The organism is Haloferax sp. Q22, from assembly GCF_001482285.1.
Classification (GTDB): Archaea; Halobacteriota; Halobacteria; order Halobacteriales; family Haloferacaceae; genus Haloferax.
Window position 1 is genome coordinate 1 of the sequence record NZ_LOEP01000056.1, and the last position, 55,181, is coordinate 55,181.

Sequence of the window (55,181 nt, forward strand, 5' to 3'; positions counted from 1 at the left end):
ACTCGTCCTGATGTGTACGGTTCACAACATCAAGCAATCGCTGAACCCGTGAAATCAAGCTACGTCTGGCGATTCACCACGGCCGATTCGAGGGATATCACCATCTAATTGGCTAGCCACTTCGAGCCACTCAGCGGGTTCACGAACTGGGGAATGAAACTGAACCTCAAGCCCTGCGACAGGTATTTTACGAGAATATTTATTGATCCAGCTATCAAGTTCCCCAATCTCATAGAGGTTCTTAAATTCGTTTGACAGATCAATGTATAATGTCATGTCGATTGGTCTGCCTATCGTGAGATGTCCAGCAGGATGCAACCCAGTATCAATCTCAAAGTCGGGATGACTAGCCAAGATCACCTCATTGTTGATTTCTCTCGCGACCCGCTGAACAACTCCGTCTTTTCGTTCCATTTACTAAATTGACACTACCGAGTTTAATTAGAGTTTTTCCCAGATGGGGTCGGCAACGACCGTATCTCTCGCGGCGGCACGAGGAAGTTACCGCGGCGCTTGACGAAGATGTACTCCAAAATCCCGTTGTTGACGCGCTGGCGGACGGTCGGCACGTCGGTCAGGTCGGTGCCGTTCATCGCCTCGCGGACTTCCTCGAACGCCGAGATACCGCGCTGGAGCGACGGGAAGTGCAGGCTCGCCACGCCGTCGTCGGCCGACTCGAAGTGCCTGCGGAGGAGTCTGACGTTTCCCTCCTCGTCGCGGTTAGCGCGGGCGGCCTTCTGGGCGTGGCCGACGTGGCCGAACTCGACGGCGTCGTCGCGGAGGCGGTCGAGCATCGCGTCGATACCGCTGTCGTCGCCGAGGTTGTCGCCGACGCCGTCGACGAGGTCCTGCTCGGCGTGCGCAGGCGAAAACAGCTTCATGACCCGGTGGTAGCGGTCTTCCTCGTCGTACCAGTCCGAGAGGCGCTGGCGGACGTTCGCCACGTGCTTCGTGGTCGCGCCCGCGAACGGCCCCTCGTCGATGGTGACGTACTCCTCGGTGGCCTGATTCTTGGCGAATCCCGCTTTGAACCCCATGAACAACGGCGATTCCTCGGGGACGGGGTTCCCGTCGGGGATGCCGTTCAGGTCGGACTGGTGGTCCGCGGGGAGTCCGGCCCCGACGAAGCCTGTCCGTCTGGAGGCGACCGAGAAGACGCCCGAGAGGTCGGCGTCGACGGCGACGCCGTTGGCCTCGTCAACCTCGCCGAGGAGCGCCTGCTCGGCTTCGAGGACCGCGTCGGCGCGGTCGGACGCGAGGTGGATGAGCGCGTCCTGCCGGTCGAACTCGGGCGTCTCGAAGGGCGACAGCACCCGCGGCTCGGGCAGGTCGACGCTGTCGGGAAGCGGGTCGTCAAAGCGGTCGAAGTACCGCGGGGAGTAGGCAACGGACCAGATGACGCCCTCGTGGCTCCGCTCGTAGGCGCGGTCGAGGACGCGGAAGGCGCGCTCGACGGTCTCGCGGTCGGCCTCATCGGGCGGTCCCTCGCCCGCGAAGTCGAGGTAGAGGAGCACCTGATGGCGGGGCATCTCGACGTTGTCGTGGTCGTCAGTCCGGCAGAACTCGTTCCACGCGTGCTGTCTGCTCGGGAGCGTCTCGAACGCGTCGGTCCCCGCCGGGACGGGGTCGTCCGGTGCCCTGTCGAGGCAGGCGGACAGCGCCGCCGCGCCGCCGGCGGCGACCGCGGCCTTCAGGAACTCCCGGCGGGACGGAGACCCGTCGAACATACGCCCGGCTAGGGACCTCGTCGGGAAGTCCGTTCTGGTGTGTGCGTCGAAGATTTCACCTCGGTCGTGCGGGACGAGAACACGCGCGCTGCCGTTCGAAACACACACCAAACGGCATTTGAGTACCGGGGCGCTAGCGAGGATAATGAAACGACGCACGTATCTCCGCGCCGCCGGGGCTGGCGCGGCCGTCGGTCTCGCGGGCTGTCTCGGCGGCGACGCCAATCCGAACGTCTCGCTGTCGAAGCCAGACCGCGAAAACGACGTGTCCAGCGAGGACCTCCCGTATCCGGCGTGGGGCCAGCAGGTCCCCGACGTGACGCTCTCGGACCCCATCGCGGGGGCCGAGGTGTCGGTGCGCGACATCGACGTGCCGCACTTCCACACGTACTTTTTCACCAACTGCATGACCGTCTGTCCGGTCCTCATCAGCGCGCTCCGCGAGGTCCAGATTCACTCGGTCACCGAGGGCTACGCCGACGAGGTGTCGTTCTATCCCATCACGTTCGACCCCGCCCGCGACGACGCCGACGCCTTCCGCGCGGAGGCCGACCAGATGAACGTGGACATGGACGCGGGCAACTGGCACTTCCTCCGGCCCGCCGACGAGGCCGAGGCGAAGTCCGTCGTCGAAGACCAGTTCGGCGTCTTCTTCGAGCAGAACGAGCCGAACGACGAGGGCAACTACATGTTCACCCACCTCGGTCTCGTCTCGCTCGTCAACGGCGACGGCTACGTCGAGCGGACCTACCGCGGCAACCAACCGGACGAACAGACGCTCATCGACGACCTCACCGCGCTCCGGGAGGCATGACGAGTCGGCGTCAGTTCCTCGCGGCGACCGGAACCGTCGCGGCCGCGGGTCTCTCCGGTTGTCTCGCCGAACTCGGCCGGCTCTACACCTCGAACGAACCGCCGGTCGTCTCGAACCGCCCCGACGAGGTGTACGTCCCGACCCACACCGAGGGGATGCGCATGGTCGGGAGTGCGGACGCCGGCGACCTCCGGGTGGGCGTCTTCTACAGCTATCCCCACCGGTTCTGGGTCATGTCCGACGAGAGCGACGGCTTCGGCACGTCGAAACTGTCGGTCGAGGCCGGCGACGACGTGCATCTCATGGCCGCCGTCTGGGACGCCGAGACGGGCGTCGTCGTCCCCGACACCGGCCTCTCGCTCGAAATCGCCCGCGACGGCGACCTCGTGAGCGAGGAGGTCGTCTACGCGATGCTCTCCCAGCGGATGGGCTTTCACTACGGCTCGAACTTCGGCCTCGACGGCGACGGGAGCTACGAGGTGACGGTGGACGTGGGCGCGCCTTCTCTGCGCCTGTTCGGCGACCTCGCCGGCCGGTTCGAGTCGCCCGCGAGCGCGACGCTCGACTTCGAGTACAGCGCCCGCGACCGCGACGACATCCCGTACACGATGCTCGGCGACCAGCAGGGCGACCCCGGCGCGGTCAAGCCGATGGAGATGGACGCGCTCCCGCTCGGTCGTGCCCCCGAGACGCTTCCGGGGACGGCGCTCGGGGAGGCGACGACGGGGAGCCTCCGACTCGTCGGCACCGTCCTCGACGCCGACCGCTTCGGCGACGACCCGTACCTCGCCGTCTCCCCGCAGACGCCTTACAACCGGCTTCTCGTCCCGCGGCTGGGACTCACCGCGACCGTCGCGTCCGGCGGCTCGGACCGCTTCGACGGCCGACTCGAACCCGGCCTCGACGCGGACCTCGGCTTCCACTACGGCGCGTCGATTCCGGGGCTTGCCGCCGACGACGTGACCGCCGACCTCGCGGTTGACGTGCCGCCGCAGGTCGCCCGCCACGAGGGGTACGAGACGGCCTTCCTCGAATTCGACCCCGTCCGCCTCGGGTAACGGCAACCGAATCGAACAAGGACAGGGCTATTTTCGTCCGGGCCGACCGACCCCGTATGGACTCGACGCGCCGCGAACGAGCGACACTCGCCCTCGCCGTCTGGGGCGTCCTCGTCTCGCAGGTCCTCCTCTACCCCGGCGTCTCCGACCTCGTGACCGCCCTCGGCGGCGGGCAGGGGGAGTACGATCTCTCGGCCGGGATGCTGTTTCTCGTCGCCGAGTTCGCCTCGTTCGTCGCCTTCTCCAGCGTCTGGGGCGCGCTCTCGGACACGCTCGGCCGACGGACGTGGCTCATCGTCACCGGCGCGCTCGGGGGCGCGGCCAGCTACGTCGCACTCATTGCGCTCGCCACGGTCCCGTGGCTCGACGCGACGTTCGGCGCGGTCCTCGTCGTCCGCCTCGTCGGCGGCGCGATGACCATCGGCGCGTTCTCGCTGTCGATTACGATGCTCGCGGACCTCTCGGGAGGCAACGGCCGGAACATGGGTGCGGCGGGCATCGCCATCGGCCTCGGCGCGGCGCTCGGCTCGGTCGTCGGCGGCCAACTCACCACCATCGACCCGCTCGCGCCGCTGTACGCGTCCGCCGCGGCGCTCACCGCCGTCGCCCTCCTCGTCACGACCGTCACCGACAGGACGCCCGACTCGACCCGCGTCGGCGTCGGTGTCGTCCTCAAGAAACTGGCCGGCCGGCCGGCGTTCGCGGTCCCGTACGCCTTCGGCTTCATCGACCGCATGACCGCCGGCTTCTTCGCCCTCGTCGGAGTGTACTACTTCCGCGAGGTGTTCGGGGTGAACGCCGCAATCGCGGGCGGGGTGCTCGCGCTCTTTTTCGTCCCCTTCGCGCTCCTGCAGTACCCCCTCGGCTCGCTGTCCGACCGCATCGGCCGGTTCGTCCCCGTCGTCGCGGGCTCGATGCTCTACGGGGTGGCCATCATCGCCGTCGGGCTCGCCCCCGCCTTCGAACTCGCGGCCGGCCTGATGGTCGTCGTCGGCGTCTTCGGCGCGCTCGTCGCGCCCGCGACGATGGCGCTCGTGACCGACCTCGCCGAGCCGGGCGAGCGCGGGGCGGCCCTCGGCGGCTTCAACGTCTTCGGGAGTCTCGGCTTTCTCGCGGGCTTCCTCATCGGCGGCGTCGTCGCCGACGCGGTCGGCTACCTCCCGTCGTTCCTCGTCGTCGGCTTCGCCGAGGTCGCCATCGCCGTCGTCGCGCTCCGAGCGGTGAAGCGGATCGACGGCATCGACGCGGCTCAGACGCCGTCGAGCGCCGACTGAAGTTCGGCGTTCACGACGAGCCACATCCCGCGGAGACAGACGACCACGGCGAGGCCGACGCCCGCGAGGACGAACGCCAAGAACAGGCCGACGAAGACGCCGCCGCCCCGCGGGTCGGGGACGGTCGCCGCGAACTCGCCGAGTTGGACCGCGAACGCGACGATACCGGCGACGAGGAACGCGAGCAGCAGTTCGAGAAGCCGCCAGAACGTCTCGATTCGCAGGCCGCCGCGGCCGGTGAGAAGAAGGGCGATTCGACGCGACGCCGCCAGAAGCGAGACGACCGTGAGAAGCAACGTCGCGGCGGCCGCGAGCGCGAAGCCCACGTCGGCGAGCGGGAGCGACGACGCGAGCGGCGAGGCGAGCGTCAGCGCGACGCCGAGGAGGACGCCGGTCGCCGGGAGCGACGACGCGAGCGGCGAGGCGAGCGTCAGCGCGACGCCGAGGAGGACGCCGGTCGCGAGGAGCGACTCGACGCCGAGAATCGCCGTTTCCGGCTCGTCGCGGGCGATTCGAGCGAGTGTCCCGTACACGGCCGAGTCTCTCGGCGGGCGCTCAAGGCTGTTTCCCTTGGCCTTAGTCGTGCCCGGAAACGCGGACCGGCTGGTAGGGTTCTTCGAGGTAGTCGATGTCGGAGTCCGAGAGCTTGATGTCGAGGGCCTCGACCGCGTCTTCGAGGTGTTCGACACTGCTCGTGCCGACGATAGGCGCGTCCACCCAGTCCTTGTGGAGCACCCACGAGAGGGCGAGTTGCGCCATCTTGACGCCCTTCTCGTCGGCGAGTTCCTCGACGCGCTCGTTCACCTCGCGGCCGCCGCCCTCGAAGTACGGGTGACCCTTGGCGTGCTCGTCGGTCCGGCCGCGGGTCGTCGCCTCGAACTCCTCGTGGGGCCGGGTGAGGTAGCCGCGGGCGAGCGGCGACCACGGCATGACGCCGACGCCCTGCGTCTCGCAGAGGGGAAGCATCTCGCGCTCTTCCTCGCGGTAGAGCAGGTTGTAGTGGTTCTGCATCGTAGCGAAGCGGTCCAGTCCGAGCGAGTCGGCGGTGTACTGCGCCTCGGCGAACTGATGGGCCCACATCGACGACGCGCCGACGTAGCGGGTCTTGCCGCGGCGAACCGCGTCGTCGAGCGCGCGCATCGTCGTCTCGATGGGCGTGTCGTAATCGTAGCGGTGAATCTGCAGCAGGTCGAGGCTGTCCATCCCGAGGCGGTCCAGCGAGTTGTCGAGTTCCTGCTCGATGGCCTTCCGCGAGAGGCCGCCGGAGTTCGGGTCGTCCTCGTCCATCTGGAAGTACACCTTCGAGGCGACGACGGCCTCGTCGCGTCGGCCCTCCAGCGCCTTCCCGAGGACGCGCTCGGACTCGCCGTTCGAGTACATGTTCGCGGTGTCGAAGAAGTTGATACCGAGTTCGATGGCGCGGTCGACCAGTTCGAGGCCCGCCTCCTCCTCTAAGACCCACTCGCGCCACTCCGGCGTGCCGAAGCTCATACAGCCGAGACAGATGCGGGAGACCTCCATGCCGGTGTCTCCGAGCGTCGTGTACTCCATGCCGGACCATCCCCGCGAGTCGGCAAAAAGATGGACCAAGCGGTAGCCGCGGCGGGAGACCCGCCGCCCGTCAGGGGAGACACCGCGCGACCGCCCGGCCGGTCGGCGGGACGAGACAGTCAGCCTAAACGGCCGTTTCCCGGGGTTTGAAACCGTCTCTCTCGGTTTATGCTCTCTGCCGTCGTATCATTCATCCGAGGCGTAGCCTCGGTGATTCCGATGTTCACAACGAAACAACTGGTCGCGGTCCTCCTGAGTCTCCTCGTGGTGGGGTCGCTCGCGGGCGTCGCGGCCGCACAACAGGGGCCGTCAGCCGGCGGTGCCGTCGTCGTCGACGAAGGCGAGACCTTCGACGGCGACCTCGACGCGGTCGGCGGAACGGTGGTCATCGCCGGGACGGTAACCGGCGACGTGTCAGCGACGGCCGGAACCGTCCTCGTGACGGAGACGGGCGTCATCAACGGTAACCTCGACGGGGTCGCGGGCTCCGTCACTATCGAGGGGACCGTCAACGGCGACGTGAGCCTCGCGGGCGGCGCGGTGTTCGTCCGCGACACCGCCAAAATCGACGGGTCGTTAGACGCCGCGGGCGGCAACGTCCAGCTCGACGGCGCGGTCGACGGGAACGTCCGCGTCGGTGCGGAAGAACTCGCGGTCGGCCCGACCGCCCGGGTCGGCGGCTCGCTCGAATACGACGCGGCGACCGCGACTGTCGACTCCGCGGCCGTCGTCGACGGCGGCGTGCGACAGGTCGACGGCCTCGTGGTCGCCAGTCCCGTCGTCGCCGGCGCGCCGTTCCAGTTCGGCCAGTTCGAAGCCCCGGTCATCCCCGGCTGGGTGGTCTCGGGCTACTGGCTGCTCGCCAACTTCGTCCTCGGCGCGATTATCGTCCTCGTCGCTCCCGACTTCGCCCGCCGCGTGACGGGCCTCGGGACGAAGAAAGCCGTTCGCAGCGGCGGCGTCGGGCTCCTCGCCATCGTCGCGATACCCATCGTCCTGCTGCTCCTGCTGTTGACCATCGTGGGCATCCCGCTCTCGCTGGCCGGCGGGGTTGGGTTCGTCCTCGCCCTCTGGGTCGCGAGCATCTACGGCGCGCTCGTCCTCGGGACGTGGCTCCTGTCGCTCGCGGACTACGACAACCGCTGGGCCGCGCTGTTCGCCGGCCTGTTCGTCCTCGCCGTGCTCGACTTCGTCCCCCTCGGAGGCGTCCTCGAGTTCGTCGTCCTCCTCGTCGGGCTCGGCGCGTTCGCGCTTGCACTCCGCGGGGAGTCCGGCGACGACGGCGACGAGAGCGTGAGCGCGCCCGACGAAGGGCCACAAGAAGGCTCGCCGATGGCCTGACGGCGCGGCGCTCTCGCACAATCCGGACGAACAATTATTATGGTCTATTCTGTCTGTCGAGCCATGGCAGTCGAGTACGCGGCCGAGTTGGAATCGTTCGAGTGGGACATCCCCGAGGACTACAACATCCCCGCGGTCATCGAATCGCACGCCGACGCCTTCGGCGACCGCGTCGCCCTGAAGTTCCGCGACGCCGACGACGGCCGCGAGGAGCGGACCTACGGCGACCTCCGCGACGACATGAACCGCTTCGCCAACGCGCTCGAATCCATGGGCGTCGGGAAGGGCGACCGGCTCATCCACCTCCTCCCCCGCGACCCCGACGTGTTCGCCGTCCAACTCGGCGCGCTCAAGCGCGGCGCGCTCCTCGTCCCCAGTTCGTCGATGCTCAAACCCAAGGACATCGCGTTCCGCGCGAACGACTGCGAGGCGACGACCGCCGTCGTCCACGAGTCGCTCGTCGACATGGTCGACGAGGTGCGAGACGAGACGCCGCTTTCGAACTTCGTCGTCCTCGGCGGCGACGCCGACGGCTGGACCTCGTTTTCGGACCTCGTCGCCGACGAGTCCACCGACCACGACGGCCCCGACCTCCGGGCCGAAGACCCGATGTCCATCAACTACACGTCGGGGACGACCGGCCAGCCCAAGCCGGTCCGCCACCGCCACCGCTGGATGCGGTGTTTCGAACTCGTCAACGCCCCCTACTGGTGGGGCGTCACGGCCGACGACGACCTCTCCGACGAACTGCTCTGGGCGACAACTGGAACCGGCTGGGCCAAGTGGTTCTGGAGCCCCGTCGGCGTCGGTCTGACGACCGGCGCGACCCAGTTCGTCTACCGCGGCGACTTCGAACCGGACACGTTCCTCGACATCATGGAGGAGGAGGGCGTCACCCGCCTCTGTGCCGTCCCGACCCAGTACCGGATGTTCGCCCAGCGCGACCTCGGCTCGTACGACCTGCGACTGAAAGAGGCGCTGTCGGCGGGCGAACCGCTCAACCGCGAGCCAATCGAGGCGTTCCGCGAGGCGTTCGGCGTCATCCCGAGAGACGGCTACGGCCAGACCGAGACGGTGGCGCTCCTCACGAACTACCCCGGCATCGACGTGAAACCCGGCAGCATGGGCAAGCCGACCCCCGGACTCGGCACGACCATCATCGACGAGAACGAGGAGGTGGTCGGCGTCGACGAAATCGGCGAAATCGCCGTCCCGGTCGGCTGTCCCGGTATCTTCGACGGCTACTACGAGAAGCCGAACCTCGACGAACAGACGTTCTCGGGCGACTACTACCGGACCGGCGACCTCGCCTCCCGCGACGAGGACGGCTACTTCTTCTTCGAGGGCCGCGCCGACGACATCATCATCTCGGCGGGCTACCGCATCGGCCCCTTCGAGGTCGAAGACGCGCTCGTCTCCCACGAGGCGGTCGCCGAGGCCGCCGCGGTCGCCAGCCCCCACGAGGAACGCGGCAGCATCGTCAAGGCGTTCGTCGTCCTCACCGACGGCTACGAGGGCTCCGACGGCCTCGTCGACGAACTCCAGTCGTTCATGAAAGCGCAGACGGCCCCGTACAAGTACCCGCGCGAAATCGAGTTCGTCGCGGAACTGCCGAAGACCTCCTCGGGGAAGATTCGGCGCATCGAACTGCGGTCGCAGGAACGGGACTGAGCCGCGTCTCCCGGGGAACCCATTTCCCCTTTGTCACCTTTCTTTAGGCGTCGTCGCTTGGTGACGCCCATGTACATCGCGGACCAGACGTGGCCCGAACTCGGCGACTACGTGGCCGAATCGTCGCTCGCGGTCGTCCCCCTCGGCTCGACGGAACAGCACGGCCCGCACCTCCCGCTCGCCACAGACCACCTCATCGCGGAGGCGTTGGCCCGCGAGGCGGCCGACCGGACGGGGTACCTCTGCACGCCGACCGTCAACGTCGGCGTCAGCCCCCACCACCGCCAGTTCCACGGGACGATGTGGGTGGACCCGCCGCAGTTCCGCGACTACGTGGAGTCGATGACGCGCAACCTCGCGTACCACGGTATCGACCGGGTCGTGTTCGTCAACGCCCACGGCGGCAACGTCCAGCACCTCCGGGAGGTCGGCCGCCGCCTCCGCGACGACGGTACCATGTACGCCATCGAGTGGATGTGGGACGAGTCGATTCCGGACCTCGTGACCGACCTGTTCGACCACCCCGGACCCCACGGCGGACCGAAGGAGACCTCGATGATTATGCACATCGCCCGCGACCTCGTCCGCGAGGGCGAACTCGACTCGGCCCGCGACGGCGGCGTCGTGGACCTGAGCGACGACCACCTCCGCGAACACGGCGCGCGGACGTTCTACGACGCCATCGAGAACTCCGAAAACGGCGTCTTCGGCGACCAGACCGACGCGTCGCCCGAGGCCGGCGAGGAGCTGTTCGAGGCCGCGACCGACCAGCTCGTCCACCTGCTGTCGTGGCTCGACGACCAGCCGATTGAGGACCTGCTCGCGCCCGCGCACGTCGACCCCCAGCCGGGGTCGCGTCGCTGACCCATCGACTGGCCGACACGCTCTTTTCTCCGCCGCCGAAGGGACGCCTATGACCGTCTGGGTCCTCGGCGACCAACTCGACCCGTCGGCCGCGCCGCTCCAGTCCGACGACCGCGTGCTGATGATAGAGGCGCACGCCTTCGGCGACCGGCTGCCGTACCACCCCCAGAAGCTCGCGCTCGTCTTCTCGGCGATGCGGCACTTCCGCGACGACCTCCGCGACCGCGGCTACGAGGTGACGTACGTCGAAGCCGAGACGTTCGGCGAGGGGCTCGACCGCTACTTCGACGCCGCGCCCGGCGACGGTCTCGTCGTGATGGACCCGCCGAGCCACGGAGCGGGCGAGCGGCTTCGGGAACTCGTCGCCGCCCGCGGCGGGTCGCTCACGCTCGTCGAGAACGACCTGTTTCTCACGACGCCCGCCGACTTCGACGACTGGGCCGGCGACGCCGACACCTACCGACAGGAACACTGGTACCGACACGCCCGCCGGGCGACGGGCGTCTTGATGGACGGCGACGACCCCGCCGGCGGCGAGTGGAACTACGACGACCAGAATCGAGAGACGCCGCCGGAGGGGTGGACGCCGCCCGAAGCGCCGCGGTTCGACCCGGACGAGACGACGCGCGAGGTCATCGAGTTCGTCGGCGAGCGCTACCCCGACTCGTGGGGGTCGCCCGAGCCGTTCGTCTGGCCGGTGACGCGCGAGGCGGCGAGACAGGCGCTGTCGCACTTCGTCGAGGTCCGCCTCCCCGAGTTCGGCCCGTATCAGGACGCGATGGTCGACGGCGAGTGGGCGCTCTGTCACTCCCTGCTGTCGGCGGCCATCAACCTGGGACTGCTCCACCCACGCGAGGCGGTCGAAGCGGTCGAAGAGGCCTACGAGGCGGGTGACGCCCCGCTCAACAGCGCCGAGGGGTTCGTCCGGCAGGTCCTCGGCTGGCGGGAGTTCGTCCGGCACGTCTACCGGCGGTCGATGCCCGAGTTGGCCGCGGCGAACCAACTCGACCAGACCGAACCGCTTCCGGAGGCGTACTGGACCGGCGAGACGGACATGCGCTGTCTCTCGGAGGCCGTGGGCCACGTCCGCGACCGCGGCTACGCCCACCACATCGAGCGCCTGATGGTGCTTTCGAACTTCGCGCTCGTCTACGGGGTCGACCCGGCGGAACTCGACCGGTGGTTCCACCTCGGCTTCGTCGACGCGTTCCACTGGGTGACGACGCCGAACGTGGTCGCCATGGGGTCGTTCGCCACCGACGTGCTCTCGTCGAAGCCCTACGCCTCGTCGGGGAACTACGTGAACAAGATGTCAGACTACTGCTCGTCGTGTCCCTACGCGGTGTCGAAGACGACCGGCGAGAACGCCTGCCCGTTCAACGCGCTCTACTGGGACTTCCTGAAGGAGAACGAAGAACGCCTCCGAGGGACGGGCCGGATGGGGCTCATGTACTCCCACGTTGACCGGAAGGACGACGAGGAGTGGGAGGCCATCCGGGCGCGGGCCGACGAGATTCGGCGGATGGGGCGGGCGGGGACGCTCTGAGGCGAGAACTTTGGACCGCGAGTGCCGCGGCTCGGCGGGTGATAATGCAGAACGCTGTTCGCTGTCGAGTCGCCGTCGGCCGGAACGCGCCGGACTCAGAGTCGTGTGACGTTGACCGCGCGCGGGCCCTTGTCGGCCTGCTCGATGTCGAACTCCACTTCTTGGCCCTCTTCGAGGTCGGGGCCGCCGATGTCCTCCATGTGGAAGAACACGTCGTCGTCGTGGTCTTCGGTCTCGATGAAGCCGTAGCCGCCGGAGGACTTGAAGAATGCAACCTTACCTTTCGCCATTGCGTGTCGAAACTCGCCGGTTGGCGGCATAAGGATTCCGCCGGTTGTTACCAATGACCGCGGTACTGTTTACTCTCTCACGAGTCAGTCGTCGCGCGGCTCTCGGCCGAGCGTGTGGAACTCCTCGTTCGGTCGCATATCCGCGAACATCGCCATGCGGTTGCTGAGATTGAAGAAGGCCGTGACCGCGCCGATGTCCCAGACCGCCTCCTCGGAGAAGCCGGCGTCGCGGAGTCGCTGCAGGTCGTCCTCGCCGACCTCTGCGGGCGACTCGGTGAGTTTGACCGCCACGTCGAGCATCGTCTTGTGCTTCTCGGGGATGTCGGCGGTGCGGTAGTTGGCGACCAGTTGGTCCGCGAGCAGCGGGTCTTTCGCGTAGATGCGGACCAGCGCGCCGTGGGCGACGTTGCAGTAGTAACAGTGGTTGACGCCGGAGACGGCCACGATTATCATCTCCACCTCGTGGCGTTCGAGGTCGGTGTCCTCGACGAGGGCGTCGTGGTACTCGAAAAAGGGCCGGAAGTGCGAGGGCTTGTACGCGAACGCGGCGAAGACGTTCGGCGTGAAGCCGGCGCGCTCGGTTTCGTCGTCGATGCGCTCGCGCAGGTCCTCGGGGAGGTCGTCGCGGTCGGGCACCGGGAAGCGGCGCATGGCGTCGTCGTCCATGCGTCTCCGGTCTCTCGGACAGACCTTAACGATTCCTCAGGTTCGAGGGGTGCTCGCCGCCCCGACTACAGGGGCGCTCAGAGCGCGACCGAGAGGTACGCCGCCGCGGCCACGGCGAACACGCCGACGGCGAACAGGCCGTAGTTGGCGACGGAGTTGTCTGCAGTCCACAGCGAGAGCGTGAACTTCCGGGACGAAAGCGGCCACAGGGGGCGGATGCCGGCCGGCGTGAGCACGTCGGCCAGGAGGTGCGCGAGGATGGTGAGCGCGCCCACGGCGAAGCCGAACGCGCCGAGCGTCGTCGCCGCGGCCTCCGGTTGGCCCGCGTTGCTGGCGAGGAGGTACGCGCCGCCGCCGCCGACACCGCCGACGAGGACGGCGAAGAGGACGGTGTGGGTCGGCCCGCGGTGGGAGATGCCGGGGACGCGCATGTCGTAGTCGGGGAGCATCGCCAGCCAGCACATCGCCGCGCCGGCGGCGAACGCGAGTTCCGGGCGGCCGGCCTGCACGAGCGCGAAGCCGAGCGGGGCGAACACGAGGAGCGAGACGCCCCAGTGACCGAATCGGTACATCTGGTGTGCCCTCGCGCCCGCGGCGAACAAAACCTTTCGGCCTCCGCGACCGTCAGGGGAGCAATCGTTATCCCCGGTGGCCGCGACTTTCGTCGCATGAGCCAACACCTCTCGTCGTTTCTCTCGGGCCTGTCGGCGCTTGAGGTGACGGCCCTCGTGCTTCTCATCTCGGTCGGCGGCGCGTTCGTCATGGAGAAGGTGGTCATCCGCCTCCTGTTTCAGTACACCAGCCGAACCGAGACGTCGCTCGACAACATCGTCGTCCAAGAGCTTCGGTGGCCAATCGTCGTCACGGTCTCGCTGACCGGCATCTTCCTGTTCTCCAGAGCCCCGGCGGTCGCCGAGGCGCTCGTCGTCGATTCGGCGACGCTCAACGACTTCTTCGGCCTGCCGTCGCTGTCCGTCGGCATCGTCGTCTGGGCGTGGGCGCTCAACCGCCTCGTCAACCGCCTCGTCGACGCGGTCAAAGACAAGGGGAGCCGCTACGACTTCGCGCCCGTCTTCTCGAACGTCTGGACCATCGTCGTCTCGGTCGGCACCATCGGCGCGCTGCTGTACATCTGGGGCATCGAAATCACGCCGCTTTTCGCCGGCGCGGGCATCGCGGGCATCGCCGTCGGCTTCGCCGCCAAGGACACCGTCGCCAACTTCTTCGGCGGCATCGCGCTGTACTTCGACGACACCTACAAAATCGGTGACTACGTCGTCCTCGACTCCGGCGAGGCGGGCACCGTCGTCAAGGTCGGCATCCGCTCGACCACGCTTCTCACCCGCGACGAACTGCTCGTGACGGTGCCGAACTCGGTGCTCAACGCCGCGAAAATCATCAACGAGTCCGCGCCGAACCGCCGCCGTCGATTGAAAGTCCCGATCGGCGTCGCCTACGGCACCGACGTGGACGAACTCGAAGAACTCCTGACCGATATCGCCCTCGACGAGCCGCTGGTACTCGACAGCCCCCGCCCGCGGCCGCGGTTCCGCCGGTTCGGCCCCGACGCGCTAGAGTACGAACTCGTCTGTTGGGTCAACAGCCCACTCAAGCGCGGGAAGGCGACGCACAACCTCAACCGCGAGATATACAAGCGCCTGAACGACGCCGACATCGGGATTCCGTTCCCCCAGCGGGACGTGCACGTCCACTCGGCGGACGCCGAGGCGACCCGGCAGTCGCCCGCGACCGGGCTCTCGAACGGCGGTGTCCGGCACCCCGCTCGCGCCCGAGAGGCGACCGGCGAGGGGATGGCCGACGAAGTCGCGGACGCGGACGCGAAGTCGGATGAAGACGACAGCGCCTACGACGAGTGAGCGCCCGGAGTCCCCTACTGTGGACGCTCCGGAGCGACCTCGCCGGGAACGTTAACCGCGGCGCGGCCGTGGCTCGGATATGCTCCAACTCGGTCCCGTGGACGGGCTCATCGAGACGTTCGGCCCCTTCGCGATTCCGGCCTTGCTGTTCGTCGCCGGGCTCGTCGGCTACCTCGTGCTCGTCGCGCTCGGGCGGACCGGCCGCGACGAGAGCTGAGTGTGCTCCTCGACGACGATTCTACTCTTCGACGACGATAGTGCCCGTCATGCCGGCGGCCTCGTGGGAGACGCAGTAGTACGCGTGTTCGCCGGCCGTCTCGAAGCTGTGGACGTAGGACTGACCAGAGTAGACCTGCCTGATTATCGCAGAGATCCCGATTTCACGCGGGACAAAAAGATTGCGCGGCGCTCGCTTCAGTCGGCCGTCGCCGACTCGTCGCCGCGGAAGCGGTCCAGCGCCGACTCGAAGTCGCCGTCGTCTTCGACGGTGTCTTCCCACTCTTCGAGGCCGCGTTCGGCGCGGGTGCCCGAGATGGTGTTGTCGAAGAAGAAGGCGATGAGCCCGCCGACGGCCATGCCGGTCGAACCGATGACGAAGACGGTGTCGGCGACGAGTTGGGTTCCGAGGACGGGCCCGACGAGCGCGACCTGTCGCATCCCCTCGCGGAACGCCGCCGCGCTCCCGACGTTACCCATGTAGGCGGGAACGGCGAGGCCGGCGAACATGGCGACGCCGACGATGAACACGTTCCGGGAGGAATCGAGGTCGACGTACTTCAGGTTCGAGAGGCCGACGGCGACGATTTGGCCGAACATGGCGACGTAGAGGCCGCCGACGATGGGGTCGGGAATCGTCGCGATGAGCTGGCCGAAGTAGCCGACAAAGCCCATGACGAGCATCACGACGGCACCGACCTGCACGACGTAGCGGGAGGCCACGCCCGTGAGGCCGATCGCGCCGATGTTCTCGGAGTAGGAGGTCGAGCCGCTGCCGCCCATGACGGCCGAAAAGACGTTCATCAGGCCCTCCATGCCGATGCCGTGGTTGATGCGGCGCTCGGAGGGCGCGCCGACGCCCGAGAGCCGGGCGACGGCGTGGTAGTCGCCGAAGGACTCGACCATCGAGGCCGCGACGCCGGCGAGCATCCCGATGATGAACGAAGTCGTAAACTGCGGGATGCCGAAGGCGACCGAGCCCACGACGGGAAGCGCGACGGTCGTCGTCCCCGCGCCGCCCGCGAAGCCCCACTGCAGGGGGTAGATGGGCATGAGCGCCGGGGCCTCGATGACCGTCTGGAGGTTCACGTAGCCCGCCGCGCCGGGGGCGATGACGCCCGCGACCGAGAGGCCGGCGGCGACGACGTACGAGACGATGACGCCGAGCAGCACCGGGAACAGCTTGAACGCCGGGTGCGCGGTGTCGAGGTACTGCGAGAACAGGACGATGAGCGCGAGCGTCAGCCCGAGGAGCCACCAGTTGTTGGTCGCCGACGCAACCTGCGGGGCGTTGAAAAGCGACAGCCCGATGAGCGCGATGGTCGGCGCGATGACGACCGGCGAGATGAACTTCCGGAGGCGTCCGAGCAGGCCGAAGTAGCCGACGAACACCTCGACGACGGCCGCGACGATAATCGCGCCCTGCAGTTGCAGGAGCGCGCTCTGCCACGCGACGCCCGACTGGTCGGTCGCCGTCGCCACGCCGATGACGGCGAGCGCCGGCGCGAGCATCGAGAAGGGCGCGCCCTGCACGATGGGGTAGCGGTTCCCGAACGTCGTCTGCATCAGCGTCGCGATGCCCGAGACGACGAAGAACGTCCCGACGAACCGCGGCACCACGTCGGCGGGCATGCCGAGGGCTCCGGCGAGGATGAGGGGGACGGCGATGTTCGCGCCCACCATGGTGAGGTAGTGTTGGGCGCCGAGAAGGAGAGCGGTTGGAAGGGGTGGTTTGTCGTCGATACCGTACTGCACGAACGAGGAGGGAGAGGTGTCGTCCGTCACGACCATCCCCCCGCGTGTGGTGGTTCGCTCCCGAGCATGGTTGTCCGAGGATTTTGTTCAGACTATATATGTCCTGCTCTTCGCGCGCGTTCGGGGAGTAACGACTTTGTTTCACCGGATTCATTCGTGACGCGTGACCGAACGACACGGGCGTTCGAAGTCGGGGAACCGCGACCGATGGCTGTTCGGCTGGGCGCTGGGCTATGCCGCGGTGGGCGCGTCGTCGCTCGTCGTCCCGCTGTACGCCATCGAACTAGGAGCGAACGCGCTGTTCGTCGGCCTCATCGCCGCGACCGCCGCCTTCGCCGGCGCGCCGGGCGCGGTGCTCTGGGGCCGGCTGGCAGCCCGCGCGAAGCGCAGGCGACCCTTCATCCTCGTCGCGCTCGTGGCGACCGCCGGCGCGCTCTTTCTCACGGCCACCGTGTCGTCGCCGGCCGCGGTCCTCGTCACCAACGCCCTGCTGTGGTTCGTCGTCGCCGCGGCCGCGCCGGTGTTGAACCTCATCGTCGTCGAGGGCGTTCCCTCGAAGGACTGGGACCGCCGCTTCGGCGTCCTCAACCACTATCAGGGGTACGGCTGGCTCGGCGGCCTCGTCGTCGGTGCGGTCTGGTCGGCGCTGGCCCCGCGGCTGTTCGGCCTCGATGCGCTCGCGGTCCAGCGGCGGTTCCTCGTCGTGGCCGCGGTCGCCGCCGCGCTCGGTGCCGTCCTCGTCCGCGTCTGGTACCCCGAGCGCTCGACGATGTCGGCGCGGCGGTTCGCCCGCGTCTCGGCCAGTATCCGCCGGCAGAGCGGCCTCGTCGGGCGTTCGGTCCGCGCGGTCCCGTACGGCCCCTCGCGGCTCTACTGGGCGCTCCAGAGCCTCGACCTCGACGACCTCCGGGCGCGGATGAGCCCCGAACTCCTCCGGTACCTCGCGGCCGCGACGCTGTTTTTCGTCGGTTTCTCGGTCTTCTTCGGGCCGCTGCCCGCGTACCTCGTCGGCTCCGGCCGGTCCGCCGACGAGGTGTTCGCCCTGTTCGTCCTGTCCAGTCTCGGGTCGGCAGTGAGCTACGCGAAGGTCGGCGCGTTCGCGGCGCGACACGACCCACGTCGCCTGCAGGCCGGCGCGCTGGCGACCCGTGGACTCGCCTTCCCGGCGGTGGCGGTCGTCGGCACGCAGTTCGCGGCGCTCGCCGCGCTCGTCACCCTCGGCGCGACGTTCCTCGTCATCGGCGTCACGTGGGCGGTCATCGCGGTGACGGCGACCGGGATGGTGACGCGGCTCGCGCCCGACCGGATTCGCGGGGAGGCCCTCGGCGCGTACACGGCGCTTTCGAGCCTCGGCGGCGGGGTCGGCTCGGCGCTCGGCGGGGTCGTCGCCGACGCCGCCGGCTACGTCGCGGCGTTCGGCCTCGCGGGCGTCGTCGTGGGCTGTGCGCTCGTCGTGGTGTTACTCACCGGCGGGCGGGGCGTCGCGGCGGAAGCGCAGTCGCTCGCCGATTAGGTCTCGAAAACGAAAGCGGGGCCGGTCGCGGAACTTTCCTACTCGATGGCGTGCACCGGCGAAATCCAGACGACGAGGTCGCCGTCGCGTTTGATGACGCCCTCGATGGAGTCGTCTTTTTCGAGTGGCGGGTCCTCCACGTCGTCCATCGAGACGCGCACGACCTGATACACCTCGTCGACGAGCCAGCCGGTCGCCGCCTCGTCTTCGAACTTGTTGGGGTCGAAGATGACGATGCGCTTCGACTCGCCCTCGTCGTCGATGCTGAGAAGCGACTTCGGATTGATGATGGACGTGGTCCGCCCGCGGAGGTCCATCACGCCCTCGACGTAGTCCGGCGCGTTCGGCACCGCCGTGAGCTGGCCCTTGTCGACGATTTCGCTCACGTACTCGATATCGACGCAGTACGTCTCCGGGCCGAGTTGGAATTCCAGCACCTGTACTTCTTCGGCGGAGTCCTCCGCGTCGGTCTCGTCCGCGCTCATCTCAGTCGTGATTGCATCTTGTCGCATGGTCATCCCCGGCGGCGACATCCGCCGCCACCTGTCTGCTTCAGAGTGGTGAGATTCAGCGTATAAAGATACGTACCCGATTATCAGCCGTGATTATCCTCGCCGAGTGTTTATATACCCGATTTCCGAACCTCGGAGGTAGATGAGCGGTCAACGAAACGGCACACTAACGAATCCACCGAGCCCTCGGCGGGGGGGCCACTCGGCGTCGCCGAGTTCTCGCCGACCCGGAACCGCCGGGTGGGGACGATGAGCGCGTCCGCCGACGCGGACCCGACTCGCGCAGTCGTCGTCGACGACTCGCGGTTCATGCGGACGCTGATTCGCACGCTCCTCGAGGACGCGGACGTCGAGGTCGTCGCCGAGGCGGCCGACGGCCGCGAGGCGATTTCGGTGGTCGAGGCGAACCGTCCGGACGTCGTGACGATGGACATCGAGATGCCCGAGATGAACGGACTCGACGCGGTCGAGGCCATCATGGAGGAGTGTCCGACGCCCGTCCTCATGCTCTCGGCGCACGCCGAGGAGGACGCCGACGTGACGTTCGAAGCGCTCGACCGGGGGGCGGTCGACTTCGTGACGAAACCGGGCGGCGAGGTCACCTCCGAGATGCCCCGCGTCAAGCGGGAACTGGTCGAGAAGATTCAGTCCGCCGCGGCGGTCGACCTCTCGGCGACGCGTCGGGGCTCCCGGCCGCCGAAGACGGAGCCGAAGTCGGCGGCGACCGCGGGAGCGAAACCGTCGTCCTCGGGGACGACCGGGTCGCTGCCGACCGAGGGCTCGACGCTGATTATCGGCGCGTCCACGGGCGGGCCGAACGTCGTCGAGCGGTTACTCGCGGCGCTCCCCGAGGAGGCCGGCCTCCGCGTGCTCGTCGTCCAGCATATGCCGGCCGGCTTCACGAAGCGCTTTGCGGCGCGGCTCGACGGCCGCTGTGACTACGAGGTCCAAGAGGCGAGTGACGGCGAGCGAATCGGCCCCGGGCAGATTCGCATCGCACCCGGCGGTTCCCACCTCCTCGTGACCGGCGACCGGGCGGGACGTCTCCGGCTCGAACTCTCCGACGACGAGCCGTTGCACGGCGTCAAACCGGCTATCGACCTCACGATGGCGTCGGCCGCGGAGGCGGTCGACGCGCCGCTGGCCGGCGTGCTCCTCACCGGCATGGGCCGCGACGGCGTCGAGGGGATGACCCGAATCAAGCGGGCGGGCGGCCACACGGTCGCACAAGACGAATCGACCTCCGCGATCTTCGGAATGCCGAAGCGGGCCATCGAGGCCGGCTGTGTCGACACCGTCTCGGCCGACGGGCGAATCGCAGACGAAGCACTCCGCGGGCTCACTACCTGACCATGGACGAAGAACTCTACCAAGCATTCATCACCGAGAGTGAAGAGAGCATCACGCAGTTGAACAACTCCCTGCTGTCGCTGGAGTCGAACCCGGACGACACCGAGGCCATCGACGACATCTTCCGGCAGGCCCACACGCTGAAGGGGAACTTCGGTGCGATGGGGTTCGACAACGCCGCGACGGTCGCCCACGCCGTCGAGGACCTCCTCGACGAGATTCGCCACGAGCGACTCGACGTGACGGCGGAACGGATGGACCTCGTTTTCGACGGGATGGACCTCATCGTGGAGATTCTCCACGACATCGAGGAGAACGGCGAGTCCACCATCGACCCGAACGACACGGTTGAGGAGATTCGCGCCGCAGTCGAAGACGGAGGTGACGCGGGAAACTCGAATCCGGCGGCGCCTGACGAGGCCGACCGCGAGTCGGTCGACCTCGACTCTCTCGCCGCCGACTGCGTCGACACTGACGCCCTCGACGCGACCACGCTCACCCACGCCCACGTCGAACTCGACGCGGGCCAGATGAAGGGCGTCGACGCCGGTATCTTCCTCAGTAGCATCCCGGAAGAACTCGACGTGGTCGGGGCGAACCCGAACCGCGACGCCATCGAAGACGGCGAGTACGGCGACGGTTTCGACCTGTTCGTGGCCGAGCGCGACGCCGCCGTCGTCGAGAGCGAACTCGACGGCCTCTGGAAGGTCTCGACGGTCGAGACGACCGACGTGTCCGACGCGCTCGCCGGCGGCGACGAGGCCGCGGACGCCGGCGATGAGCCGGCGGCCGAGTCGGAGGTTGATGCTGAGGTTGACGCCCCGGCGTCGGACGGCTCCGACCAGTCCGTTGACGCTGACGGCGCTGTCGACAGTGACAGCGATGCGGCGTCCGACGACGCTCCCAGTGTTGACGACGGGAGCGAAGGAGACGCCGGCGAGGCCGAGTCGACCGAGAGCGACGAAGAACCGGAGTCCGGTAACGAGAAGAAAAAGGAGGCACGCTCCATCTCCGCGGTCAAGTCCGTCCGCGTGGACGTCGACCAACTCGACGAACTCCACGAACTCGTCGAGCAGCTGGTCACGAGCCGCATCAAGCTCAGAAACGCCATCGACGTGGGCCAGACGACCGCGCTCGACACGCTCGACGAACTGGACAAGATATCCTCGAACCTCCAGAACACCGTGATGGACATGCGGCTCATCCCGCTGAAGAAGGTGTTCGACAAGTTCCCCCGACTGGTGCGCGACCTCGCTCGCGAACAGGACAAGCGCGTCTCGTTCAAGGTCGAGGGCGCGGACATCGAACTCGACCGCACCATCCTCGACGAGATTTCCGACCCGCTGATGCACGTCCTCCGGAACGCCGTCGACCACGGCATCGAAGACCCCGACGTGCGCGAGGCAAACGGCAAGTCCCGCACGGGGACCATCAGACTCTCCGCGCGCCGCCAACACGACACCGTCATCGTGACCGTCGAGGACGACGGCGGCGGCATCAACGCCGACGCCGTCCGTGACAAGGCGGTCGACAAGGGCGTTGCGACCCGCGAGGAGGTGAACCAGATGCCCGACAGCGAGGTGTACGACTACATCTTCCACCCCGGCTTCTCGACCAACGACGAAATCACCGACGTGTCCGGCCGCGGCGTCGGCATGGACGTGGTGAAGACGACCGTCGAATCGCTCGACGGCTCGGTGTCGGTCGAGAGCGAACCCGGCGAGGGGAGCACGTTCAACATTCGCCTGCCGGTGTCGGTCGCCATCATCAAGGTGCTGTTCGTGCAGGTCGAAGACCGCGAGTTCGGCGTCCCAATCAAGTACATCGACGAGATTAGCCGCCGCGACCGCGTCCAGACGGTCAGCGGCGCGGAGGTCATCGTCCACGAGGAGACCATCTTCCCGCTGATTCGGCTCCGCGAGGCGCTCGAAATCGACTCGCCCGAGCCGGACACCGGCATGGTGGTGCGCATCCGCCCCGACGACAGGCAGGTCGCGCTCCACTGCGACGGCGTGACGAAACAGGAGGAAGTCGTCGTGACTCCCCTGCAGGGGCCGCTGTCGGGCGTCGGCGGGCTGTCGGGGACGGCCGTCATCGGCGACGGGAACGTCATCCCGATTCTGGATATCTCGACGCTCGAACTCCCGGCCGACGGCGAGCAGGCGATGCGCGAGTTCGACCCGAGCCAACTCCCGGACACCGCCGAGGAGGCGGCCGACTGATGCCCTCGTCTGCGACCGACGACCCGGCGTTCGGCCGGCTCTTGGACTACATCGAAGACTCCCTGCAGTTCCAGACGAGTTCGTACAACGACGCCTACCTCGACCGCCGCGTCTCCGCGCGGATGCGGCGGCGACGCGTCGACGACTACGAGTCGTACCACGACCTCCTCACCGACGACGAGGACGAACAGCAGGCGCTCCTCGACGCGCTGTCGGTCAACGTGACGAGCTTCTTCCGCAACCCCGAGGTGTGGGAGGTGCTCCGCGAGGTGCTCCGCGACCTGAGTTCGCGGGGGAGCCACCACGACCCCATCAAGATATGGAGCGCGGCCTGCTCGGACGGCCGCGAGGCCTATTCGCTTGCGATGCTCGCCCACGACGACGACCGCGTCGACGAGCGACGCATCGAAATCGTCGGCACGGACATCAAACGCGAGATTCTCCGCGCCGCCAGAGCGGGCGAGTACCGCGCCTCCGAGACGAACGACGTGGCCGAACAGCTCGACCCCATCGGCCGCTGGGAGCGCTTCGTCGATCGCGACGACGACACCTTCCGAGTGAAGGACGCCGTCACCGACATGGTTCGCTTCGAGCGGCGCGACCTCATCCGCGAGGAGCCGCCGGGGACGTTCGACCTCGTCGTCTGCCGGAACCTGTTCATCTACATCAACGCCGAGTCGAAACGGGCCGTCTTCGAGACGCTCGGCTCCGCGCTGAAGCCGGACGGCTACCTCACCATCGGCATGACAGAGACCATCCCGCCGACGTGTAGACAGCAGTTCGACCCCGTCGAGAAACGACTCCGCATCTACCGCGCGAGCGACGCCGCGGTCGGGAGGTGAGCGATGAAGCCCGGTGAGCAAAAACTCGGAGACACCCGCGGGCGGTTCCTCCAAGTCATCAAGAACGGCCGGGAGATACACGACGTTGACTGGACGAGCGGCCGAATCCTGCTTTCGAACAGACGACTCATCCTCGCGGGCACGGGCGGCAAGCGGACGATTCAGCTCTCGAAGATAGAGGAGTTCGGCGGCCGGTACGACGTGAACCAGCGCATCGCGACCGTCTCCGATTACTTCAGCGTCCACATCCCGTCGGGCGTCGTCCTGCTCGCGCCCGTCGACTACGACGAGTTCGAGACGGACTTCTTCGGGGCGCTCCTCAACACCGAGCAGTTCCTCGCACGGCATCCCGCGGTCGCCGGCGGCGTCGTCCAGAACACCGAGTGGGAGAAGTCCCGGCTCAAAGTCGAAGAGGAGGCCGTGAGCATGGCGACCGTCGGCGGCAAGTTCGTCGAGATACGCCTCGACGACATCGGCGACGTGAAGACCGGCGAACGGACCATCGTCGACGAACACCGGAGCGTCATCGAGGTCGAACACTCCGACGACGAGGGGACGAGCCTCCAGACGTACATCTCCGGCTCCGACCGCGCCGTCAGCTTCCTCTACACGCTCCTCCGCGAGGGCGAGGAGCTTTCCGAGACCTCTATCGAACTGAGCGAGACGGACAAACAGGTCCTCACGGCGCTGTACTCCGGCGTCTCCCCGTTCGACATCCCCAGCTTCCTCGGACTCGACGTGGACGAGGTCGAGGAACTCTTTCAGCGGCTCATCGACCACAACGTCGTCGAGGAGATTCGCGTGCGCCACGAGGTGCAACTCAACGCCCGCGGCCGCAGTATCGCCTCCGACGCCATCAACGAGCAGTAGTCGGCACTCGGATTTTCGCGGCGCAGTCACCGGACGAGGAGCGACGCGTCTCGCTCGTCAGTCGTCGGTCGCGCGCCGAGAGGCCCGGTCGAGCGCGATTCCGGCGTAGATGCCTCCCAACCAGAGCCCGGCTAAGACAGCGATACCCCGCACGCGCTCACCGGGTTCGAAGCCTAGACCGTGAATCGCAATAATCGGTAACAGAGCGCTCAAGACCCCGATTATCGTGTACCAGAAGTGGTCTTTCGGACCGGACCACCGCCAGCGGTACGCGGGAAAGGCCACGAACCCGAAGCCCGCAATTGTGTACGTGAGAAGGAGAGTGGCGCCGACCAACACGTCACCGTGTCGGAAGCCGAAGGAGTAGCTGACCGCACTTCCGATTGCCAGCCCGACGAGCGCCGAGGTCCGCGTCCGCATAGTGACAGGATTGGTTGTGGGGCTGATAGTTCTTCCCAACCACTGGACGACACCGATTCCGCCAGAAAAAAAAGCTTCAGACGTTTACGTCTTCGATTTCCTCGTTGACGACGAACCTCCCTTGCGGCGTCAGCGAGGTCGGAAGCTCGTTGTCGCCGATGAGCTCTTCCTCGTGGAGCTTCTCCAGTTCCGCGTCGAGGACGTCCTCTTCGACGCCGAGGAGTTCGCTGAAGTCGACCTCCGCGGCCATCTCGCCGGCGGAGTACAGTCCGACGAGGACTTCGAGGCCCTGTTCCGTGACCTCGACGTTGCGGACGCCCGACTTTATCCAGTGGTAGACGAGCCGGAGGTAGCGCCCGAGGATATTCATCTTCCGACGGGAGTCGAGTGTTATCTCGGAGGTGACCGTCTGGCCCTGTTTGACGTGCTGGACCGAAAGCACCAGTCGCTTTTCGCCGTCGACGGTCCGTTCGAGCACCTCGAAGAAGATGACGCTCGCGAGGTCGATGTGGAACGGGTCGCCGTTTTCGGTGAGCGGGCCGTCGTCGTCGGGGAACGTGACGGCCTCGTAGTCGAGGTGCAGGCCGGACGGCTGTCGCTCCGTGTCGAGGACGCGTCCGCCGATGCGGGCCGGGTGGGTGACCTGCGCGCGCGAGCCGTTGAGCGCCGCGCGGAACAGCAACAGCGCGAACTTCTCGATGGTCTCGCGGTCGCCGCCGATGACGGTCGTCCGGCGCTGGCGGCCGATGATGTAGCCGACCATCACCGTGTAGTCGAAGAACTCCTCGACCTCCGGGGGGACCTGCCCGACGGCGATGTCGAAGATGGACGTGATGGGGATGACGGTCTTGGCCTTCGACGTGGCGAGGATGAGCCGCCGCTGGCTCATCAGGACGCGGCCCTTGACGGGCTCGAACGAGGCGTTGCCGCCGGCGACGAAGTTGGCGACGAAGTCGACGACGATTGACTCGCCGTTGCTGGTCCGCTTTTCCGTTCGTTTCTTCGAGCGCTCCCGCTCTTGTTCCTCGCGTTCGTCCGACGGCTCGGACTTCTGCCGGCGGTACGCCTGCAGGAGGTCGCTTTTCGCCACGTCGCCCCCTTCGGGCGCGCGGGAGCGGGCCTCCTGTGCGGTCTGTTCACCTGCCGCGTCTGGCATCGAATCTCGGGTCTGTTGTCCGTCTTCAGTCATATACTAATCAGCGCTCCTGCGAGCGACGAGGTGGCAACCGCCATCAGGGAGCCCACCCAGACGAGCATCACGAAATGCAGATAGGCGTTCGCCTTGTGTCCGCCGTCGACCATCCGAATCATGAGCGACGACAGGAGGGCGTTGAACAGGATGATGAGCGTCAGCATGTACTCGATGAAGGGCACGTCGTAGACACCGGCGTAGATGAGCGTCCCGAACTGGAGGCTGTCGAGGTTCATCTGCGTCGAAAACGACGCGAGAATCTCGACGACTTCCAGCCCGATGAAGAACGCGAACGACGCGGAGGCCGTGATGCCGTAGAGGACGCCGATGAGGGTGACCGTCGACTGCTTTCGCTGGCGGCGGAGCTTGATTATCTCGTTCATGTTGCGGCTGATGAGCTCGCCGAGGAGCTTCGGTTTGCCACCCATCGACCGGCCGACGTTGTACATCTCGGAGAACTTCTGGACGAGATAGGAGTTCGTCTCCGCGGTGAAGAAGAACCACGAACGGTCGGGGTCAAGCCGCATCCGAAGCCGCGTGTACAGCCGCGATATCTCCCGCGAGAGGACGCCGAAGTCCTTCGTCTTGAGCGTCTTCAGGACGGCCGTGGTCGTGCTCTGTTTCGCCGTCTCGGACGCCCCGAGCGCGCGGATGAACCCGGGGTACTCCTCGTCGCGCTCGCCGATGCGTTTCTCGTGGCGGCGCGCGACGATGCCGGGGACCGCAAGCGGGGTCAGCGGCGTCGAGATGAGGAGCGGAATCGGGAGTTCCATCATGATGGGCCGGACCGTCTCGCCGACGATGGTCAGGTTGAACGTGCCCAACGCGAGCACAAGCACCATCGTGATAGAGAGGCCGACCGCGCCGTACAGCGTGATGTCTATCTGCCGGTCCGCCTTCGTCCGGTACTCGCGCTGGTGGAACCACAGCGGGTCGTACGGCGACATCGTCCGGATAACGAAGTAGAACCCCAACTGCACGAAGACGAAAAGCACGATGACCGCGCCGATGGTCATCGTCGCGTCGGTCCCCGTCAGGATGGGGAGGACGATGGCGTTGATGATGGCGAAGGTCATCGACAGAATCATCGAGAGGTAGAGGTCCTTCATGACCTCCAGGTTCCCCAGCGCGCTCTCGTAGACGGTGATGTACTTCTGAATCATCGCGTTCTGCTCGCCGAGGAGGAAGTCGTCGATGCTCTGGCCGGCGTTGATGGAGTACGCGAGCCTGTCGAGGAAGTCCGCGAGGGGCTTCGACGGGACCTCTCGGGCCCGGCGCTGACAGGCGTCGTCGAGCGACTGGTTCCACGCGTCGACCAGTTGGACGATGCGGTTCATCTCGGTCGATAGCTCCCCGTACTCCTCCTCGCGCGCGAGCGTTCGAAACACGGCGACACGGTCGATGTTCGTCGTCGAGAGCACGGTCATGTGCGTAATGAGGAGGTGGAGTTGGTTCTCCAGACTGCGGCGCGTCTGTTCGACGAGGAGCCGCGGGTAGAGGACGGCTCCGCCCAACAGCAACACGCCGAGGAGAAACACGGGGATGCGGACGAGGAGGGGAAGCGGGAGCGCGATGGCGCCGGCCACAGAGAGTATGAAGAACACGATGGCGGGGCCGAGCACCGCGAGCAGGTACCGCGAAAGCGCCATCGGCATCTTCTCGTAGGACTCGATGATGTCGCTGATGAAGTCCCGAACCTGCACCGCCTGCATCGACGCGCTCTGCTCCCCTGCCATCTCGCTACACCCTCGCCATGTCGAACGGCAGTCCTTCGACGCCGTCGCGCTGGTAGTCCTCGATGAGTTCGTTCACCTCGTGGTAGCCGAGGACGTTCTCCTGAATCGCCCGGCGGACGAGTTCGGCGCGGAACTGGATGTCGTCGTATATCTTCCGCGTGTCGTCGTAACCGAGGAGCGTCGCGACCTTCTGCTCCATGATGAAGGAGTTGTTCATCCCCTGGAAGATGATCTCGTCTTGGACGGGGTCCCAGTAGAACGCCTCGCGGGTGACGACGCCGCCCATCTCTTTCGAGTAGCCCTCGATTTCCTGGACGCTCGTCACCCGGCGGAGGATGTCGTTGCCCCGGCGGACGCGGTTCTGGAACAGCGCGATGTCGCAGTTGTCCATGAACGTCTCGGGGACGTTGATGGGGTCGCCGGTGAAACGCTGAATCATGGAGACGATGTCGGACGCGTGGAACGTGAGCATCACCGGGTGACCGGTCTGGGCCGCCTGGAACGCCATGCGACCCTCCTCGCCACGGACCTCCCCGACGATGATGTAGTCGGGGCGGGAACGGAGCGCGGCCGCGACGAGGTCGAACATGTCGACTTCGGAGTCGGAGCCGCGGCCCTCGCGGGTGAGAAGTTGCTGCCACGTATCGTGCGGCGGGAGCACCTCGGCGGTGTCCTCCGCGGTGTAAATCTTCGAGTCCTGCGGGATGAACGAGAGGATGGCGTTGAGCGTCGTCGTCTTCCCCGACGCCGTCTCGCCGACCACGAAGATGGTTCGTTCGTTCTCCAGCGCGATCCAGAGGTACGCGGCCAGTTCGGGCGAGAGCGTCCCCCACTTGGCGATTTGGAACACCGAAAGCGGCACGTCGTCGCCCTGACGGATGGTGAGCGACGACCCCTTCAGCGACACGTCGTCGGAGTAGATGATGTTGATACGCGAGCCGTCGGGGAGCGTGGAGTCCACGATGGGGTGGGCGTCGGAGACGGGATCGCCGATGCGCTCACCCATGTTGCGGAGCCAGTTATCGAACTGCTCCGTGCTGTCGAACTCGACGCTCGTCTCCAGCAAGCCGAACGTCCCGTGGTCGACGTCGACCTGGCTGGGGCCGATAACGTGAATGTCCTCGTTCTCCGGGTCGCGCATGATGGGTTCGAGCGGACCGAGGCCGACGATGTCGCGGACGAGTCGGTACTGTATCTTGTCGTAGGTCGTCTGGGAGACCTCGATGCCGGCCACGTCGAGTCGCTTGGCAACCGAGCCGAGCGGCCCGCGGTCGTCGCCCTCGATGTGGACGATTTCGGAGAGTAACTCCTCGATGCGCTCTTCGTAGTCGGCGCTTTCTTCGGGGGCCGGCTTCGAGACGCTGCGTTCAAGCAGTTTGTCCTTGACCCGACCGAACACCTCGAGTTCGTCGTCGTCCATCTCGGGTTCGATGGTGTAGTACTTCGTCGTCTCGCCGAAGTTGCCGTATATCTGGCAGAACACGGGGCCGCCCAGCGGATAGATGATGTTCGGACGCCGGGACTCGTAGTCGCCCGGCTCGTCGACGAGCATCGGGAACTCGCCGGTGATCTGTCGGAACCGCTTGAGGTGGTCCCGCAGGTGCGGCCACTGCATCGCGAGGCGCTTGAGATCGTCCGACAGCCTGGCGGAGCCGTGTTCGGTCGCCATCTACGCCACGCTCCTCGACTCGATGACGAGCCCGATACCCGACCGGACCGAGAAGCCGACGCGGTCGCCGACCTGCTGGCCCATCCCCGCAAAGCGCTTCACGAAGATGTTCCGTCGGACGTCGTTTCCGACCTCCACCATCTCCAGTTCGAAGTAGACGTCGGCGATAGAGCGGAACGGACCGATGGAGCCCTCGTCGACCGACGACGGGTCGACGGTGATGATGATGGTCTTGCCCTTCGTCGTCAGCTCGCGGAAAAACGAGATGATTTCGAGGGCGGCCTGCCGCTCGTCGTTCTGCCGGACCAGCGCCTCGAACTGCGGGTCGTTGCGCAGGATGGCGTCGAACGTGTCGATGATGATGACGTCGGCGTCCCAGAGCGTCTCGGCGTCCATCAGCCGCCGGAGGAGCTGCTTTCGCTCCTTCTGGCTGCTGCCGCCGGAGAGCGCGCCGCTGCTGTCGATTTCTGCCTGGAGGAACAGGATTCGCTCGTCGAGCAGATGCTTGACGATGTCGTACGAAAGCGAGTGCATCTGGTCGAGGAAGCCACGGACACCCAGTTCGGTCGAGACGAGCGTCACCACCGTTTCCTCGTCGCAGAAGCCGTAGCTGAATCGCTGCGACAGCACGCTTTTTCCGGCGCCGTAATCCCCTTCGATGAGGACGATTGCACCCTTGGGGATGCCGCCGCCGAGTTCCTTTTCGAGACGGTCGTGCCCGGATAGCCCGAGAGAGAATTGACTGCTCATGGTACGCGGAATTCGAACACCTCTTCGTCACCGTCGACGACGACGGTCATCCGGTAGTCGCCCGAGTCCAACGCGATGTCCGTCACCGTGAGTTCGATGACGTTGCTCGGCCGCCACTCGGTGCCGTCGACGACGTTCACCGTGACGTTGGTCTGATACTGTCCACCAACGATGATGTCGAAACCACCGCTGGTCGCCGGGAGCGTCCTGAGGCCGGTGTTCTTGACGTATATCGAGAGGTTGTCGTTCGCGCCGTCGTAGACACCCGCCTGCGGATCGCTTATGACTTCGATGTCGGTTCTGATCTCTGTACTCACGTCGCCGCCGCGCTCGTCGAGCGAACTGCTGATGCCGGTCACGGTGTCGATGAGGACGCCCGAGACGCCGGCGGCGACGACGATGCTGGCGATGAACAGGATGAGGCTCGGAACGGAGATGTCGGCCATCTAGTTCACCGCCTCCGTGGCTGCGACGCCGCTCCCGGTGACGACCTTCACGCGTTCGGGCGTGGGGTCGACCCCGACCACGAGACTCAGGTTCTCGCCGGCGTACCAGAGGTCGGTTCCGGCGTCGCCGTCGACGGTCGCGTTGGCCGCCGGCACGTCGACGTACCTGTTGTCGACGAGCAAGGTGGTCTCGCTCACCGAGAGCGTCTCCGAGCCGGCGTTCGTCAGGTTCACCGTGAGGCTCTCGTTGCCCGCGTCGTAGGTCGCGTTCGTAACGGTGATGTCCGTGTTCGTCCGTTCGAGGGCCCGCTCCGCGTCGGCGTCCTGCGCTTCGAGCACGTTCTCCGACGCGTTCGACGTCGCTGTGTACAGCGTCCCCGTGGCGACGAGGACGCCGAGGAAGATAACGGCGGTCGAGCCGCTAACACCGAATCCCATCGAATCTCCTCCCGTAAGCGACTAACTCCTCGTACAGTTGTCCCCGCGGGACGTCCTCCGCGAGGCGACAGACGTACGCGAGGCTCGTCTGGTGGTCGTCGATGCGGAGTTCGTGGTCGTCGGCGTCTTCGACCGACGGCGCAATCTGTCCGACGTGGGCGTTCAGTTCGCTCTCGACGGCGCGCGATATCCAGTCCTGCTCCCGATACTGGCGAAGCGCGCGTGACGCGCCGAGCGCGCCGCCGACCGCGACGAGATGTTCGACCCATTCGAGGACGAGCACCTCGGAGACGTAGTTCGACGGGAGCGCAGCCAGGTAGGCGTCGGACTCCTCGACCGCCGCCGACGGCTCGGGTTCGGCGGCCGCGTCGTCCTCGTCGTCGACCGAAAGCTCGTCTTTGGCCATCGCCGCGGTGGCGTACTCTGCCTCTAGCTCGTCGAGCGTCTTGCGGACGTCACCGTCGGCGTCTTCGACCTCGGGTTCGTGTTCGGACTCGGACGGTTCGTCACTCGGATCGTCGGCCTCGTCGGCGTCGGCGATCGCTTCGAATTCGTCTTCGACGCTGTCAACCGGCTCGTCTTCGAAGTCGTCTTCGAGGTCGACCGCCGCGTCGGCGAGGTCCGTTTCGGCGTCGTCCGCCTCTCCTTCGTCCGCCTCCGCTTCGTCTTCTTCGTCCCAGCCGCCGCCCTCCTCGTACTGTTCTTTGAGGTCGTCGAAGCTCGCGCCCCCCGCGCCGCCCGAGTCGTCGGCCTCGTCGGCCTCGTCGTCGTCGTCGAGCACGTCCGCGGGGCTCTCGCGCTCGGCTTCCACGAGTTCGTCTTCCGCGGCGAGTTCCGCTTCCTTCGCGCCCTCTTCGGCGTCGAGTTCGCCGAAGTCGTCGTCGAAGAACGACTCGGCGTCGGCGTTCGCCACGTCCGGGTCGAGGTGCTCTTCGTCCTCGGCTTCCGCCTCGAAGAGACCGAACGCCCCGCCACCGCCGTCGAGGCCGCCCATCTCGCGGGCGTCGTCGACGAACGGGTTGATGCCGCGGGTGACCATCTCGTAGATGTCGAGCAGTTTGCGAATCGTGTCGTCGAGCTCTTCGACGGTCTCACCGATCTGTTTGTTCTCTTCGCGGACGGTGTTCATCCCCGACGAGATGGCGCTTACTTCGTTCTCGAGTTCGCCGACGCGATCTTCGAGCTCTGCGAGTTCCTCGCTGTTGTCGTCGTCGAATCCGCCGAAATCGTCATCGTCGAATCCGTCGTCGAGGTCGTCGCCGAAGTCACCAAACTCGTCGGAGAGGTCGTCTATCCCCTCCTCGAATCCAAGTCCATCGTCTGATGACATGTGTTGTCCTTCCGTCTCCGTTTCGTCCCCGGCGTCAGCCGTGCCTTCGTCGTTCTGCCACTCCATCATGCTCGCAGCGAGCACCTCCGCACCGTTTGCGGGGCGCTTCGTTCGAGCGACGGCCTGTCACCCGGCCGAGCGGCGGACCGGCCGGGGAGGTCCGACGGACTCGGGGGAGCAGGTAACATTGGTGCAAGGTACGTAAGTCGGTACAAGAAAGTTCCCGTTTCGTTATCAGTAGCGATATTTTAGACGTTCGGAATTTTCGCCGGCTAAGTATGTAATAAAAGTCAGACGGCGCCGTAGCGGCGGTAAGAAGAATTATCCGGCGTCGGCACGGACGTTCTTCCGACAGCCACACACACGTTTCAACACAATCATGACAGAACTAGTCAAGACCGGTGTCGAAGGACTCGATTCCATCCTGAACGGCGGTATCGTCAAGAACGCCGCGGTGCTCATCAGCGGAAACCCGGGGACGGGAAAGAGTATCCTCGGCCTCCAGTACCTCTACAACGGCGTCGACCAGTTCGACGAAGGGGGCCTGTATCTCACCTTCGAGGAGACCGAAGACGACATCCGCGAGGCGGCCGAGTCCATCGGCTTCGACCGCTGGCACGAGTACGTCGAGTCCGGAGATATCAAGGTTTACGACAAGCGGACGCTCCTCCGCGACGGTGACTTCTCGACGACGCTCGACCGCATCCTCGGCGACCTCCAGGACACCAACTACGACCGACTCGTCCTCGACTCGCTGACGATGTTCCAGCTGTTTTTCGACGACGAGAAAGAACAGCGCCAGTACCTCCTGAAGTTCATCGACATCCTGAAGGACAGCGGCCTCACCTCGCTTCTGACCACCGAGCAGTCGGCGATCTTCCCCGAGACCGACATCGGCCTCGAGAACTTCCTGACCGACGGGAACATCTACCTCATCCAGAGCCCCGCGGGCGCGACGAGCAACCGCTACGTCTGGGTGGCGAAGATGCGCAAGCAGAGCATCAAGAACTCGATGTTCCCACTGGAAATCGCACAGGGCGGCATCAAGATATACGAGCAGGCGGCCGGGTTCTCCATGGTCGGCGAGTCCCCGCCGTGGTTCGGCGAAGAGACCGAGTAACTCGCTTCGCGTTTCTCTTTTGGCTCGGTGCGTTTCAGCACTCTCGTTCGCTCCGAGACGGGGTACGGAACTCGGCTCGGCGCGTGACGAACACCGCTGTGGGCACTAACGGGGTTCTGTGGCGATAAAAAAAAAGCGCAGCAGCGAGAGACCGATTAGAGTTTAATCGGGTCGCCGCGCTCCTTGCCGGCGAGCTGCTGGGGCATCGTCATGATGACCTGCGTGGTGCCGCCGGTCCGCGAGGTAATTTCGAGCGTGACGCGCTCGCCGGTGCCGAGACCGGTTCCGCCCTCAATGGCGGACGTGTTGATTTTGACCTCGTAGCGGTCGTTCATGCTGTTGAGGACGCCGAACGAACCGTCGTCGTCGGTGACCTCGTCCATCAGGAACTCGTTGCTGTCCGCGTAGGTACGAACGTCGTTGGTCTCTCCGTCGTCGGACTGGTTGGTCAGCGTCGTGACCGTGTCGTCACTGAGGTACTTGATGGACGACTCGTTCATGTCGACGCTGGAGGAGCCGGCGGCGAGACGAATCGTGAGGGTCATGTTGTCGATGTCCTCGGAGTCGCCAACCGTACCGTGCGCGTTGAGGACTTCGACGCGGTTCGTGACCTTGTTCACGGACTGCTCGCCCGCATCTTCGGCCGTTGCCTGGAGGAAGCCAGCGGTGTTGACGAGGACGCCCGCCGCGATTGCGGCAACCAGGACCATCGCGATGAAGACGATGAGCGTTCCGATACCGACCTGACCTCTGTCTTCGTCGTTGAACAGTTCGCTAAACATTTACAGTGCCACCGGGTCGTTGTTGTCCTTGCCCGCGAGCTGCTGGGGCATCGTCAGGATGACCTGCGTCGTGCCGCCGTTGCGCGAGGTTATCTCGAGGGTCACCGATTCACCCGTGCTGAGGCCGTTCTTGTTCGCCCCTTCGATGACGGAGGTGTTGATGACGATCTCGAAGCGGTCGGTCTGGCTGTTGAGAATCGGGAACGAGGTGTCATCGTCCTGAATCTTACGGACCGCGAACTCGTCGTTTCCGGCGGTCGACCAGTTGATGCCGTCCGCGTTGTCCGTGTTGTTGTTGACGAGCGTCCGAGCCGTGTCGTCGCTGAGGTATTTAATCGTCGTGTTGTTCAGCGAGACCGAACCGGAACCGGCTGCCAGACGCGAGGTGAGGTTCACGAAGTCGACGCTCTTCGTCGACGTTCCGTTAACGATACCGTGAGTCGACACGACGTCGACGCGGTTCGTGACCTTGTTCACAGATTGCTGTCCGGCGTCCTCGGCGGTGGCTTGCAAGAAGCCAGCCGTGTTCACGAGGACGCCCGCCGCGATTGCGGCGACCAGAACCATCGCAATGAAGACGATGAGGGTCCCGATACCGACCTGGCCCCGGTCTTCGGTGATGTTTTCGAACATGGGTTGTCGTGGGTTTGGTCCCACACTCAGTGGGAGCGAGGAACCGTCACTCGTCAACTTGGAGAGGTGCTACATAACGCTACGGCCCTCAATATCAAGACTGATATCTGTCGGGCGGTACGTCGATAAGTAAAATACTCCGCACGCTCACGCGAGGCGCTAGGCGGTACTCGTCTCAGAAAACGTAAGAAAAGACTCCGGAGTCGGAGCGGTTCAGTCCTGCGTAATCTTCCGCCACACGTCGTCGAGTTTGTTCTTCACCTCCGGGCGCTCGGTCACGCTGACGGTGTAGTCGTCGGCCTCGAACCGGACGACGATTTCGTCGACTTCGCGCCGGTAGACGTTCGTCCGTCGGTGCTCGTCGGAAAGAACCCGGTCGTGAAGTTCGAGGAGGCCCGCTGCCGTCAGTTCCTCGATTCGGCGATAACAGGTCGCGATGGGGATATCCAACATCTCGCTGAACTCCTGTGCCGAGTGGGGTTCGTCCGCGGCACGGAGGATGTCGGGGTTGTATTCGTTCCCCAGTGCGGAGAGGGTCCTGTCAGACTCCATAGATGGAAATTTATCGGAACGCACCGCTTGTCAATGTGTTGGTTGTCTCTCTGCCACGTTCTCAGTCATAGTAGTGAGTCCCGAACGCCCGGTGACGATGGGATTATATGCCACGGCACCGAGCATCCACCGATGGACGACGATGACGAGCGTCCTCCCACTCACCCGCGAGAACAGGGAGTCGTCGGGCCGGACGACCTCGATATCAGCTGCGACGAGCACGTCGCGGCGCTCGACACGGGCCGGTACGTCATCTCGACGGGAGAAAACAGGCCGCCCGCGCCGGTCGACGACGCCGACGACGACGGGCATCAAGCGTCCGACGCAGCGGCCGCCACACCGCCCGGTTCCGAGGACGGTGAGCGCGACAAAGACGCGTCGACTCCCGAACTCGTCCTCCCGAAAGACCCGAAAAAACGGGCCGTGCTCGCCCGCCGACTGCTCGCAGAGCGCGTCGGGGCTGTCAGTGCGGACCACGCGCTCGTCACCACTGCTCTTGTCGATGGCGAGGTAACCCGTCACGAGACCGTCTCCGACGACGTGACCGAGGTCGTCAACTCGTTTCTCTCGTGGTACGCCGACGCCATCGGCAGCGCCGACACCCCGCCCGACGAGGTGCTCGGTATCCTGCTTTTAGCCTCGGAGGTACAGGTCACCTATCCCGGTCGGGCCGTCGAGGCGCTCGCGACCGCGAACGGACTCGACCGCGACGACAGTATCGGTGACCTCCTCGACGCCGTCGGAGAGACCGGCGCTTCGTTCCCGCCGCGTCGACGATGATGCGCCGGTGACAGGCTCCGGTTCGGGCACCGGAGTCCCCGAATCTTCGGTCGACACGATGTGGCGCGGGCGAATCGCCCGTCTGATGCCGTATCATCCTTGATAATGGGGAGGAAGGGTTTATGGTGTGATTTTCGGAAAGCTGGAGGTATGGCAAGCAAGGTACTGGTCGTGGACGATTCTGCGTTCATGCGGAACCTCCTCAAACAGCTCCTCGAGGGTGAACACGAAGTCGTCGGCGAGGCCGAAAACGGGGTCGAAGCGGTGGAACTCTACCGCGAACTCGAACCCGATGTCGTCACGATGGACGTCGTGATGCCGATTCGAAACGGCATCGAAGCGACGTCCGAGATCAAGTCGCTCGACGCCGGCGCATCGGTCATCATGTGCACGTCGGTCGGACAGGAAGAGAAGATGCGCGAAGCGGTCGAAGCAGGGGCGGACGGCTACATCACGAAACCGTTCCAGAAGCCGAACGTGCTCCAGGCTATCGCCGACGTGATTCAGGCAGAGGCATGAATCTCGACGTTCGGTCGCTTCGCACGTTCAGTCGGCTCGCCCACTCGGGCGCGGAGAAAGCCGCGGGCTCTCTGACTACGCTCGCCGGTATCGACACGTACGTCAACGTCACCAAGGTGGAACTCGGAACGAAGTCAGACGTCGAAAACGAGTTCGCCGAGCGCGACCTCGTGAGCGTCCACATCGGCTTTTCGGGCGGGCTGGACGGCCACACCGTGTTGGCGTTCTCGCCCGAGTCCGCAGAGCGTCTGGTCGACGCGCTGATGCCGGGTATCGACGCCACCGACGCCGAGGGCGAACTCGCCGAGAGTAGCCTCAAAGAGGTCGCGAACATCATGCTCGGCGGCTTCATCGACGGTTGGGCCGACTACCTCGATACCACCGTCGACATCACGACGCCGACCTACGTCGACGACGAGAACGACGGCCCGCTCGACCACGTCGACGCCGAGGGCTTCGAGAACGGCGGCGACGACGAACACGTCCTCGTCTTCCGTAACCAGTTGGAGGCCGCTGACAACGCCATCGAGTTCGACCTGTACATGGTGCCGACCGCCTCGTCCATCGAGACCATCGTCGAGGCGAGCGGCGAGGACGGCGCGCTCCCGGTCGAGTCGTTCGCCGCCTTCTCCGAGATGATAAACGACGGTGCGAACCAGGCCTCGGAAGACATCACGGCAATGACGGGTATCGACACGACCGTCGAGGTGAGCCGGCTGAGCTTCGTCCCCATCGAGGGCGTCCCCATGTCGTTGACTGACGCGGTCCGCCGCGGCGTCGTGTTGGAGTTCAGCGGGACGCCGAGCGGCTACATCGCCATTCTCTTCGACGAGCCGTCGGCCGAGAACATCGCGAGCAGCCTCCTGCCGGGCATGGAGGGCGACGAGGCGATGCGCCAGAGCGCGATTCAGGAGATCGGCAACATCACGACCTCCGGCTTCCTCGACGGCTGGGCCAACGCGCTCGAGACGACCATCGACATCTCGCCGCCGAAGCACGTCCACGACATCGGGTCGGCCATCATCGACCCGCTTGCGACCGACCTCGCGCAGTCCCAGGAGTACGCGTTCCTCATCGACTCGACCATTCGGACGGACGACGACGAGTTCACCTGCGACATCTACGCGCTGCCCGACGAGACGGAACTGCGCAAGGCGCTCAAGCAACTCTCGCCCGTCGCGTGAACCCTCCGTAGAGGCACTCAGCAATGCAAGTATACACCACGGACACGCCCGCGGCCCGCTCCGGTCGAATCAAGGTCGGCATCGCCGACTACGCCATCTCCGGCGACGAGAGCACGCTGACCACGAGCGGTCTCGGCTCCTGTATCGGCGTCGCGTTGTACGACCCCGAGACCCGCGTTTCCGGTCTCGCACACGCGATGCTCCCGGAGGCCGACGGCGGCGGCGAGCCGGCGAAGTTCGTCGACACCGGCATCGAACTCCTGCTCTCGGAGATGCGAGCCGCCGGCGCGGACATCGACCGCGTCGTCGCGAAAATCGCCGGGGGAAGCACCATGTTCGACTTCACCTCGGCCGACGGTGACGGCAGTATCGGCGATAGAAACGTCGCCGCGACGCGAGCGACGCTCGACGGGTTCGGCATCGACGTCGTCGCCGAGGACGTCGGCGGCTCCCACGGCCGGTCGTTGGAACTCGACAGCGAGACTGGTGACCTCCGCGTTCGGAGCGCAAAAAGCGGCAACCACGTCCTCTGAGCGCTGTTTTTGACGAATTTCGACGAGACTCGCGACCGGGAAGAACACGTCGAGCGCCGACCACGACCGCCGAGCCGGGTCGCCAACGATACTGGCCTCGACGGTTCGGTGTTCGACCTGAGATATCAGTTCTGATAGCGCCTCGAATAGATTTATGTCGCCTCCTTCGAATGCTTTCACCGAAACGGTACGATATCGCGTGTGACACCACGGACAGCGCTCTGCGCTCTCCGCCGCCCTGAGTCGGGGGACTCGGGGGGAATCGTGCCGTCCTGAACGAGGTGACCCATGTACTTGGACCCGGACGAATACGACCCTGACGAACTTCGACGTATCGCGCGTGACGCCCCACGACCCAGACGGAACGGCGACGGCCGCTTCGACGACGGGAGATTCGATGACAGCCGCTTTGACGACGGCCGGTTCGACGACCGGAGCCCCTTCCGGTTCGACAACCCGCTTTTCGACCGGAGCCGACAGGAGGCGTCCGAGGCGCTCCGGTCGAGTCAGCTCGAACACCTGCTCGTCCACCAGTCTCGCGGCGAGGAAGACGGCGTCGAAAAGCCGTACCTCCGCTCGCTTCCGGACAAGTACGGCGCTGAGCGCGTCGTCTTCGACTGGCTCGAGTTCCTCGTCCTCAAGGGCGGGTTCAAGCGGGCGATGGACGCCCTCCGGTACTATCAGACGGTCGACTGGGTCACGCCAGACGTCGAGGAGACGCTCCGAGACTACCTCCTCGGCTTCTCCGCTGATGTCGACGAACCGACCGACCTCGACGTCGACGACCACCTGCTGAGTCTGGTCTACGTCGCACGTCTCTCCTCGATGGTGTGACGCCGACCGACGGGTCTCGAATACGGTCTCTCCTTCCGACAACCGAGTGTATACCATGACTGCGCGAACCACCCGCCCGCCGAGTCTGACCCGAGTTGATACCGCATGACGAACGACGCAGCCGCCGCTACCGACGCTGATGTGACGTCCGAGTCCGACGAGACCGACGTGCCGACGGCCGTCGGCGTCAAGTTCGGGAGCGCCCGGACGGCGCTCGCCTTCGACGACGGCGACGCGGCGAGGACGGTTCACCTCCCCTCGCGCCCGGCCGACGGCGAAGACGCGCTCACCGGCGACGAGGATGTCCACCACGATGGGGAGGCGGTCCGAGAGTCCCCCGAGCGAGTCGAGTCCATGCTCCGCTCGGGCGTGCCCGCGACCGTCCGCGACGCCGAGTCGTTCGAGCGGTTTGTCCGCGAACTCTGCGCGCGACACGACCTCCCCGCGGACAGCGCCGTCGTGTACGCGATTCCGACCGTCGACGACGATATCGGCCTTGCGAACTTCGGCACCGCGGTCGGCGAGTGCGGCATCGGTGAGGCGCTCGCGCGCGGATTCCCCGAGTCGCTGTGCGCGTCGATTCCGGCGCTCGGCGACGGAATCGAGGCGGTCGACGAGGTCTTTGTCGCGCTCAACCTCGGCGCGACGAACCTCGAAGCGTGCGCGTACCGACGCGGAGAGCGGTTGCTTCCGTTCGTCTCCGCGGAGGCGTCCGGTGACCGCGTCGACCGACGCATCGCCGAGGCGGTCGAAGCCGAGACGGGTGGGCGAGTGACGGTCGATCCCGCCACCGCCCGCGAGTACAAGGAGACCCACGCCGACTTCGGCGGGTTCGAGCCCTTCACCGACGCGGTCGAACGCGGGAACGAGGGGGCACACGAGTTTACCGTCGAGCGGGGCGTGATGGAGCCGTTGGACGAGTATCTCGACGACGTGGTCATCGAGCTCGGCGATTTCTTCTCGCGACTGGCGAGCTCGCACATGAAAACCTATCAGCTCGCTCGCGCTCGCCCGCTCGTCGTCTCCGGCGGGATGGCGTGCATTCCCGGACTGGTCGAGGAACTCGAAGCGCGGCTCGCCGCGGAACTCGACCGCCCGGTGAACGTGGTCGTCCCCGACGACCCGGTGACCGCCGCGGCCGAGGGCGCACACAGGCTCGCGGTGCGGCTCCGCGACGCGGCCTAAACGCTCGGCTCTCGGGTCGTCTCGTTTTCTATGCGACTCACCCAGTCGCTGCGTAGCTCAGTCTGTCTCCGACTCGGTCGCCACTGTCCCGCCGTCGCTGACGGAGACCGCTCGGTCGGCGCTCCGGAGGCCGACGATTGCGATGGTCCCCCTGGGGTCGTTCTCCGCGAACCGAAGCTGACCGTTCGAGCGGTCGATTATCCACTGGACTAACCAGAGCCCAAGCCCGCTGATGTGTTGGAGCGGCGTCTCGGTCCCCGATTCGAGGACGGAGAGCTCGGCGTCGGGAACGCCCGGCCCGTTGTCGGCGATTCGAATCTCCACGAAGTCGGTCGAGGTCGCGCTCCGCTCGACCGTGACGCCGACTTCCGGAATGACTCGGTCGTTGTGTTCGAGCGCGTTGTCGATGAGGTGTTTGATAGCCGATTCGATGAGGTCGTCCGCGGAGACCCACACCTCGTCGGGGAGGCTCCGGTGGACGATGGCCTCGGGGTAATCGGACTCGATGTCGTCCAACTGCGCCTCGATGCGCTCGACGACCTCGACGGGCTCGATTCCGGACGACCCGCGGGTCAGCGTCGTGTCGATGTGGCGAGTCTGCTCGCCGAGTTCGACCAGCGACGACGCCTTCCGCTTTATCGTTCGGGCGTGGTCTTTCGACTCGGCGGGGATACGCTCGTCGAGGAGGAGGTCCGCGTGGCCGAGGATGACGTTCATATCGTTTCTGAGGTCGTGTCGGAGGACGCGATTCAGCACCCGGAGGCGCTGTTCGTAGCGATGGCGACTGGTCACGTCCCGCGAGTTCAACACGACGCCGTCGACGGCGGGGTCATCGAGGAGGTTCACACCGACCGTCTCGAACCGTCGCCACATGCCGTTCTTGTGGCGGATTCTGAACTCCGAGCGCACGGGAGAATCGCCGGATATCACCTCGTCGAGGCGGCCGGCGACCCGGTCTCTGTCTTCGGGGTGGACGAGGTCGAGTACCGATTCACCGACGAGCGCGTCGGTCTGATAGCCGAGAACCTCGGTCATCGAAGGGCTCGTGTAGGTCCGTTCGCCGTCCTCGTCGAGGACGGTGATGACGTCCCGGGAGTTCTCGATGAGCGCGCGGAACTCCTCTTCGGTTCGCCGACGCTCCGTCACGTCGTAGAAGACGAGCAAGAGCGCGCGGTCGTGCGTCTGGTCGCCGACCACTTCGGAACGAATCTCGAAGTAACGGCAGGTGCCGCCGTCTTCGACGACCGCCTCAGCCCTGTCTCGACCCTCCAGAACCGTCCGGACCTCGGCCGGAACGCGAATGCTTTCGAGGACCGGCTCACCGATGCACTCGTCGACCGGTCGCTCTAATAGCTCCGAGGCGGCACCGTTCGATTCGACGATTCGGTCCTGTTCGTCGAGGACGACGACTGCGTCCCGCATCTCCGAGAGAATCGCGTCGCGGGCGATGGGTGTGATGTCGAACAGCTGGTGTCTGAACAGTGCCCAGAGCACGACGACCGAGCTGACGCCGATAGAGAGGGGAACCGGGTTGATTCGAATCGGGAAAAAGAACTCACTGGCGAGTGCGGCGAGGGGTATGAGACCGGCGACAACGAGGAACCCGGCCTGTCGTCGATGGATGCTCGAACTCCGGAGGTACGTCTTTCCGATGACGGTCAGCCCGGTGAGGGCGACGCCGGAGCCGTAAATCACGTGTACGACGAAGGGGAGCTCCGGACCGAGCGGGACGAGAAGGTGCAGACCGGCTCCGCCGGAGTTGTCCGGTGCGGTGACCGTCCAGAGGTCGAGCGAGGACCCGAGAAGTCCGTGAGAGTGGTTCGTCAGCGCGAGGGCGATTGCGACGGCGGGCTCGATGGCGAGAAAGCCGACCATCTGGGTGGTGAGCAGTTGGTCCTCGCCGGCGTAGACGAGGGCGAAGATGAGCCATATCGTGGGGACCACGGCCGCGCCGGCCCAAGCTAGATAGGCGTAGAACAACTCGGCTCCCGGCGTCGTCGCGAGAAAGGCGAAGCCGTACGCGGTGGCCCAGATACTCCCGGAGAGCGTCAAGAGTGCGAACGGGAGGCGGACCCGCCGAGAGTAGAGTCGGAACCGACCGAGGACGACGAGCGTCACGACCCCCGCGAGGATACCCGCGGCGAACAGCGCGTACGCGTACGGGAACTGCTCAACGCTGGTCATGGGTTGGTCGTGGTGCGCATCTGTGAGCCTCTGGAACTGTTATTTCCGATGAGTGTCACATCGGAGCGATATCAAACGTGTATCCGTTTCTGAACTTAAGCAGTTCGACCTCTCTATCAACGGTGATACTCGGTTTCGTCTGAAAGGCAAGCGGCCGGTTCGAGCCCGTCTCACGCCTCAATAAGGGCCTCATTCACCGGATAGTCGGATACATTATCAGATATAACATCACGGAGACTGCTGACGGTTCGCGCGCGGGCGCAGAACTGTCGATATTCGGACGTTCGCCCGAACGCTTAATTCGGATGGACGCACACGCAGGGATAGATGCCGCGCGAGTCACGTCGTCCCAACGTCGTCGAAGACCCGAGCGGACCCGGGCCCCGTCGGGACACCAGCGACCGGTCGTTCGACTGGGTCGACGCGCCGACGAACCGGACGTGGAGCGACGTTGCCCACGAGCGCCTCCTCGCGACGACCGCGGCGGTCACGTCGGACGGCGAGCCGTTTCTCGACGAAATTCCGCGGACCCCGCGGGCCGAGCGGGTGCTTCTCGAATGGTGCGTCCACCTCGTCGAACGATTGGGTGGCCGCGGCGCGCTGGAGATGGCGTCGTACTACCGCGACATCGGCTGGATCGGCGACGGAGCCCACGACGCGATTCGCGAGCGCGTCGTCTCCTTTACCGTCCCCTCGGACTTCGAGGACGCGCCGACCGAAGAAGACCACGTCCGCAGTTTCTCGTACGTCGCCCGGCTGTCGGCGATGGCCGAGTCGGACTGAGCCTCAGCCCACCTCGAGCGCCCTCAGAGGCCGAGTTCGCGGCCGATGATGAGGTGTTGAATCTCGCTCGTCCCCTCGCCGATTTCCATGAGCTTCGCGTCGCGGTAGAACCGCTGGGGAGCGAAGTCGGTCGTGTAGCCGTAGCCGCCGAGCACCTGCACCGCGTCCTCGGCGACCTCGCGGGCGGCCTCCGAGGCGTCGAGTTTCGCCAGCGCGGACTCCCGGCTGACCCGCTCGCCGGCGTCGTACCGCGTCGCTGCCTTGTGGGTGAGCAGTCTCGCGCGCTCGGTCTTGCGGTGCATCGAGACGAGTTTGTCGCGGATGGCGTCGAACTTCGAAATCGGCTGGTCGAACTGCTCGCGCTGTTTCGCGTACGCTTTGGCGTGACCGTACGCGCCCTCGGCGAGTCCCACCGAGAGCGCCGCGATGGAGATGCGGCCGCCGTCGAGCGTCTTCATGGTCTGCTTCCAGCCCTCGCCCTCCTCGCCGAGGAGTCGGTCTTCCGGCACCCAGCAGTCGTCGAAGGAGAGCTCGCAGGTCGGCGAGCAGTTGAGGCCCATCTTGTCCCACTCGGTCGTCACCTCGAAGCCGTCGTCGTTCTCCGGGTCGACGATGAACGTCGAGATGCCGTCGTAGCCCGCGCCGGGGTCCGTGACGGCCTTCACGAGGACGGAGCCGGCGACGCTCGCGTTCGTGATGAACTGCTTCGTTCCGTTGATGACGTAGCCGTCGCCGTCCCGCTCTGCGACGGTGTCCATGTCGCTGGCGTCGCTTCCGGAACCGGGTTCGGTCAGCGCCCAGCCGCCGAGGTACTCGCCGGTCGCCAGCGGCGTGAGCCAGCGTTCCTTCTGCTCGTCGGTGCCGAACAGCTCGATGGGCTTCGACGCGAGGCTGACGTGGGCGGCGTACGACAGGCCGATTCCGCCCGAGACGCGACCGAGTTCCTCCACGACGAGAGCGTACATCAGCTGGTCGCCGCCGAGACCGCCGTACTCCTCGTCGATGGGGACGCCCATCACGTCCAACTCGGCCAACTGGTCGAATATCTCTGCGGGGAACCGGTGTTCGTCCTCGATGTCCTGCGCGATGGGCGCGATTTCTTCCTCGCAGAACTCACGGACGGTGTCACGAATCATCCGGTGTTCGGCCGGGATGTCGAAGTCCATGCGACCAACTATCGCCGTGCCGGACATAAACTAATCGAACGACCATGAAGGATTTGGCCGTCGCGGGCGGCGAAGCGGGGGCGGCCGACCACTTTCGGGCCGACCATTCCCGGCTCGTCCGCTCCCACCGCGTGGGAATAGGCGTCCGGGTCTTTTTGCGCCGGGGTCCGACGTTCTCGTATGTACTCTCGCATCCTCTTTCCGACCGATGGAAGTGACTGCGCGGACGCTGCCTTGGACCACGCCATCGAGCACGCCCGCACCTACGACGCGACGCTCGTGGCGCTCTACGTCGCCGACGTGCGCGAGGTCGGCTACGCCGCGCCTGCACTCTCGCTCGAACGGGTCCGCGAGGCGCTTCTCAAAAGCGGCAAGCAGGTGTTAGACCGCGTCGCCGAGAGGGCCCGCAAGGCCGGTGTCGAGGTCGAAACCGTCGTCACCGAGGGAACTCCCGCGAGCGAGATTATCCGCCACGCCGACGAGCGGGACATCGACCTCGTCGTGATGGGCACCCACGGCCGCAGCGGCATCGACCGCTATCTCATCGGCAGCGTCGCCGAGCGGGTCGTCCGCGGCTCCGACGCACCCGTGTTGACCGTCCGACAGGAATCGGCGTAGGCCCACGAGGTTAAGCCGCCCCTCGTCTTACGGGGGTGCATGGACCTCCGTCGGCTCGTCCGCGGCCGCCTCGGGTGGCCGCGTCTGGAGACGGTCGCCCGCGAACTCGCCCGGCGATACGACCGCGACAGCCTCCACATCCGATTTCTCGAGGCGGACAACTGGCTTTCGACCCCGATGGTCGTCGACGACGAGTGGTTCGTGAAAGTCATCTCCAAACAGAACTCGCTCGTCCACGCCGTGTTCACGACCGGGCGGAACCTCGGCGCGTTCTCCAGCGGGACGGAGGGTTTTTTCGGTCATTTCGGGACGCCGCTGGAGATGGCCGAACACGAACTCGAAGCGACGAAGCGACTCCGGAACATCGGCCTGCAAGCGCCCGCGCCGGTCGAGGCGTTCGAGGTGGACGGCCTCGGCGTGCTCGTCCTCGAATACCTGCCGAACTTCCACACCCTCGACACCGCCCCGCGGGAGGAAGTCGAACGGCTCGCGCCCGAGTTGTTCGCGGCGCTCTCGGAGATGCACGACAACCACCTCGCCCACGGCGACCTCAGAGCCGAGAACGTCCTCGTCCGCGAGGACGGCATCTACTTCATCGACGCGACGAACGTCAACGACGAGGGGATGCGCGACGCCCGCGCGTACGACCTCGCCTGCGGGCTGGCGGCGCTCGAACCGCTCGTCGGCCCCAAGAAGGCCGTCGCCGCGGCGCTCGACTCCTACGAGGTGGAAGCGCTCTTGGACGCCGTCGACTTCCTCGACTTCGTCAACATCCGGCCCGACCACGACTTCGACGCCGCGTCACTCAAAGGCGAGATAGAAAAGCACGCGGCGTGAGTCCTCGGTTCGGTTCCGCGGCCGCCGCGCCGACCCGACTCACTCGCAGGGGAGCGTCCCGTCGTAGCTCGCGTCGCCGACCACGACGACCCCACACATCGCCGTCGAGCCGTGGATGCCGCAGTCGTACTGGTAGACGCCGGGGTCGTCGAAGCGGTAGGTGACCCGCCCGTCGCGACCGACCGTCTCAGACTGAAACGACCAGTCGGTCGCCGCGTCGTCGAAGGTCGCCGCGCGGACGTTGTGTTGAAGCGCCTCTCCGTTTTCCCACGCGACCGTCGTCCCCGGCTCGACCGAGAGCCGCATCGGTGAGAAGGCGACGCCCTCCATGACGACGAGCGAGCCGGACGCATCGCCTGACGCCGGCTCAGTCGTCGAACCCGGTGATTCGCTCGTCGGCGTCGGCGACGCTGTCGGTGTCGGTGTCGGTGTTGGTGTCGCCGTTGAACTCGGAGACGACGCCGCGGTTTCGGTCGGGGGCGACTCCGTCTCCTCGCTCGGCATCTCCGTCTGGTCGCCACCCGTACAGCCGGCGAGCAGTCCGAGTCCGATCACAGCGGCGAGGGCACGTCGTCTCGTGAGTCGCATACCAGTGGTCGGGCCACCCGAAGAATAAGCGATGTCCCAAATTCCGCCCGATTGGAACCCCATCTCGCCGACAACGGCGAGGGGCTGCGGGCGGAACGCGGTTCTGGGGGAGTTCGGCCGCGGGTCGCGCCCGCGGCTCGCGAGTTACTCGCCCTCGACGCCCTCGTAGTCCGCGCCGCCCATGTAGAGCCGCGAGACTTCGGGGTCGTCGAGGAGGCCGTCGGCGTCGCCCTCGTAGGCGACGGTCCCCTGGTCGAGGACGTAGCCGCGGTCGGAGATGCCGAGCCCCTCGCGGGCGTTCTGCTCGACCATCAGGACCGCGGTCCCGAGTTCGTTCACCTTCTTCACGTCCTCGAACACCGACTGGACGATGTTGGGCGCGAGGCCCGCCGAGGGCTCGTCGATGAGAAGCACCTCGGGCTCCATCACGAGCGCGCGGGCGAACGCGAGCACCTGCCGCTGGCCACCCGAGAGCGTCCGGGCCTTGGCCGAGCGCTTCTCGTCGAGAATCGTGAACTGGTCGTACAGTTCGTCGATTCTGGCCTGTAGGCCCTCGGAGCGGGCGACGCCACCCATCTTGAGGTTCTCGTCGATGGTGAGAGAGGAAAAGACGTTGTCCACCTGTGGGACGTAGCCCATCCCGACGCGGACGAGGTCTTCCGGCTCCTCGCCGGTGATGTCTTGTCCGCTCAGTTCGACCGATCCGGTCCACGGCTTGAGGAGGCCGAACACCGTCTTGAGGACGGTCGACTTCCCCGCGCCGTTCGGCCCGATGATACAGACGATTTCGTCCGATTCGAGGTGGAGCGTCAGGTCGGGGAGGACCTGCACCTCGCCGTAGCCGCTGTCGACGCCCGAGACGTCGAGTGCGCGCTCGGTCATGGGCCGGCCCCCCCGAGGTACGCCTCGATGACGCGGTCGTCGGAGCGGACTTCGTCCGGCGAGCCCTCCATGAGCACCTTCCCTTGGTCGAGAACGATGATGGGGTCTGCGAGGTCCATGATGAACGGCATGTCGTGTTCGATGATGAGGAAGGTCTGGCCCTCCTCGTTGAGTTCGCGGATGAACCGCTTGATGTCGTTTGCGAGCGTCGGGTTGACGCCGGCGACCGGCTCGTCCAAGAGCAGGATGTCGGGGTCCGTCGTGAACGCCCGCGCGAGCTCGACGAGCTTCATCTGCCCGCCGGAGAGGTCGGTCGACGGCTGGTCGATGAGGTGCCCGATCTCGAACCGTTCGAGCAACTCGCGCGTCTGTTCGATGTTCGCCCGCTCCTCTTCGGTCACGTCGGAGCCGGAGAAGAAAAGCGAGAAGATCGACTCGCCTTTCTGCGGTCCGGGGCCGACGAGCATCGCCTCGCGGACGGACATCCCCTCCAGCCGCCGGGGTGTCTGGAAGGTCCGAACGAGTCCCTTTCGGGCGCGCTCGTGCGGTTCGAGGTCGGTCACGTCCTCGCCGTTGACGGTGACGTGGCCGGCGTCGTTCTCGTAGAAGCCGGAGATGAGGTTGAACAGCGTGGACTTGCCCGCGCCGTTCGGCCCGATCATTCCGGTAATGGTCCCGCGTTCGACCTCGATGGAGACGCCGTCGGTGGCGACGAGGCCGCCGAACGCCTTCTCCAAGTCGGTCGTCTTCAGGACGACATCGTCCTTGCCGAGGTGGGCACCCTCGTACGCGCCGTCGTTCATCGGTCGTCACCTCCGTTCGAGGCGGTGCCGCCGTCCGGGACAGCACCCGACGGTGACGCGCCGCCGGTACTGCTCTCGTCGCGCGCCGCCGGCCAGATGAGTTCGTCCTTCGGGGGAAGGAGTCCGTCCTGCCGGAAGCGCATGATGAGGATGATGAGCCCGCCGACGAACAGCAGTCGCAGCGGAGCCAAGTCGATGCCGAGCGTCTGGATGAACCCGATGTCGTTGAGGAAGCGGGTCCCCTCGCGGATGGCGATGACGACGGCCGCGCCGACGACCGCCCCGCGGTTCGACCCGGTCCCGCCGAGGATGACGGCGATCCAGATGTAGAACGTCGTCAGGGGGACGAGGTCGGAGGGGTCGATGTAGAGGTTCAAGTGGGCGTAGAACGCCCCGGCGACGGCCATGATGACCGAGCCGATGACGAACGCCTGCATCTTGAACTGGTAGGTGTTTTTACCGAGCGCCTTCGCGAGGTCCTCGTCGGACCGGATGGTCCGGAGGACGCGCCCCCACGGCGACCGGTGGACGCGCCGGAGGAACAGGTAGACGACCGCGATGAGGACGACCACGATTGCGGCCGTCGTCGCGGCGTCTGTCAGCGGGAGCCACGACATGAGGTTCGGGATACCGCTGATACCGCTCGAACCGGCGGTCCACTGGCGCTCGTTGAGGATGATGGCGCGGATAACCTCGGCCAGTCCGAGGCTGGCGATGGCGAGGTAGTCCTCGCGCAGGCGCAGCGTCGGGATACCGATGAGCACCGCGATGAACGCGCTCACGACGATTGCCGCGAGGAACCCGAACACCGGGTGGAGTCCGAGTCCGAGTGGGGAGTTCGGTGCAGTCAACAGCGCGGCACAGTAGGCTCCGATTCCCCAGAACGCGGCGACGGAGAAGTTGATGAGCCCGGCGTAGCCCCACTGGACGTTGAGTCCGAGCGAGAGCAGGGCGTACATCCCGACGAGCGCGATTTGGAACAGGAGGAACCGCGGTCCGATGACGCCGGTGAGGACGCCGACGACGAGTAGCACCGTGATGAGTCCGAGCACTGCGAAGATGCGCCGCTCGGTCGGGTCGCGGACGAGCGTCTCGCTCACCCACGTGGACACGGCGCTCATCCGCTATCACCCGCGATTCCGCTCGGGCGAACGAGCAGGATGGCGACCATGATGACGAACGCGACGGCCGCGGCGTACCGCGAGCCGACCGGGCTGATGCCCCACTGGTAGAACAGCGGAACCAGTTCGTGGACCATCCCGATGACGAGACCGCCGAGCATCGCGCCGTAGACGGAGCCGATGCCGCCGAGGATGACCGCGGCGAAGACGATGAGCAGGATGTCGAAGCCCATGCGCGGGCGGACGAGTTCCTCCAGTCCGAGGAAGACGCCGCCGGCCGCGGCGAGCGCGCCGCCGATGAGCCACATGGCGAAGATGACCTCGCTGGTCCGAATCCCGCTGACCCGCGCGAGGTCCGCGTTGTCGGCGGTCGCACGCATCTTCCGGCCGAGGGTCGTCCGCGTCAGCGTCAGGTGCAGCGCCGTCACGAGCACGATAGTGAGCGCCACGACGACGAGGTTGCGCGGGGTGACCGCGATACCGAGCGTCTCGCGGACCCACGGAATCGGTCCCTGTCTGGGGACGCCGTAGCGCTCGGCCTCGGTCCCGAACGACAGGAAGACGAGCGCGCGATAGACGAGCGCGACCCCGATACTGGAGATGAGCAGGCCGATGGAGTCGGACCCCTTCACCGGTTGGTAGATGACGCGGTCGGTGATGACGGAGATGACCGCCGCCGCGCCCATGCCGAACGCGAGGGCGAGGAAGAACCAAAGCGGCAGGCCGAACACCCCCGCGTCGCCCAGCATCGGTCGGAGGAAGCCGACCGAGAACAGCGCGGAGAACGCCCCCACGGTCATGAGGTCGCCGTGGGCGAAGTTCGCGAAGTCCGCGATGCTGTAGACGAGCGACAGCCCGATGGCCGCGAGGACGATGATGCTCGAAAACACCACGCCGTTGGCGACGTACTGGAAGGGGCTGATTTGGAGCGGTATCACGGCTCCGGAACCCTCCAGTCGGTCGGTCGGCGTCCGTTCCGTGCGTGCATGGTTAGCTCGTGATGTAGTCGCCGAACACGTACTCGTGGTCCTGGACGCTGTAAATCTGGTAGTAGCCCGGCGGGTCGCCGTTCTCGTCGAGGTCGACCGGACCGCTGACGCCCTGATAGTTGATGTCGCTCGGCGAACCGCCGTCGCGCAGCACGGCCGCGGCCTCCTCGAAGGTGAAGACCTCCTCACCCTCGGGACGGGTCACGTCGCGGACGACGGACGCGAGCGCCTCGCCGGAGAACTCGTCGGCCGCCTCGATGGCGAGCGCCGCAACGGTCACGGCGTCGTAGGCGTACGCCGACCAGACCGTCGGCGTCGTAGGCGTACGCCGACCAGACCGTCGGCGTCGCGTCGTAGTTCTCCTCGAACGCGGAGACGAAGTTCTGGTAGTTCTCCTGGTCCTGCGGGGCGCTCTCGGTGATACCCTTCATCCCGTCCATACTGCCCGCGGGGGTGTTTTCGATGATAGAGTCGGCGACGGTGGACTCCGCACCGTAGTAGTCCACAGCGGTGTTGTAGCCCTGGTCGAACCCCTCGTTGACCATGACGGTGTACTCGTTGGCGTACGTGATGAACACCCACGCGGAGGCGTCCGTCGAGGCCATCTCGGTGAGGATGCCGCTGTACGACGACTGCCCCTGGTCGTGGGGCTCGTTGTAGGCGACGGTGCCGCCGAGGTCGGACTCGAACGTCTCGGCGAACACGTCCGAGAGGCCCGTCCCGTAGTCGTTGTTGATCCACGTGACGGCGACGGTGTCGTGGCCGTCGTCGTTGACGAGATTGGCGAGCGCTTGCCCCTTCGCGGCCCCCGAGGGGCTCATGCGGAGCAGGTCCGGCCGCGACGTGAGTTCGGGGCTCGTGCTGTTCTGGCTGATCTGGACGACGCCGGCGTCGTTGGTGACGCTGTCGTGGATGGCGATGGAGACGCCCGAGCCGACAGAGCCGATGAGGAGCGGCACGCCGTCCTGGTTGACGAGCTTCTGCGCGCCGTTGACCCCGCCCTGGTTCGTACTCTCGTCGTCCTCGACGGAGATTCTTAGCGACGCCCCCTCGGAGCCGATGCCTGCCTCGTTGATGGCGGCGAGTGCGAGTTCGCGGCCGCGGGTGTTGCGCTCGCCGTAGGGTGCGAGCGACCCGGTGAGCGAGTCGACCATGCCGATGGTGTACGACTCGCCGCTGCCACCGCTTTCCTCGGTCGTCGTGGTGGTCTCCTCACCGCCGCCACCGCCACTCTCCTCAGTCGTCGTGGCCGTGGCCGTGCCCTCGTCTTCGCCTTCGAGACAACCGGCGGTCGCCCCGACAGCTTCAGCAGCGTTCTGCGGTCCATGTCGTGTGGTGACATAACAAGATATGCTCTCCAATTATCGTAAATATACCTGTAACCGTTCATGGTCGGGCGCCCGAAACCCGCCGGACGAAACGAGCGTCCGGAGATTATTTCAGTAATATTTTTCAGAATGATTTGGTAGGGTCTCTCTTTAGGGTATGTGTCTCACAATAGCGGGATATGATACCCCCCATCGCGAACAACTTCGTGGCGGGTGAGACGGCCGACGGGGCGGTCTCGCACGTCGAGTCGCTGAACCGCGACGGCATCGCGGGGATACTGAACCTACTCGGCGAGCATTACACCGACCGAGCCGATGCCGACGCCGACGCCGACGCGTACATCGACCTCGTCCGCCAACTCGGCGCGACGAATCTCGACGGTTGTGTCTCGGTGAAACCCTCACAGATCGGCCTCGACATCGGCGACCGCGTCTTCCGGGAGAACCTCGACCGCATCGTCGACGCCGCGGACGCCGAGGGGGTGTTCGTCTGGGTCGACATGGAGGATCACGAGACGACCGACGTGACCCTCGACGCCGTCGACGACTTGGGTCACCGGACGGGCGGGAACGTCGGCGTCTGTGTACAGGCGAACCTGAAACGCACGCGCGAGGACCTCGAACGCCTCGCCGAGGTGCCCGGGAAGGTCCGCCTCGTCAAGGGCGCGTACAACGAGCCCGCGTCCATCGCGTACAAGGAGAAGTCGAAGGTGGACGAGGTGTACGAGGACCTCCTCGAATACATGTTCACCGAGTTCGACGACGGCGTCGCGGTCGGCAGTCACGACCCGCACATGATCGCGCACGCCCGACACCTCCACGAGCAGTACGGGACGCCCTACGAGGTACAGATGCTCATGGGCGTGCGCGAGGACGGCCAGCGCGACCTCGCCGACGCCGACATCGAGATGTGGCAGTACGTGCCCTACGGCGACAAGTGGTTCTCTTACTTCTACCGGCGCGTCCGCGAGCGGAAATCGAACGCGCTGTTCGCGCTTCGCGCCGTCGCCGGCATCTGAGTCGGGACAGGCCCCCCGGCTCGCCCCGCGCTACTGCGGGTCGAGCAGTTTCGATTCCGCCTTTCGGAGGTGTTCGAGCAGCGTCGTCTTCGAGATGTCCATCTCGGCGGCGAGTTTGCGGGTGGAAACCTCGCGGGGCCAGCGGTAGTACCCCTCTTCGCGCGCGAGTTCGAACGCCTGCCGCTGGCTCCGGGTGAGCGTGTCGAGTCGCCGACTGCGCTCCGGCTCCGCACCCTCCGACGTGGAGATGGAGGCGACGCGAATCTCGGCACCGGTCTCGTCCATGACGGTCTCGATGCGAGGCTGAATCTCTTCTCTCGCGCCCGCGAACCAGACTTCCCACCGCTCTCGGCCGTTTTCTATCTGCGTGGGGGCGCTGTGGACGAAGCCCTGCTTGAGTAGCTCCGGACACATCATGTCGCTCGGGTCGTACTCCAAGAAGAACTCGCGGGCGACCGAGCCGGGTGCGACGTGCTTCCCGCGGGAGTCGAACCGCTCTTGCAGTTCCAACACTTCGCCGGTGAGGTCCGAGTCGGCGATAACGTCAAGGAGCGTTTCGACCTCGTCGAGCGACTCGCCGTAGGCGGTGAACAGTCCGTTCGACCGCTCAACGCCCGCGGTGGGGGCGTCGTAGATGGCGTGTGCGAGGATGCCGCCGTCGTACTCGCTCGTCGATTCTATCGCCCAGCAGTTCGGATGCCACAGGTCGAGCGTGAGGCGTGTACCTTCACCTGACATGCGCTCGCTCATACACCGGGTAATACGCCGCTACGTAAGATGTTGTCTGTGGTCACTCGGGAGTTGGTTGACGCGTCGACCCGGGGACATCCCTTCCATGGGAGGGTCCGGGGTTATTAATCCTAGTTGTGACGCTAGAGTCATATGGCGCAGGACGAATATCGGCACTATATCGACGGCGAGTGGACGGACGGAACCGGCGACGAGACGTTCGAGAGCACGAATCCCGCGACGGGCGAGTCGCTGGGGACGTTCCGACGCGGCACGCCCGAGGACATCGACGCCGCGGCCGCCGCGGCCGACGAAGCCTACGAGGAGTGGCGCGAACTCTCGCACATCGACCGCGCGGAGTATCTCTGGGACATCTACCACGAACTGCGCGACCGCACCGAGGAACTCGCGGAGGTCGTCACCAAGGAGTGCGGTAAGGAGATTTCCGAGGGTCGCGCCGACGTCATCGAGGCGTACCACATGGTCGAGTGGGCCGCGGGCGACGCCCGCCACCCCAAAGGCGACGTGATTCCCTCCGAGATTCCCGCGAAGGACGCCTATATGCGCCGCAAACCGCGCGGCGTCGTCGGCTGTATCACCCCGTGGAACTTCCCGGTCGCCATCCCCTTCTGGCACATGGCCGTCGCGCTCGTCGAGGGCAACACCGTCGTCTGGAAGCCCGCCGAGCAGACGCCGTGGTGCGGCCAGATCATCGCCGAGATGTTCGAGGACGCCGGCATCCCCGACGGCGTGTTCAACATGGTACAGGGCTTCGGCGACGCCGGCGCGAGCATCGTCGACGACGAGCGCGTCGACTCCGTGCTGTTCACGGGCTCCGCCGAGGTCGGCCACGAGGTCGCGAGCAAGGTGGCCCAACAGCCCGGCAAGCTCGCCGCGTGTGAGATGGGCGGCAAGAACAACGTCGTCATCACCGAGAAGGCGGACCTCGACATCGCGGTCCACTCCGCGACGATGTCGTCGTTCAAGACCACCGGCCAGCGGTGTGTCTCCTCCGAGCGCATCGTCGTCCACGAGGACGTGTACGACGAGTTCAAGGAACGCTTCGTCGAGAACGCGAAGAACGTCTCCGTGGGCGACCCGCTCCGCGAGGACACGTTCATGGGCCCCCTCATCGAGGAGGGCCACAAGGAGAAGGTCACGAAGTACAACGAACTCGCGGAGAAGGAGGGCGTGAACGTCCTCGTCGACCGCACCGAACTCGACGCCGACGAGATTCCCGAGGGCCACGAGGAGGGCAACTGGGTCGGGCCGTTCGTCTACGAGGCGGACCCCCACGACGACCTCCGCTGTACCCACGAGGAGGTCTTCGGTCCCCACGTCGCCCTGCTGAAGTACTCGGGCGACATCGAGGACGCCGTCGAGATTCAGAACGACACCGACTACGGGCTGGCCGGTGCCGTCATCTCCGAGGACTACCGCCAGATCAACTACTTCCGCGACCACGCCGAGGTCGGCCTCGCCTACGGGAACCTCCCGTGTATCGGCGCGGAGGTCCATCTCCCGTTCGGCGGCGTGAAGAAGTCCGGCAACGGCTACCCCTCGGCCCGCGAAATCATCGAGGCCGTCACCGAGCGCACCGCGTGGACGCTCAACAACTCGAAGGAGATTCGCATGGCGCAGGGCCTCTCCGCGGACATCAAGACCAAAGAAGACGAGTAAGGTCGGTCACCCACCGCGGCCCCGCATCTGTCCCACCTTTTCGTTCCGTCGTTTCACCCGTCGTCCGCAGACGCTTCCTCACGGTGAGCGGCCGCCGTAACGTAGACGCCGGGCATGTCCGTCTCCTCGACGGTCAGCGTCACCTCCTCGTCCTCGTCGACGTGGCGGTCGGTCACGACGGTCACCGCCTCGATGGGGTCGCGGCGGACGAACGCCCAGATGAGGTCGAGTATCGAGGGGTGACCGCCCTTCCGGACGACGAGCACGTGGCGCGAGTCGGCCAGCGCCCGGAGTTCGGGCGACAGGTCCTCTTCGTCGAGTTCGTCCGGCGGGATGGCGTGCAGCACGTCGCCTCGAATCGTCTCGGTCATGGTGTCTCCACGGCCCCCGGA

The 55,181-nt window shown here is 66.0% G+C and carries 55 protein-coding genes and 2 pseudogenes; 26 read left to right on the top strand and 31 right to left on the bottom strand.

Annotated features, from left to right (window positions below):
- Positions 1–54: 54 nt before the first annotated feature.
- Positions 55–414, bottom strand: coding sequence for a hypothetical protein (locus AM590_RS20660; protein ID WP_157575491.1), 360 nt, complete (start codon positions 412–414; stop codon positions 55–57).
- 23 nt (positions 415–437) lie between these two features.
- Positions 438–1,727 carry a twin-arginine translocation signal domain-containing protein gene (locus AM590_RS18645; protein ID WP_058828784.1) on the bottom strand — a complete coding sequence of 430 codons (1,290 nt, stop codon included), beginning with the start codon at positions 1,725–1,727 and terminating at the stop codon, positions 438–440.
- Positions 1,728–1,872: 145 nt separating this feature from the next.
- Here AM590_RS18645 and AM590_RS18650 point away from each other — a divergent pair, with 145 nt between their 5' ends.
- The 3 genes from AM590_RS18650 to AM590_RS18660 are packed head-to-tail and all read left to right on the top strand — an operon-like array spanning position 1,873 to position 4,873.
- Positions 1,873–2,541: an SCO family protein gene (locus AM590_RS18650; RefSeq protein ID WP_058828785.1), complete on the top strand. Its 669-nt coding sequence runs from the start codon at positions 1,873–1,875 to the stop codon at positions 2,539–2,541.
- Complete coding sequence (locus tag AM590_RS18655) at positions 2,538–3,599, top strand: iron transporter (RefSeq protein WP_058828786.1); 1,062 nt, start codon at positions 2,538–2,540, stop codon at positions 3,597–3,599. Before AM590_RS18650 ends, AM590_RS18655 begins: the two co-directional genes overlap by 4 nt.
- A gap of 56 nt (positions 3,600–3,655) precedes the next feature.
- Positions 3,656–4,873 carry an MFS transporter gene (locus tag AM590_RS18660; protein WP_058828787.1) on the top strand — a complete coding sequence of 406 codons (1,218 nt, stop codon included), beginning with the start codon at positions 3,656–3,658 and terminating at the stop codon, positions 4,871–4,873.
- Here AM590_RS18660 and AM590_RS18665 read toward each other — a convergent pair.
- The gene (locus AM590_RS18665) at positions 4,849–5,406 is read right to left on the bottom strand and encodes a hypothetical protein (RefSeq protein ID WP_058828788.1); all 558 of its coding nucleotides are present in this window, start codon (positions 5,404–5,406) and stop codon (positions 4,849–4,851) included. The genes AM590_RS18660 and AM590_RS18665 overlap by 25 nt on opposite strands.
- A gap of 43 nt (positions 5,407–5,449) precedes the next feature.
- Positions 5,450–6,424: an aldo/keto reductase gene (locus AM590_RS18670; protein WP_058828789.1), complete on the bottom strand. Its 975-nt coding sequence runs from the start codon at positions 6,422–6,424 to the stop codon at positions 5,450–5,452.
- 219 nt (positions 6,425–6,643) lie between these two features.
- On the opposite strand from AM590_RS18670, the gene AM590_RS18675 reads away from it, so the two are divergent.
- The 4 genes from AM590_RS18675 to AM590_RS18690 all read left to right on the top strand — a co-directional run bounded on the left by AM590_RS18675 (position 6,644) and on the right by AM590_RS18690 (position 11,846).
- Positions 6,644–7,765, top strand: coding sequence for a polymer-forming cytoskeletal protein (locus tag AM590_RS18675; protein ID WP_058828790.1), 1,122 nt, complete (start codon positions 6,644–6,646; stop codon positions 7,763–7,765).
- 63 nt (positions 7,766–7,828) lie between these two features.
- Entirely contained in the window at positions 7,829–9,436 is a 1,608-nt protein-coding gene (locus tag AM590_RS18680; RefSeq protein WP_058828791.1) for an acyl-CoA synthetase, read from the top strand.
- A gap of 69 nt (positions 9,437–9,505) precedes the next feature.
- Positions 9,506–10,300, top strand: a complete 795-nt coding sequence (locus AM590_RS18685; RefSeq protein ID WP_058828792.1) for a creatininase family protein — start codon at positions 9,506–9,508, stop codon at positions 10,298–10,300.
- A 49-nt stretch (positions 10,301–10,349) separates the two neighbouring features.
- The gene (locus AM590_RS18690; protein WP_058828793.1) at positions 10,350–11,846 is read left to right on the top strand and encodes a cryptochrome/photolyase family protein; all 1,497 of its coding nucleotides are present in this window, start codon (positions 10,350–10,352) and stop codon (positions 11,844–11,846) included.
- Positions 11,847–11,941: 95 nt separating this feature from the next.
- Here AM590_RS18690 and AM590_RS18695 read toward each other — a convergent pair whose 3' ends face one another.
- From AM590_RS18695 to AM590_RS18705, 3 genes are all read right to left on the bottom strand, one after another.
- Complete coding sequence (locus tag AM590_RS18695; protein WP_004967996.1) at positions 11,942–12,136, bottom strand: cold-shock protein; 195 nt, start codon at positions 12,134–12,136, stop codon at positions 11,942–11,944.
- A gap of 84 nt (positions 12,137–12,220) precedes the next feature.
- Positions 12,221–12,802 carry a peroxidase-related enzyme gene (locus AM590_RS18700; protein WP_058828794.1) on the bottom strand — a complete coding sequence of 194 codons (582 nt, stop codon included), beginning with the start codon at positions 12,800–12,802 and terminating at the stop codon, positions 12,221–12,223.
- Positions 12,803–12,879: 77 nt separating this feature from the next.
- Complete coding sequence (locus tag AM590_RS18705; protein WP_058828795.1) at positions 12,880–13,374, bottom strand: metal-dependent hydrolase; 495 nt, start codon at positions 13,372–13,374, stop codon at positions 12,880–12,882.
- A 96-nt stretch (positions 13,375–13,470) separates the two neighbouring features.
- Between AM590_RS18705 and AM590_RS18710 the strand changes: the two genes are divergently transcribed.
- Both AM590_RS18710 and AM590_RS20975 read left to right on the top strand, forming a co-directional pair.
- The gene (locus AM590_RS18710; protein WP_058828796.1) at positions 13,471–14,679 is read left to right on the top strand and encodes a mechanosensitive ion channel family protein; all 1,209 of its coding nucleotides are present in this window, start codon (positions 13,471–13,473) and stop codon (positions 14,677–14,679) included.
- Between the two features lie 79 nt (positions 14,680–14,758).
- Positions 14,759–14,896 (top strand): hypothetical protein, encoded by a 138-nt coding sequence (locus AM590_RS20975; protein WP_172795841.1) that lies wholly within the window; start codon positions 14,759–14,761, stop codon positions 14,894–14,896.
- 21 nt (positions 14,897–14,917) lie between these two features.
- On the opposite strand, the pseudogene AM590_RS21470 reads toward AM590_RS20975, so the two are convergent.
- Together AM590_RS21470 and AM590_RS18715 are read right to left on the bottom strand one after the other, a co-directional pair.
- Positions 14,918–15,031: pseudogene (locus AM590_RS21470) on the bottom strand (plastocyanin/azurin family copper-binding protein); the annotation flags it as partial.
- 62 nt (positions 15,032–15,093) lie between these two features.
- Entirely contained in the window at positions 15,094–16,686 is a 1,593-nt protein-coding gene (locus AM590_RS18715) for a uracil-xanthine permease family protein (protein WP_058828797.1), read from the bottom strand.
- A gap of 127 nt (positions 16,687–16,813) precedes the next feature.
- Here AM590_RS18715 and AM590_RS18720 point away from each other — a divergent pair, with 127 nt between their 5' ends.
- Positions 16,814–18,163 (top strand): MFS transporter, encoded by a 1,350-nt coding sequence (locus AM590_RS18720; RefSeq protein WP_058828798.1) that lies wholly within the window; start codon positions 16,814–16,816, stop codon positions 18,161–18,163.
- Between the two features lie 38 nt (positions 18,164–18,201).
- Here the strand turns inward: AM590_RS18720 and AM590_RS18725 are convergent, their stop codons facing one another.
- Complete coding sequence (locus AM590_RS18725) at positions 18,202–18,675, bottom strand: chemotaxis protein CheW (RefSeq protein ID WP_042662095.1); 474 nt, start codon at positions 18,673–18,675, stop codon at positions 18,202–18,204.
- A gap of 249 nt (positions 18,676–18,924) precedes the next feature.
- On the opposite strand from AM590_RS18725, the gene AM590_RS18730 reads away from it, so the two are divergent.
- From AM590_RS18730 to AM590_RS18745, 4 genes are read left to right on the top strand one after another with little or no spacing between them, the layout of a single operon-like run.
- Positions 18,925–20,025: a chemotaxis response regulator protein-glutamate methylesterase gene (locus AM590_RS18730; protein WP_058828799.1), complete on the top strand. Its 1,101-nt coding sequence runs from the start codon at positions 18,925–18,927 to the stop codon at positions 20,023–20,025.
- 2 nt (positions 20,026–20,027) lie between these two features.
- Positions 20,028–22,247, top strand: coding sequence for a chemotaxis protein CheA (locus AM590_RS18735; RefSeq protein WP_058828800.1), 2,220 nt, complete (start codon positions 20,028–20,030; stop codon positions 22,245–22,247).
- On the top strand, positions 22,247–23,089 hold the full coding sequence (locus tag AM590_RS18740) for a protein-glutamate O-methyltransferase CheR (RefSeq protein WP_058828801.1): 843 nt from the start codon (positions 22,247–22,249) through the stop codon (positions 23,087–23,089). Before AM590_RS18735 ends, AM590_RS18740 begins: the two co-directional genes overlap by 1 nt.
- A 3-nt stretch (positions 23,090–23,092) precedes the next feature.
- On the top strand, positions 23,093–23,959 hold the full coding sequence (locus AM590_RS18745) for a CheF family chemotaxis protein (protein WP_058828802.1): 867 nt from the start codon (positions 23,093–23,095) through the stop codon (positions 23,957–23,959).
- Positions 23,960–24,016: 57 nt separating this feature from the next.
- Here AM590_RS18745 and AM590_RS18750 read toward each other — a convergent pair whose 3' ends face one another.
- The 8 genes from AM590_RS18750 to AM590_RS18785 form a co-directional block, all read right to left on the bottom strand.
- Entirely contained in the window at positions 24,017–24,379 is a 363-nt protein-coding gene (locus tag AM590_RS18750; RefSeq protein ID WP_058828803.1) for a hypothetical protein, read from the bottom strand.
- A gap of 76 nt (positions 24,380–24,455) precedes the next feature.
- Positions 24,456–25,469 (bottom strand): CheF family chemotaxis protein, encoded by a 1,014-nt coding sequence (locus tag AM590_RS18755; RefSeq protein WP_172795842.1) that lies wholly within the window; start codon positions 25,467–25,469, stop codon positions 24,456–24,458.
- A gap of 95 nt (positions 25,470–25,564) precedes the next feature.
- A complete protein-coding gene (flaJ, locus tag AM590_RS18760) occupies positions 25,565–27,307 on the bottom strand; it encodes an archaellar assembly protein FlaJ (RefSeq protein WP_058828805.1) in 1,743 nt (580 codons plus the stop codon).
- Positions 27,308–27,311: 4 nt separating this feature from the next.
- Positions 27,312–28,976 (bottom strand): type II/IV secretion system ATPase subunit, encoded by a 1,665-nt coding sequence (locus AM590_RS18765; RefSeq protein WP_042662090.1) that lies wholly within the window; start codon positions 28,974–28,976, stop codon positions 27,312–27,314.
- A complete protein-coding gene (locus AM590_RS18770; protein WP_004970800.1) occupies positions 28,977–29,726 on the bottom strand; it encodes an ATPase domain-containing protein in 750 nt (249 codons plus the stop codon). It abuts the gene before it with no gap.
- A complete protein-coding gene (locus tag AM590_RS18775) occupies positions 29,723–30,172 on the bottom strand; it encodes a CARDB domain-containing protein (protein WP_042662088.1) in 450 nt (149 codons plus the stop codon). Before AM590_RS18775 ends, AM590_RS18770 begins: the two co-directional genes overlap by 4 nt.
- Positions 30,173–30,610, bottom strand: a complete 438-nt coding sequence (locus AM590_RS18780) for a fla cluster protein FlaF (protein ID WP_042662087.1) — start codon at positions 30,608–30,610, stop codon at positions 30,173–30,175. It lies immediately after the preceding gene.
- Complete coding sequence (locus AM590_RS18785; RefSeq protein ID WP_082677785.1) at positions 30,594–32,024, bottom strand: flagella accessory protein C; 1,431 nt, start codon at positions 32,022–32,024, stop codon at positions 30,594–30,596. The genes AM590_RS18780 and AM590_RS18785 overlap by 17 nt, the downstream gene beginning before the upstream one ends.
- Positions 32,025–32,319: 295 nt before the next feature.
- On the opposite strand from AM590_RS18785, the gene AM590_RS18790 reads away from it, so the two are divergent.
- A complete protein-coding gene (locus tag AM590_RS18790; protein ID WP_004977361.1) occupies positions 32,320–33,060 on the top strand; it encodes an ATPase domain-containing protein in 741 nt (246 codons plus the stop codon).
- Between the two features lie 155 nt (positions 33,061–33,215).
- Here the strand turns inward: AM590_RS18790 and AM590_RS18795 are convergent, their stop codons facing one another.
- The 3 genes from AM590_RS18795 to AM590_RS18805 form a co-directional block, all read right to left on the bottom strand.
- Complete coding sequence (locus AM590_RS18795) at positions 33,216–33,842, bottom strand: archaellin/type IV pilin N-terminal domain-containing protein (protein ID WP_058828806.1); 627 nt, start codon at positions 33,840–33,842, stop codon at positions 33,216–33,218.
- A complete protein-coding gene (locus tag AM590_RS18800; protein ID WP_058828807.1) occupies positions 33,843–34,475 on the bottom strand; it encodes an archaellin/type IV pilin N-terminal domain-containing protein in 633 nt (210 codons plus the stop codon).
- Between the two features lie 213 nt (positions 34,476–34,688).
- On the bottom strand, positions 34,689–35,027 hold the full coding sequence (locus AM590_RS18805; protein WP_008092913.1) for a helix-turn-helix domain-containing protein: 339 nt from the start codon (positions 35,025–35,027) through the stop codon (positions 34,689–34,691).
- 132 nt (positions 35,028–35,159) lie between these two features.
- Between AM590_RS18805 and AM590_RS18810 the strand changes: the two genes are divergently transcribed.
- From AM590_RS18810 to AM590_RS18835, 6 genes are all read left to right on the top strand, one after another.
- On the top strand, positions 35,160–35,807 hold the full coding sequence (locus AM590_RS18810; protein WP_058828808.1) for a hypothetical protein: 648 nt from the start codon (positions 35,160–35,162) through the stop codon (positions 35,805–35,807).
- Between the two features lie 150 nt (positions 35,808–35,957).
- Positions 35,958–36,326, top strand: a complete 369-nt coding sequence (gene cheY / locus AM590_RS18815) for a chemotaxis protein CheY (protein ID WP_004043735.1) — start codon at positions 35,958–35,960, stop codon at positions 36,324–36,326.
- On the top strand, positions 36,323–37,510 hold the full coding sequence (locus AM590_RS18820; RefSeq protein ID WP_058828809.1) for a chemotaxis protein CheC: 1,188 nt from the start codon (positions 36,323–36,325) through the stop codon (positions 37,508–37,510). The genes cheY and AM590_RS18820 overlap by 4 nt, the downstream gene beginning before the upstream one ends.
- Before the next feature lie 23 nt (positions 37,511–37,533).
- The gene (locus AM590_RS18825; RefSeq protein ID WP_058828810.1) at positions 37,534–38,043 is read left to right on the top strand and encodes a chemotaxis protein CheD; all 510 of its coding nucleotides are present in this window, start codon (positions 37,534–37,536) and stop codon (positions 38,041–38,043) included.
- A gap of 288 nt (positions 38,044–38,331) precedes the next feature.
- Positions 38,332–38,877: a FlaD/FlaE family flagellar protein gene (locus AM590_RS18830; protein WP_058828811.1), complete on the top strand. Its 546-nt coding sequence runs from the start codon at positions 38,332–38,334 to the stop codon at positions 38,875–38,877.
- Positions 38,878–38,982: 105 nt separating this feature from the next.
- A complete protein-coding gene (locus AM590_RS18835; RefSeq protein WP_058828812.1) occupies positions 38,983–40,062 on the top strand; it encodes a hypothetical protein in 1,080 nt (359 codons plus the stop codon).
- A gap of 57 nt (positions 40,063–40,119) precedes the next feature.
- On the opposite strand, the gene AM590_RS18840 is transcribed toward AM590_RS18835, so the two are convergent.
- Positions 40,120–42,246, bottom strand: a complete 2,127-nt coding sequence (locus AM590_RS18840; RefSeq protein WP_058828813.1) for a histidine kinase N-terminal 7TM domain-containing protein — start codon at positions 42,244–42,246, stop codon at positions 40,120–40,122.
- A gap of 327 nt (positions 42,247–42,573) precedes the next feature.
- Between AM590_RS18840 and AM590_RS18845 the strand changes: the two genes are divergently transcribed.
- Positions 42,574–43,029, top strand: coding sequence for a FlaD/FlaE family flagellar protein (locus AM590_RS18845; RefSeq protein ID WP_058828814.1), 456 nt, complete (start codon positions 42,574–42,576; stop codon positions 43,027–43,029).
- A gap of 23 nt (positions 43,030–43,052) precedes the next feature.
- Here AM590_RS18845 and AM590_RS18850 read toward each other — a convergent pair whose 3' ends face one another.
- A complete protein-coding gene (locus AM590_RS18850) occupies positions 43,053–44,195 on the bottom strand; it encodes an acyl-CoA dehydrogenase family protein (RefSeq protein ID WP_058828815.1) in 1,143 nt (380 codons plus the stop codon).
- Positions 44,196–44,375: 180 nt separating this feature from the next.
- Between AM590_RS18850 and AM590_RS18855 the strand changes: the two genes are divergently transcribed.
- A complete protein-coding gene (locus AM590_RS18855) occupies positions 44,376–44,813 on the top strand; it encodes a universal stress protein (RefSeq protein ID WP_058828816.1) in 438 nt (145 codons plus the stop codon).
- 39 nt (positions 44,814–44,852) lie between these two features.
- Positions 44,853–45,650 carry an RIO1 family regulatory kinase/ATPase gene (locus AM590_RS18860; RefSeq protein ID WP_058828817.1) on the top strand — a complete coding sequence of 266 codons (798 nt, stop codon included), beginning with the start codon at positions 44,853–44,855 and terminating at the stop codon, positions 45,648–45,650.
- 39 nt (positions 45,651–45,689) lie between these two features.
- On the opposite strand, the gene AM590_RS18865 is transcribed toward AM590_RS18860, so the two are convergent.
- The 6 genes and pseudogenes from AM590_RS18865 to AM590_RS18890 all read right to left on the bottom strand — a co-directional run bounded on the left by AM590_RS18865 (position 45,690) and on the right by AM590_RS18890 (position 51,360).
- Positions 45,690–46,238, bottom strand: a complete 549-nt coding sequence (locus tag AM590_RS18865) for a plastocyanin/azurin family copper-binding protein (protein WP_058828818.1) — start codon at positions 46,236–46,238, stop codon at positions 45,690–45,692.
- Positions 46,239–46,382: 144 nt separating this feature from the next.
- Positions 46,383–47,120, bottom strand: coding sequence for an ABC transporter ATP-binding protein (locus AM590_RS18870; protein ID WP_058828819.1), 738 nt, complete (start codon positions 47,118–47,120; stop codon positions 46,383–46,385).
- On the bottom strand, positions 47,117–47,923 hold the full coding sequence (locus AM590_RS18875) for an ABC transporter ATP-binding protein (RefSeq protein ID WP_058828820.1): 807 nt from the start codon (positions 47,921–47,923) through the stop codon (positions 47,117–47,119). The genes AM590_RS18870 and AM590_RS18875 overlap by 4 nt, the downstream gene beginning before the upstream one ends.
- Positions 47,920–49,044, bottom strand: coding sequence for a branched-chain amino acid ABC transporter permease (locus AM590_RS18880; RefSeq protein ID WP_058828821.1), 1,125 nt, complete (start codon positions 49,042–49,044; stop codon positions 47,920–47,922). Before AM590_RS18880 ends, AM590_RS18875 begins: the two co-directional genes overlap by 4 nt.
- Positions 49,041–49,982: a branched-chain amino acid ABC transporter permease gene (locus AM590_RS18885; RefSeq protein ID WP_058828822.1), complete on the bottom strand. Its 942-nt coding sequence runs from the start codon at positions 49,980–49,982 to the stop codon at positions 49,041–49,043. Before AM590_RS18885 ends, AM590_RS18880 begins: the two co-directional genes overlap by 4 nt.
- Positions 49,983–50,034: 52 nt before the next feature.
- A pseudogene (locus tag AM590_RS18890) lies at positions 50,035–51,360 on the bottom strand (ABC transporter substrate-binding protein).
- Positions 51,361–51,540: 180 nt separating this feature from the next.
- Here AM590_RS18890 and AM590_RS18895 point away from each other — a divergent pair.
- Positions 51,541–52,380 (top strand): proline dehydrogenase family protein, encoded by an 840-nt coding sequence (locus tag AM590_RS18895; RefSeq protein ID WP_058828823.1) that lies wholly within the window; start codon positions 51,541–51,543, stop codon positions 52,378–52,380.
- A 30-nt stretch (positions 52,381–52,410) separates the two neighbouring features.
- Here the strand turns inward: AM590_RS18895 and AM590_RS18900 are convergent, their stop codons facing one another.
- A complete protein-coding gene (locus AM590_RS18900) occupies positions 52,411–53,130 on the bottom strand; it encodes a helix-turn-helix domain-containing protein (protein WP_058828824.1) in 720 nt (239 codons plus the stop codon).
- A 132-nt stretch (positions 53,131–53,262) separates the two neighbouring features.
- Here AM590_RS18900 and AM590_RS18905 point away from each other — a divergent pair, with 132 nt between their 5' ends.
- Positions 53,263–54,789 carry an aldehyde dehydrogenase family protein gene (locus AM590_RS18905; protein WP_058828825.1) on the top strand — a complete coding sequence of 509 codons (1,527 nt, stop codon included), beginning with the start codon at positions 53,263–53,265 and terminating at the stop codon, positions 54,787–54,789.
- 53 nt (positions 54,790–54,842) lie between these two features.
- Here AM590_RS18905 and AM590_RS18910 read toward each other — a convergent pair whose 3' ends face one another.
- Entirely contained in the window at positions 54,843–55,160 is a 318-nt protein-coding gene (locus AM590_RS18910) for a hypothetical protein (RefSeq protein ID WP_058828826.1), read from the bottom strand.
- Between the last annotated feature and the right edge of the window lie 21 nt (positions 55,161–55,181).

What these genes read in the sequence shown, in the direction of transcription:
- AM590_RS18725 (WP_042662095.1), bottom strand. Translation starts at nt 18,675, where the DNA reads ATGCGACAAGATGCAATCACGACTGAGATGAGCGCGGACGAGACCGAC.
- AM590_RS18805 (WP_008092913.1), bottom strand. Translation starts at nt 35,027, where the DNA reads ATGGAGTCTGACAGGACCCTCTCCGCACTGGGGAACGAATACAACCCC.
- AM590_RS18895 (WP_058828823.1), top strand. Translation starts at nt 51,541, where the DNA reads ATGATACCCCCCATCGCGAACAACTTCGTGGCGGGTGAGACGGCCGAC.
- AM590_RS18680 (WP_058828791.1), top strand. Translation starts at nt 7,829, where the DNA reads ATGGCAGTCGAGTACGCGGCCGAGTTGGAATCGTTCGAGTGGGACATC.
- AM590_RS18645 (WP_058828784.1), bottom strand. Translation starts at nt 1,727, where the DNA reads ATGTTCGACGGGTCTCCGTCCCGCCGGGAGTTCCTGAAGGCCGCGGTC.
- AM590_RS18735 (WP_058828800.1), top strand. Translation starts at nt 20,028, where the DNA reads ATGGACGAAGAACTCTACCAAGCATTCATCACCGAGAGTGAAGAGAGC.
- AM590_RS18700 (WP_058828794.1), bottom strand. Translation starts at nt 12,802, where the DNA reads ATGGACGACGACGCCATGCGCCGCTTCCCGGTGCCCGACCGCGACGAC.
- AM590_RS18855 (WP_058828816.1), top strand. Translation starts at nt 44,376, where the DNA reads ATGTACTCTCGCATCCTCTTTCCGACCGATGGAAGTGACTGCGCGGAC.
- AM590_RS18825 (WP_058828810.1), top strand. Translation starts at nt 37,534, where the DNA reads ATGCAAGTATACACCACGGACACGCCCGCGGCCCGCTCCGGTCGAATC.
- cheY (WP_004043735.1), top strand. Translation starts at nt 35,958, where the DNA reads ATGGCAAGCAAGGTACTGGTCGTGGACGATTCTGCGTTCATGCGGAAC.
- AM590_RS18790 (WP_004977361.1), top strand. Translation starts at nt 32,320, where the DNA reads ATGACAGAACTAGTCAAGACCGGTGTCGAAGGACTCGATTCCATCCTG.
- AM590_RS18765 (WP_042662090.1), bottom strand. Translation starts at nt 28,976, where the DNA reads ATGGCGACCGAACACGGCTCCGCCAGGCTGTCGGACGATCTCAAGCGC.
- AM590_RS18810 (WP_058828808.1), top strand. Translation starts at nt 35,160, where the DNA reads ATGGACGACGATGACGAGCGTCCTCCCACTCACCCGCGAGAACAGGGA.
- AM590_RS18840 (WP_058828813.1), bottom strand. Translation starts at nt 42,246, where the DNA reads ATGACCAGCGTTGAGCAGTTCCCGTACGCGTACGCGCTGTTCGCCGCG.
- AM590_RS18875 (WP_058828820.1), bottom strand. Translation starts at nt 47,923, where the DNA reads ATGAACGACGGCGCGTACGAGGGTGCCCACCTCGGCAAGGACGATGTC.
- AM590_RS18670 (WP_058828789.1), bottom strand. Translation starts at nt 6,424, where the DNA reads ATGGAGTACACGACGCTCGGAGACACCGGCATGGAGGTCTCCCGCATC.
- AM590_RS20975 (WP_172795841.1), top strand. Translation starts at nt 14,759, where the DNA reads ATGCTCCAACTCGGTCCCGTGGACGGGCTCATCGAGACGTTCGGCCCC.
- AM590_RS18800 (WP_058828807.1), bottom strand. Translation starts at nt 34,475, where the DNA reads ATGTTCGAAAACATCACCGAAGACCGGGGCCAGGTCGGTATCGGGACC.
- AM590_RS18675 (WP_058828790.1), top strand. Translation starts at nt 6,644, where the DNA reads ATGTTCACAACGAAACAACTGGTCGCGGTCCTCCTGAGTCTCCTCGTG.
- AM590_RS18845 (WP_058828814.1), top strand. Translation starts at nt 42,574, where the DNA reads ATGCCGCGCGAGTCACGTCGTCCCAACGTCGTCGAAGACCCGAGCGGA.
- AM590_RS18820 (WP_058828809.1), top strand. Translation starts at nt 36,323, where the DNA reads ATGAATCTCGACGTTCGGTCGCTTCGCACGTTCAGTCGGCTCGCCCAC.
- AM590_RS18830 (WP_058828811.1), top strand. Translation starts at nt 38,332, where the DNA reads ATGTACTTGGACCCGGACGAATACGACCCTGACGAACTTCGACGTATC.
- AM590_RS18715 (WP_058828797.1), bottom strand. Translation starts at nt 16,686, where the DNA reads ATGGTCGTGACGGACGACACCTCTCCCTCCTCGTTCGTGCAGTACGGT.
- AM590_RS18835 (WP_058828812.1), top strand. Translation starts at nt 38,983, where the DNA reads ATGACGAACGACGCAGCCGCCGCTACCGACGCTGATGTGACGTCCGAG.
- AM590_RS18705 (WP_058828795.1), bottom strand. Translation starts at nt 13,374, where the DNA reads ATGTACCGATTCGGTCACTGGGGCGTCTCGCTCCTCGTGTTCGCCCCG.
- AM590_RS18710 (WP_058828796.1), top strand. Translation starts at nt 13,471, where the DNA reads ATGAGCCAACACCTCTCGTCGTTTCTCTCGGGCCTGTCGGCGCTTGAG.
- AM590_RS18870 (WP_058828819.1), bottom strand. Translation starts at nt 47,120, where the DNA reads ATGACCGAGCGCGCACTCGACGTCTCGGGCGTCGACAGCGGCTACGGC.
- AM590_RS18865 (WP_058828818.1), bottom strand. Translation starts at nt 46,238, where the DNA reads ATGCGACTCACGAGACGACGTGCCCTCGCCGCTGTGATCGGACTCGGA.
- AM590_RS18660 (WP_058828787.1), top strand. Translation starts at nt 3,656, where the DNA reads ATGGACTCGACGCGCCGCGAACGAGCGACACTCGCCCTCGCCGTCTGG.
- AM590_RS18880 (WP_058828821.1), bottom strand. Translation starts at nt 49,044, where the DNA reads ATGAGCGCCGTGTCCACGTGGGTGAGCGAGACGCTCGTCCGCGACCCG.
- AM590_RS20660 (WP_157575491.1), bottom strand. Translation starts at nt 414, where the DNA reads ATGGAACGAAAAGACGGAGTTGTTCAGCGGGTCGCGAGAGAAATCAAC.
- flaJ (WP_058828805.1), bottom strand. Translation starts at nt 27,307, where the DNA reads ATGGCAGGGGAGCAGAGCGCGTCGATGCAGGCGGTGCAGGTTCGGGAC.
- AM590_RS18860 (WP_058828817.1), top strand. Translation starts at nt 44,853, where the DNA reads ATGGACCTCCGTCGGCTCGTCCGCGGCCGCCTCGGGTGGCCGCGTCTG.
- AM590_RS18910 (WP_058828826.1), bottom strand. Translation starts at nt 55,160, where the DNA reads ATGACCGAGACGATTCGAGGCGACGTGCTGCACGCCATCCCGCCGGAC.
- AM590_RS18780 (WP_042662087.1), bottom strand. Translation starts at nt 30,610, where the DNA reads ATGGGATTCGGTGTTAGCGGCTCGACCGCCGTTATCTTCCTCGGCGTC.
- AM590_RS18750 (WP_058828803.1), bottom strand. Translation starts at nt 24,379, where the DNA reads ATGCGGACGCGGACCTCGGCGCTCGTCGGGCTGGCAATCGGAAGTGCG.
- AM590_RS18655 (WP_058828786.1), top strand. Translation starts at nt 2,538, where the DNA reads ATGACGAGTCGGCGTCAGTTCCTCGCGGCGACCGGAACCGTCGCGGCC.
- AM590_RS18685 (WP_058828792.1), top strand. Translation starts at nt 9,506, where the DNA reads ATGTACATCGCGGACCAGACGTGGCCCGAACTCGGCGACTACGTGGCC.
- AM590_RS18730 (WP_058828799.1), top strand. Translation starts at nt 18,925, where the DNA reads ATGAGCGCGTCCGCCGACGCGGACCCGACTCGCGCAGTCGTCGTCGAC.
- AM590_RS18775 (WP_042662088.1), bottom strand. Translation starts at nt 30,172, where the DNA reads ATGGCCGACATCTCCGTTCCGAGCCTCATCCTGTTCATCGCCAGCATC.
- AM590_RS18900 (WP_058828824.1), bottom strand. Translation starts at nt 53,130, where the DNA reads ATGAGCGAGCGCATGTCAGGTGAAGGTACACGCCTCACGCTCGACCTG.
- AM590_RS18650 (WP_058828785.1), top strand. Translation starts at nt 1,873, where the DNA reads ATGAAACGACGCACGTATCTCCGCGCCGCCGGGGCTGGCGCGGCCGTC.
- AM590_RS18905 (WP_058828825.1), top strand. Translation starts at nt 53,263, where the DNA reads ATGGCGCAGGACGAATATCGGCACTATATCGACGGCGAGTGGACGGAC.
- AM590_RS18770 (WP_004970800.1), bottom strand. Translation starts at nt 29,726, where the DNA reads ATGAGCAGTCAATTCTCTCTCGGGCTATCCGGGCACGACCGTCTCGAA.
- AM590_RS18740 (WP_058828801.1), top strand. Translation starts at nt 22,247, where the DNA reads ATGCCCTCGTCTGCGACCGACGACCCGGCGTTCGGCCGGCTCTTGGAC.
- AM590_RS18850 (WP_058828815.1), bottom strand. Translation starts at nt 44,195, where the DNA reads ATGGACTTCGACATCCCGGCCGAACACCGGATGATTCGTGACACCGTC.
- AM590_RS18695 (WP_004967996.1), bottom strand. Translation starts at nt 12,136, where the DNA reads ATGGCGAAAGGTAAGGTTGCATTCTTCAAGTCCTCCGGCGGCTACGGC.
- AM590_RS18795 (WP_058828806.1), bottom strand. Translation starts at nt 33,842, where the DNA reads ATGTTTAGCGAACTGTTCAACGACGAAGACAGAGGTCAGGTCGGTATC.
- AM590_RS18690 (WP_058828793.1), top strand. Translation starts at nt 10,350, where the DNA reads ATGACCGTCTGGGTCCTCGGCGACCAACTCGACCCGTCGGCCGCGCCG.
- AM590_RS18745 (WP_058828802.1), top strand. Translation starts at nt 23,093, where the DNA reads ATGAAGCCCGGTGAGCAAAAACTCGGAGACACCCGCGGGCGGTTCCTC.